Raw genomic sequence first — 56,561 nt, forward strand, 5'->3', positions numbered from 1 at the left:
AACCGCCAGCCGAGCTCGGCCGGCGTCTTGTCGCCCTTGGTGTGGTTGCACTTGGCACAGGCGGCCACGACGTTTTCCCAGGCGTGCCGACCGCCGCGGCTGCGCGGGAAGACGTGGTCGATAGTCTCCGCCGGGCCGCGGCAGTAGGCGCAGCGCCAGCCGTCGCGGGCGAAGATGGCCCGCCGGGACAGGCCGACGTGGCTGCGGTAGGGCACGCGCACGTAGCGTGTCAGCCGGACCACGGAGGGCACTGGGAGATCGTGGCGGGCGCTGTGGAGCATGCCGTCGCCGTCGGCGACGCACACCGCCTTGGCGGACAGGACAAGGATCGCGGCTCTTCGCACTGACACGACACACAGCGGCTCGTAAGTGGCATTGAGAACTAATGCTCCCGAGCCCACTGAGGGTCGTATGTCAGGCATCGCGCTCACCTCTCCAGGTCGTGCAGACCAGCTCCTGTCAAGCCCAGCCCGCCGCGGGCCGTCGGTGACCGCGGCCGCCGCCGGCAGATCACCGGCGTCCGTGCGCCAATAGTCCCTTACAGGTACGGCAATTGCACGTACTATTCGGGGCCCACCTCGTGAAGCTTAGGTATCCCGTGGCAAGATGACCGGTTTATCCGGTGAGAAGTGCCGCAGCCCGCCTGCCCCCGCCGTGCCTTCGCGCCGCCGGTGCGGTACTAAGGCAGGCGTGATTGCCGCTCTACTCGCCGCGCCCGTGGACCCCACGCCCTCCCCGACGATCGGGGTGGACTGCCGCGAGGATGCCATCTGCAAGCAGATGTACCAGTGGACCGGCAACGCGTGGCTTTCCGAGAGCAGCTTCTGGATCATCGTGAAGCCGCTGCGCATCATCCTGATCCTGCTCATCGCCATGCTGATCCGGTGGGTCGTCCACCGCATGATCAAGCGGCTGGTCCGCACGTCGGCGCACACCTCGGTGCCGACCATCCTGCGGCCGCTGCGCGAGCGGATCCCGAGCGCGCCCGCCACCGACCCCGCCGCGGTCGTGCCGGAGCGGCGCCGGCAGCGGGCCGAGGCGATCGGTTCGGTGCTGCGCAACACCGTGACCGCGGTGGTCTTCGCGATCGCCGTGCTGCTGGTCCTCTCCGAGCTCAACTTCAACCTGGCGCCGCTCATCGCCAGCGCGGGCATCGCCGGTGTCGCGCTCGGCTTCGGCGCGCAGTCGCTCGTCAAGGACATCCTCTCGGGCATCTTCATGCTGCTCGAAGACCAGTACGGCGTCGGCGACACCGTCGACCTGGGCGAGGCGACCGGCGTCGTGGAGGCGGTGGGGCTGCGCATCACCACCGTGCGGGACGCGCGGGGCGTGCTCTGGTACATCCGCAATGGCGAGATCATCCGGGTCGGCAACAAGAGCCAGGGCTGGGCGATGGTCATCGTGGACATGCCGATCGGCTTCGCGGGGGTCGAGGAGGCCACCTCGGTCATGCGGGCCGCGGCCGCCGAGGTCGCCGAGGACCCCGACCTGGCGGGCCACTTCGTCGAGCCGCCGGACGTGCTGGGCGTCGAGCAGATCACTGTGGACGGCGCGGTGATCCGCACGGTCGCGAAGACCACCGCGGACGGGCAGTTCGACGTCGGGCGCGAGCTGCGCCGCCGGCTGACCGAGGCGCTGGACGCCGCCGGCATCACCGCGCGGATCGCCGCCACCCGCATGTACCCGCGTCCCGCCGCCCCGACCGGCGAGGGCGAAACCCGGGGCGGGGCCACGTAGGACCCCAACCACGCGGCACGGATGAGGGAACCGTCGTACGCGGGTCGCGCTCCAGGTGGACAGTCGGGTATCGTCCGTTCGTTCAGTCGTCAAGGCGACGGACCATCCGTTCGCCCTAGCGAGTTGTCAGACGATCGGGCAGAATTCGTGAATAGCTCCATGGCGGAGCGTTACGACGATCTCGCCTTTCCGTCTAGATAGCGTTCCGCGCGGCGACGTCACCACAAGTGACAGCCAGATGGGACGATGGAGGCTCCCCGGTGTCCGACGAGGCACACGCCGCCGCCGAACGGCAGGCCACCTTCCGCGAGGTGTTCAGCCAGTCCGAGTATCGAGCGGTCTACCTCGCGAGCGCGCTGTCCTGGTTCGGTGACTACATCTCCAAGGCAGCGGTCACGGTGCTGGTCTACGACCAGACGCAATCCGTGGCGATGTCGGCCGCCGCGTTCGCGATCAGCTACCTGCCCTGGCTGCTCGGCGGCCCGGTCCTGGCCACCATCGCGGAGCGCTCGCCGTACCGCGCGGTGATGGTCAGCGCCGACCTGTTCCGCATGGTGCTGGTCGCGCTGCTCGCGCTCATCGAGATGCCGGCGCCCCTGCTCCTCGTCGTGATCTTCCTCTGCACGCTGGCCAACCCGCCGTCCCAGGCCGCCCGCTCGGCGCTGCTCCCGCTGATCCTGGCCGGTGACCGGCTGGTCGTGGGCCTCTCGGTCAACCTCACCACCGGCCAGGCCGCCCAGGTCGCCGGCTATCTGACGGGCGCCGCCATCGCGGCGGTCAACCCGCGGCTGGCGCTCGCGATCGACGCCGGCACCTACGCCATTTCCGCGGTGCTGATCCGCCTCGGCGTGCGCGCGCGACCGCCGGCCATGACCGCGGCACACCGCAGCCACCTGCTGCGGGAGACCGCCGACGGCTTCCGCATCGTCTTCGGCACGCCGGTGCTGCGCTCGATCGCCGTGCTCGTATTCGCCGCCATGCTCTTCGCGATCGTGCCCGAGGGCCTGGCCGCCGCCTGGGCCGCCACGCTCGGCGACAGCGAGGCGCAACGCGGCTTCTCCCAGGGCGTGATCATGGCCGCCAGCCCGACCGGCTTCATCATCGGCGGCCTGGTGACCGCTCGGCTGCTCCGGCCCGACGTCCGGCGCGCGCTGATCCGCCCGTTCGCCGTGATCGCGCCGCTCTCGCTCGTGCCCGCGCTATTCAGCCCTTCGGCCATGGGCATCGCGGTGATGGCCGCGATCTGCGGCTTCGCGGTCGCCGGCATGATGCCCGCGGCCAACGGCCTGTTCGTCCAGGCGCTGCCGCACGGGTTTCGGGCCCGGGCGTTCGGCGTGATGCAGAGCGGCACCCAGATCATGCAGGGCGCGGCTGTGCTGGCCACCGGCGTGCTCGCCGAGCACAATCCGATCCCTCGCGTGGTCGGGCTCTGGAGCCTGGCCGGTGTGGTGCTCATCCTGCTCGCCTCGACCCAGTGGCCGAGCGCCGACCGGTTCAACGCCACGGCGGTCGCCGCCGCCCGCACCCAGCCGGGTGCCACGCCGCCGCCGGCGCCCCTCGACCAGCCGGCCCGGCGAAACGGCGCGCACCAGGGTGACGCACGTGACGTCGTCGAGCAGGTAAGGCTCCCTGGCAAGATAGAGCGGTGAACTTCTTCGACACGGTCGGCGGCGAGCCGACCTTCCGCAAGCTGGTCGACGAGTTCTACGCGGGGGTGACCACCGATCCACTGCTCCGCCCGCTGTACCCGGAGGAAGACCTCGGCCCGGCCGCGGAGCGGCTGACGCTCTTCCTGATGCAGTACTGGGGCGGCCCCAACACGTACTCGGCGGAGCGCGGGCACCCCCGGCTGCGGATGCGGCACGCGCCCTTCCGGGTCGGCCCGGCCGAGCGAGACGCCTGGCTGCACCACATGCGCCGGGCCGTGGACAGCCTCGACCTCCCGGCCGACCAGCACGCGACGCTCTGGGATTACCTGGAGCGGGCCGCGTACTTCATGGTCAACACCATGGACGAAGGGCCGGGCCCGGCCGGTCCGACAAATGGGTTGAAGACCGCATAACAGCTCACGGCGCTCGATCGTTGGGCAGATCATGCGCCGCCGTCTCTTCGCCGTCGCCGCCGTAGCCGCCGCTACCGTGGCCGGGGTCGTGCCCGCCGTCGCGCAGGTCGCCCAGCCGGCCGTGGTCTCCGCCGACCCGGTCGACTGGACACCGCATGTGCTCGACGGCACCGTGCACGCGATCGTCCAGGTGGGCGACACGGTCGTGGTCGGCGGCACATTCTCGGCCGTGGCCAGCGACGACGGCTTCCAGTACCAGCGGGACTACCTCCTCGCGTTCGGCGCGACGGACGGCGTGGTGCGCCGCTTCGCGCCCCGGCTCGACGGCCCGGTGTACGCGCTGGCGGCCGGCCCCGACGGCACCGTCTACGCCGGCGGCGCCTTCCGCACCGTGAACGGCGTCGCGCAGCGCGGCATGACCCGCCTGTCGCTGGCCAGCGGCGCCCGGGTGGCCGGCTTCACCGCCGACGTCAACTGGGGCGACGTGCGGGCGCTTGCCGCGTCCGGCCGGTGGCTCTACGCCGGCGGCACGTTCTCGTCGGTCAACCGGGTGCCCCGCGCCGGCCTCGCCCGCCTCGACGCGGGCTCGGGCGCGGTCGACGCCGGCTTCGACGCCGGGCTCACCGCCGCCACGGCGGAACGGCGGGTACGCGTCGAGGACTTCGCCCTCGCGCCCGGCGGGCGCCGGCTGGTCATCGCCGGCGCGTTCGCCCGAGCCGCCGGCCAGGACCGGGTCCAGCTCGCGCTCCTCGACGTCGCCGGCCCGCGCGCGGTCGCGGCCAACTGGTACACCGACGCGTTCCGCGACACCTGCGACGCCGCGTACGACACCTACCTGCGCGGCGTCGACTTCGCCCCCGACGGCTCCTACTTCGTCGTGGTGACCACCGGCAACGCCAGCGGCCCGACCCGGCTGTGCGACACGGCCGCACGCTTCAACGTGGCGGGGCTGGGCCGGCACAACCCGGCGTGGATCAACCACACCGGCGGCAACACACTGCTGTCGGTGGCGGTGACCGGCAGCGCGGTCTACGTCGGCGGGCACCAGCAGTGGCTCGACAACCCGCAGGGCAACAAGACCGCCGGTCCGGGCGCGGTCTCACGCCCGGGGATCGGCGCGATCGACCCGCGAACCGGCAAGGCCCTCCCCTGGAACCCCACCCGCAGCCGCGGCGTGGGCGTCCGCGCCTTCCTGGCCACGGCGAACGGCCTCTGGGTCGGCTCCGACACCGACCGCCTCGGCAACGAATACCACGGCCGGATCGGCATGTTCCCGCTCTGACCCCGAAACCACGATCAAAAGACAGAGATTTGAGCTACCGCGACGTCCGCCGTGGTCCAGACCGCTGCTCCCGCGGCCTCACCCGTCCGCTGTTGGGGAAGCACAGCAAAGGGCTGCGCGCACACCCACCGCCAGCCGGGGTTCGCGAGGCCGGGCGCGGCCGTCCGCGCTGTGCGGGCTCCGACACCGCGTCTGCTCTTGCGATCTTGCTAGAGGAGGGCGCCCTCGTCGTGGAGCCAGTCGACGAACGATGTGGCCACGGCCGCGCCGCAGTCGAGCAGCTCGACCACCAGCGCGTCGTGCGCGCCGGCGCTCAGCGGCACCTGGAGCTCGGCGTAGATGGGCAGCTGGCCGCGCTCGGTGGGGTCGCCGACGTAGGCCTTGCAGAAGCGGCGCGTATGGTTCCACTCGTTGACCACGCGGTAGGCCCGGTCGGCCCAGTCGGGCGGCACTGTCGAGTGTGGACGAGCGCGCATCACGAGGATCTCGTCGTCGGGGCCCTCCAGCGTGAAGAGCACCGCGTGGCGCTCCCACATGGCGAGCAGGCTGCCATCGCCATCGGCGAGGTAGCGCACGTCGAGCAGGTCGAGAGCCTCGCCGATGCGGCGCAGCGTGACGGGCGCGACCTTCACCGGCATCTCATCGTCCATACTGGACAGATCAGACGGCACCGCCACGTGGCCGGCCTCGCGCTGGGCCGGGACGCCGACACGCACCTTGCCGGACAGGGTCGTGCGTTTGCCGGCGGGCCGCGGCCCGGGACTCTGCCGTGGGACACTCGCGGGGCTCGCCGGGCTCGGCGCCTCGGGCTCCTCCCCGGTGGCCTCCTGGGTCACGCCTGGCCTCTCCAGCCTTCCGCCACCGGTGTGACCGGGGCGCCATTGCCACCACGGCATCGCTCGTGCACCTCACTCCCCAGCGGATCCAGCCGCCTACGTTGCGTTGGACCCGACGCACGACGGTACCCGGACAGCCGGCTTCAGGCACCCCCCCAACGACCCCACCAAGCCAGAAAGATGATGCGGCATCAGCCGTTCGTATGAGCTGCGGCTGGTCGTACCGCGAATTGACTCACGGGAAGTAGCCAGGCCACACCGTATGGTGCCGCCAAGCCAACCCACCGGCCGGTAGCTTGTACGCGCACTTCGCCCATCTGTACGGGGTCGACTTCACCAGCAGCCGGGGCCGAACGGCCGAGAAACCCCATCCTTACGACGGCCTGGATCAGCCTTTGCGGCACCTCGACCCGGGACTCCCCGTCGGTGACCAGGATGGCCACATGATCGAGCAGCGCGTCGCGCAGTGCCCGCTGCCCCACGGCGCGTCCGCCGACCCCCTCGGCGCTGGCCGTGCGCAGCGTCCCGGCGGCCGCGGCGGCGATGCGGTAGACCTCGGCGGCCGGCACGGTCTCGACCGCCCGCGCGCCGGACGGCGGCAGCGGCCACCGCCACTGCTGGTCGCGCCGCGCCGGGAGCGTCTCGCCGCCCCGGCCCAGCTCGGCGAGCAGGTCGGCCGCGGACACCGTGGCGTCATCCGGCCCGGCGCCCGCGACCGTGCGGGTGACGAGCACCGACCAGGGCAGCCTCGCCCAGAGCGCGACGTGGTCGCCGCCGCTCTTCAGCCGCACGACCGCGCCCGGGTCGAGGCGGGTCAGCCGGGCGAGGAAGGGCCCCGCGTCCTGTGCGCCGAGCTTCATCGATATCCGCTCAGGAAGGCCCGCTCGGCCTCCGTGAGCCGGCGGGGGCGCTGCTCGCTCAGGTCGTACGGCGCGCAGACGGAGCGGGCGCGGCTGGCCAGGGCCTCACCGTCGAAGAGCTCGTACGCCACCGTGAACCGGGCCGCCCGGATCTCCTCGATCCACGTCTCGATGCGCACCGCGTCGCCGTAGTCGACCGGCCGCAGGTAGTCGACCTCGTGGCGGACGATGATCACGCCCTCTTCGAGCGAGGTCAGGCCGGCCTCCCGGGCGCCGATGAACATCATCGCCACCCGGGCCTCCTCGTACAGGGTGAGGAAACGCGCGTTGTTCACGTGCCCGTACACGTCCATGTCGGACCATCGCACGGGGCAGTGGTAGACGAACCGATCAGTCACGTGTGAGCTTGCGGTAGGTCACCCGGTGCGGCCGCGCCGCCTCGGCGCCCAGCCGGTCGATCTTGTTCTTCTCGTAGGCCTCGAAGTTGCCCTCGAACCAGAACCACTTCGAGGGGTCCTCCTCGTCGCCCTCCCAGGCCAGGATGTGCGTGGCCACCCGGTCGAGGAACATCCGGTCGTGGGAGATGACCACGGCGCAGCCGGGAAACTCCAGCAGCGCGTTTTCCAGGCTGGAGAGCGTCTCGACGTCGAGGTCGTTGGTCGGCTCGTCGAGCAGGATCACGTTGCCGCCGATCTTCAGCGTCATCGCGAGGTTGAGCCTGTTGCGCTCGCCGCCGGACAGCACCTTGGTCGGCTTCTGCTGGTCGGGCCCCTTGAAGCCGAACGCCGCCACGTACGCCCGGGACGGCATCTCGACCTTGCCCACCATCAGGTGGTCGAGGCCGTCGGAAACCAGCTCCCACACCGTCTTGTCGCCGTCGAGGCTTTCCCTGTTTTGGTCGACGTAGGACAGCTTTACCGTCTCGCCGACCTTCACCGAGCCCTTGTCCGGCTGCTCCATCCCGACGATCGTCTTGAAGAGCGTGGTCTTGCCGACGCCGTTCGGGCCGATGATGCCGACGATGCCGTTGCGCGGCAGGGAGAAGGAAAGGTCGTCGATCAGCACCCGGTCGCCGAAGCCCTTGACCAGACCCTGCACCTCGATCACGGTGTTGCCCAGGCGCGGGCCCGGCGGGATCTGGATCTCCTCGAAGTCGAGCTTGCGGGTCTTCTCCGCCTCGTTGGCCATCTCGTCGTAGCGCTCGAGACGCGCCCGCGACTTGGTCTGGCGGGCCTTGGCGTTGGAGCGGACCCACTCCAGCTCCTCGGAGAGCCGCTTCTTGAGCTTGGCGTCCTTGCGGCCCTCGACCGCGAGCCGGGCGGCCTTCTTCTCCAGGTAGGTGGAGTAGTTGCCCTCGTACCCGATCGCGCGGCCGCGGTCGAGCTCCAGGATCCAGCCGGCGACGTTGTCCAGGAAGTACCGGTCGTGGGTGATCGCCAGGACGGTGCCCGCGTACTTGGCCAGGTGCTGCTCCAGCCACTGCACGCTCTCCGCGTCGAGGTGGTTGGTGGGCTCGTCGAGCAGCAGCAGGTCGGGCGCCTCGAGCAGCAGCTTGCACAGCGCCACACGACGGCGCTCACCACCGGAAAGCTGGGTGACGTCGGCCTCCGGCGGCGGGCAGCGGAGGGCGTCCATCGCCAGCTCCAGCTTGGAGTCGACATCCCACGCGTCGGCGTGGTCGAGCTCCTCCTGGAGCCGCCCCATCTCCTCCATCAGCTCGTCGGAGTAGTCGGTGGCCATCTGCTCGGCGATCTTGTTGAACCGCTCCAGCTTCGCCTTCGTCTCCGCGACCGCCTCCTCGATGTTGCCGAGGACGGTCTTCGCGTCGTTGAGCGGCGGCTCCTGGGCGAGCAGGCCAACGGTGTAGCCGGGCATCAGCCGCGCCTCGCCATTGCTGGGCCGGTCGAGCCCCGCCATTATCTTGAGCAGGCTCGACTTGCCGGCCCCGTTGGGACCGACGACACCGATCTTGGCACCGGGCAGGAAGCTCAGCGTCACGTTGTCGAGCACGACCTTGTCGCCGTGCGCCTTGCGCGCCTTTTCCAGGACGTAGATGAACTGGGCCACGGTGCGGCCTACCTCCAATGGATCATGCATTCTGCTCGGGCGAACGCCACCGTCAATCCTGACAGGTGCGTAAGGCGTCTGACGCATCGGCCCGACCCAGGAGCAACCTACGAGCGTGGATCCGTATTCCGATCAGCCCTGGCCGAGGACAAACGATCAGTGCCGGCCGAGGACGAACGATCAGCGCTGGCCGAGGATGAAGCCGACACTCGCCCCGATCACGGCGAGCAGGACGGCGGTGACGATCAGCTGGATCGGCGCACTCGGAGGCCAACGCACCCGGCCAGCCTCTCATGTTGCCGCTCCCGCGACGCGGAGGGGAAATACCAGGCAAGTAGTCTCTGCTGAGGACCCGTCGACACCGGAGGTGTACGGAGCGTGACGGTTCGTAGTTCGTTCGTCGTTGTCGCCAACCGCCTGCCCGTCGATGAGGTGACCACGGCGGAGGGGCGCAGCTGGCGGCGCAGCCCTGGTGGCCTGGTCACCGCGCTGCACCCGGTGCTCGCCCAGCACAAGGGCACATGGGTGGGCTGGGCCGGCGGCGTCGGCACTGCCCCGGAGCCGTTCGACCTGGAGGGCATCCGGCTGCACCCCGTGTCGCTGAGCGCCGAGGAGCTGGAGCGCTACTACGAGGGCCAGTCCAACGCGACCATCTGGCCGCTCTACCACGACGCCGTGGAGACGCCGGTCTACAAGCGGCGCTGGCGCGAGGCCTACCGGGTGGTCAACGCCCGCTTCGCCGAGGCGGCCGCGGAGGTGGCGGCCGAGGGCGCGACGGTCTGGGTGCAGGATTACCAGCTCCAGCTCGTGCCGGCCATGCTCCGCGAGCTCCGCCCCGACCTGCGGATCGGGTTCTTCCTGCACATCCCCTTCCCGCCGATCGAGCTCTTCATGCAGATGCCGCTGCGCGCCGAGGTGCTGCGCGGCCTGCTCGGCGCCGACCTGGTCGGGTTCCAGCAGCGGCTGGCCGCGCAAAACTTCGTCCGGCTGGCGCGCCACCTGCTCGGCCTCCGCTACGAGGGGCAGACCATCGAGGTCGACGGGCGGCGGGTCAAGGCCGGCGCGTTCCCGATCTCGATCGACGTGGCCGAGATGGAGCGGATGGCGGCCGACCCGTCCGTGCAGGCCCGCGCCAAGCAGATCCGGGCCGAGCTGGGCGACCCCAAGACGGTCGTGCTGGGCGTCGACCGGCTCGACTACACCAAGGGCATCGAGCGGCGGCTGAAGGCGTTTCGCGAGCTCCTCGCCGACGGCCGGCTGAACGTGCCCGACGCGGTCATGGTGCAGGTCGCCACGCCGAGCCGCGAGCGGGTGGAGCACTACCAGACGCTCCGGGTGAAGGTCGAACGCGAGGTGGGGCGGATCAACGGCGAGTTCGGCCGGGTGGGCGTGCCGGCGGTGCACTATCTGCACCAGTCGTACAGCCGGAGTGAGCTGGCCGCCCTCTACTGCGCCGCCGACGTGATGATGGTCACCCCGCTGCGCGACGGCATGAACCTTGTCGCCAAGGAGTACGTCGCCTCCCGCGCCGATACGGGTGGTGCGCTCGTGCTCAGTGAGTTCGCCGGTGCGGCCACCGAGCTGCGGCAGGCCTTTCTGTGCAACCCGCACGACCCCGAGGGGGTCAAAGACGCGCTTTTGCGGGCCGTACACGTGGATGGGGTCGAGGCCCGGCGGCGGATGCGGGTGATGCAGCGACACCTGCGCACGCATGACGTTGGGCACTGGGCCCGCTCGTTCCTCAACGAGTTGGGAGTCCCAGAGGCAGCATAGGAGTCATGGTCCTCGACCTTGACCAACGCACCGTCGGCGAGATCGACCCGGAGCTGCGCGCCGCCGTCGGCCGCATCGCGCGGGTGCCCAACCTGCTGATCGCCTGCGACTACGACGGCACGCTCGCGCCCATCGTGCTCGATCCGACGCGAGCGGTGCCGCTGCCCGAGTCCGTGGCGGCCGTGCGTGCGCTGGCCGCGCTCCCGCAGACCACGGTCGCCGTGGTGTCCGGCCGCGCCTTGCGTGACCTGGCCGCGCTCTCCCGCCTGCCCTCCGAAGTACACCTGGTGGGCAGCCACGGTTCCGAGTTCGACATCGGGTTCGTCGAGCGCCTGGCGCCCGAGCTGGTCGAGGTCCGCACGCGACTCCAGACCGCGGTCCGCCAGATCACCCAAAACCAGTCAGGGGTACGCCTCGAGGCGAAACCCGCGAGCGTGGCCGTGCACGTGCGGGCGGCCGATCCGGAGGTGGCCGCCCAGGTCCTCGACGCGCTCCGCGCGGGTCCCGCCACCTGGCCGGAGGTGACCGTCACCGACGGCAAGCAGGTGATGGAGCTCTCCGTCCTCCCCACCAACAAGGGCGCCGCCATCGACCAGCTGCGCACCCAGATGTCGGCGAGCGCGGCGCTGGTGATCGGCGACAGCGTGACCGACGAGCGGGCGTTCGAGCGGCTGCACGGGCCCGACGTGGGCATCAAGATCGGGCCGGGCGAGACGCGGGCCGCGTACCGCGTGGCCGAGCCGATCGAGGCCGCGCGCGTGCTCGGGCTCCTGCTCCAGATCCGCCGCACCTGGCTCTTCGGCGAGCGGGCCGTGCCGATCGAGCGCCACTCCATGCTCGCCAACGGCCGCACCGTCGCCCTCCTCACGCCCGCCGCCAAGCTCACCTGGCTGTGCCACCCCCGGGCCGACTCCGCCGCGCTCTTCGCCGACCTGCTCGGCGGACCGGCCGCCGGGCACTTCACCGTGGCGCCCGAGCGGGGCGGCATGCCGCTCGGCCAGCGCTACAGGTCGGGCACGATGACCGTGGAGACCCGCTGGTCCGGGCTCACCGTCACCGACTGGCTGGCCGCACCCAGCGACGGCGGCGAGTCCACGCTCGTGCGGGTGCTCCAGGGCCACGGGAGTGCCCGGCTGGAGTTCGCGCCGCGGCCGGAGTTCGGGCAGGTCGGGGTGCGGCTCCAGCACCTCGGCGACGGGCTGCTCGTGCTTGGCTCCAACGAACCCGTCGCGCTCTACTCCCCCGACGTCGAGTGGGACGTGACCACCGACGGCGGCTACGACACCGCGCGGGCGGTGGTCGACCTGACCGCGGCGGGCGGGCAGGCGACGCTCGAACTGCGGTTCGGGTCGCACAGCCTGGACCACCACGGCGTACCCCTGCCCGACCGTCAGGCGGCGGCGGAGCGGCCGTGGCGGGACTGGGCGGCCGCGCTGCGCCTGCCGGGCGTGGCCCGCGACCTGGTGCTGCGGTCGGCGCTCACGCTGCGCGGCATGTGCAACGACGCGACCGGCGGCATCCTCGCGGCGGCGACCACTTCGCTGCCGGAGGAGGTCGGCGGCGTACGCAACTGGGACTACCGCTACTGCTGGCTGCGCGACGCCGCGATGACCGCGCGCGCGCTCGTCGACCTCGGCTCGCTGGCGGAGGCCGAACGTTTCCTGCGCTGGGTGGACGGGTGTGTGGAGCGCACCGGCGGCCACCCCGAGCGGCTACACCCGCTGTACACCGTGGAGGGGTACGAGCTGGGCGCCGAGGCGGTCATCGACACCCTGCCCGGCTGGGCCGGCTCCCGCCCGGTACGCGTCGGCAACCTCGCCAACCACCAGCTCCAGCTCGACGTCTTCGGCCCGGTGGTCGACCTGATCGCGGCGGTGGCCGACACCCGCGGCTCGGTACGCGCCGAGGAGTGGCGCGTCATCGAGGCGATGGTGCAGGCAGTCGAGCGGCGCTGGCACGAGCCCGACCACGGCCTGTGGGAGGCACGGCTGCCGCCCCGGCACCACGTGTACTCGAAGGTCATGTGCTGGCTGACCGTCGACCGCGCGCTGCGCGTGCTGCGCCACCACGGCGGCGGTGAACGGCCGGAGTGGGTGGAGCTGCGCGACCGGATCGGCCACAACGTGCTGGAGTACGGCTGGCACGACGGCGCCGGGGCGTACACGGTGGCCTACGGCGACGAGGAGATGGACGCCTCCAGCCTCTGGATCGGCCTGTCGGGCCTACTGCCCGACGACGACCCGCGCTTCCTCGCCACGGTGCTCAAGGTCGAGGCGGACCTCCGCAGCGGCCCGGTCGTCTACCGCTACCGCTGGGACGACGGCCTGCCCGGCCGCGAGGGCGGCTTCCACGTCTGCACCGCCTGGCTGATCGAGGCCTACCTGCGCACCGGCCGCCGCGGCGACGCCGAGGAGCTCTTCGCGCAGATGCTCGACACGGCGGGCCCGACCGGCCTGCTGCCCGAGGAGTACGACCCGATCGCCGAGCGCGGCCTAGGCAACCATCCACAGGCCTACAGCCACCTCGGCCTGATCCGCTGCGCCCTGCTCCTGGACCGCTCGTAACGCGAGGCGCTGTCAGCCGAGGCCGGATCGGGCGATGACGTTGGTGATGCTGATGCGAACCGCGGTGAAGCCGCCCCGCACGAACTGTTCAGCGAGGTCCGCCGCGGGGGCCGAGGGGTAGTAGCGGTCGGCGATGCCCACGGCGATGTCTTTGATCTGGTCCGGCTCGGCGGAGGTGCGCGCGTGTCCTTCCAAGGTCACGAAGCCGTAGGGTTGCCGCTCGTCGCTGACGCAGACCGCGACGCGCTGGTCACGGGCCAGGCTCTTGCTCTTGACGCTCCCGGGCGACAGGACGAAGGCGAGCTCGTCGCCATCGAGGACGAAGCAGATCGGCGTGACGTGGGGCCGCCCGTCGGCGCGGGCGAGGGCTATGTGGGCAAGCCGCGTGCCCTCGGTAACGAAGGATCGCCATTCGTCGTCGGTCATCGTCGCCATTGGCGTGTGTCCCTTCCGATCGCGCCGGGCCAGCCGCCACGACAGCATGACGTGCCACGCCCCGGAAGCGCCACCCGGAGCGGGCGGCGCCGACCGCGGTGCGGAAATCAGCGCAAGATGGAAGACGGTGGTGGGGTGAAGTTGCGCTTGGGTTTGCCCTTCAGACCGTCGCGCAGGGTTTCCGCCACCGAGTTGATCGGCTTGAGCGACTGGTGGTCGCCCACCGCGTTGAACGGGTAGTCCGGGTCGGCGATGAACGAGGCGGCCGCCAGGTCGGGCGTCATGCCGACGAACCAGGCCGCGCGCGTGGAGTCGGTCGTACCGGTCTTGCCGGCCACCGGGCGCCCCACGATGCCGTACACGCCGGGCGCGGTCGACCAGCCGCCGCACGAGCCCCGCGCCGCGCCGAAGCCGGTCACGCAGCGGGCCGCGTCCGCCGCGGCTCGGGCGGCCGCCGGCTTGACCACCTGCATGCAGCGGGGCTTGGCCACCTCGACGCCCTTGTACGCGGCCTGAGCCCCGTCCGGCCCGATGACCGACAGCACGGGCAGTGCCTCGCAGTACTTGCCGTCGGCGGCGACGGTCGCGTACGCGTTCGCCATCTCCAGCGGGGTCACGTCGGAGACGCCGAGCGTGAACGCGCCCCAGCCGCGCGCCTTCGCCGGCGAGGCCTGGAGCTTGTCGATGTCGGTGCGCCACCGCAGGCCCAGCCGCTCGGCCATACGCACCGCCTTGTCCGCGCCCACCTTCTGTTCGAGCTGGACGAAGTAGGTGTTCACCGACTTGCCGAAGCCGGTCCACATGTTCTGGCGGCCGGTCATGGCGCCGGAGGCGTTCGACGGGCACCAGCGGCCGCCGCAGCTGCTCGGCTCGCCCTCGCCGGCCAGGTACTGCGAGACATACCGGTGCGGCGCGTGGAAGGACGTCGACATCGGCATGCCGGCGTCGAGCGCGGCGAGCATGACGAACATCTTGAACGTCGAACCCGCCTGGTACCCCGGCATGTCACCGCCGCCGAGCAGCGGGTTCACCGTGTTCGGGTAGTTGCCCGGGATCTTGCCGCTCTTGCTGGGGTCGGAGTGCGCGCCGTTGTGCTTCTGGTCGAGCGAGTACGTGCGGTTGACCGCCATCGCCTTGACCTGGCCGGTGCCGGGCTGGATGGCCACGAGGCCGAGCGCGAAGCGGCTGGTCTTGCCCTCCTTCTCCAGCACGTTCGACTGCGCGCCGCGCTGGATCTTCGGGTCGAGCGTCGTCACGATCTTGTACCCGCCGCGGCGCAGCCGGTCCTCCCGCTCCTGCGCGCTGCTGCCGAACGCCTTCTGCTCGTTCCACCAGGTCTTGAAGTAGTCGCAGAAGAAGCCCCAGTCGTTGTGCTTGTCGGTGACGGAGACGCAGTCGTTCGCCGGCGTGGTGAGGTTGAGCTTGATCGGGGTCGCCTTGGCCTTCTCGGCCTCGGCCGGCGTCGCGTACTGGAGCGCCACCATCCGGTCGATCACGTAGTTGCGCCGCTCGGTGGCCGCGCGCTTGTCCTGGCTCGCCGGGTCGTACGCGGTGGGCGCCTTGACCAGGCCGGCGAGCGTGGCCGCCTCGACCAGCGTGAGGTCCTTGGGGCGCTTGGAGAAGAAGACCTCGGCCGCGGCGTAGATGCCGTACGCCCGGTGCCCGAAGTACGCCGAGTTGAGGTAGCGCTCCAGGATCTGCTGCTTGCTGACCTGCTTCTCCAGCTCGACCGCCAGCCGCATCTCGCGGATCTTGCGGGCGCTGGTCTGCTCGGTGGCCTTCTGCACCTCCACGGGCGTCTTCGCGCTGTCCCGCAGCGCCATGCGCACGTACTGCATCGTCAGCGTCGACGCGCCCTGCTGCACCTCGCCGCCCTGGTGGTTGGCGACGAAGGCGCGGGCGATGCCCTTCGCGTCCACGCCGTTGTGCTGGTAGAAGCGGGAGTCCTCGGAGGCGACGATGGCCCGCCGGATGTTCACCGACATCTGGCTGATCGGTGTGAACTTACGATGCTCCTCGTAGAACATCGTGATCAGCGTCTTGCCGTCCGCCGCGTACACGTAGGTGGTCTGCGCCGGTGGGGTCACGTCCAGGACCGAGGGCATGTCGCCGACGAAATCGGCGGCAGCCTTGGCCCCGATGCCACCCGCGGCGGCGATGGGGTAGGCGACGGCGGCCACGAGCACCCCGGCGATGAGTCCGGCGCGGACGAGGGGTGCCATCCGACTGGTTGCGGAGAGTACGCGCTTCATCACTACCCAAAGGTAGGACAAAGCCCGTCAAGACATGATCTAAAGACGCAAAACATGCCGCGCGCCGGGATCGGCGATCGCTCCTTCATCCTGGACGGTATGGATCTCGGGTTTCACGGCGACCTCGAAGTCGGCTCGGGCTTGGTCGATCTCGCGGTCAACGTGCGCCGGGCGCCGATGCCGCCGTGGCTGGCCGAGCCGATCGCGGCCTCGCTCGCCGACCTCGCCGCGTACCCCGATCCGGCCCCGGCCACCGCGGCGGTCGCCGCTCGCCACACCCGCCCGGTGGACGAGGTGCTGCTCACCGCCGGTGCCGCGCAGGGCTTCGTGCTGCTGGCCCAGGCGCTGCGCGGGGTGCGGCGGCCGGTGGTGGTACACCCGCAGTTCACCGAGCCGGAGGCGGCGCTGCGGCACGCCGGCCACGAGGTGACTCGGGTGCTCCTTCCGGAGGGATCCGGCTTCGCGCTCGACCCGGCGCTCGTGCCGGACGACGCCGACCTCGTCTTCGTCGGCAACCCCACCAACCCGACCTCGGTACTTCACCCCGTGCAGGCGGTGGCCGCCCTCGCCCGCCCGGGGCGGGTGCTGGTGGTGGACGAGGCGTTCGCGGACACCAGCGGCGAGGCCGAGTCGCTGGCCGGCCGCCGCGACCTGCCCGGGCTCGTCGTCGTACGCAGCCTCACCAAGACGTGGGGGCTGGCCGGGCTACGGATCGGCTACCTGCTCGGGCCGGCCGACCTGCTGGCGCGGCTCGCCGCCGTACAGCCGCTGTGGGCCGTCTCCACGCCCGCGCTGGCCGCGGCCGCCGCATGTGCGAGCCCGGCCGCTGTCGCGGCCGAGCGGGAGATCGCCAGCACGCTCGCCGCCGATCGCGACCACCTGGTGGCCGCGCTGGGCGGTCTGCCCGGCGTCACCGTCCAAGGGCGGCCGGCGTCGTCGTTCGTCCTCGTCCACGTGCCCGATGGCGGCCGTGTCCGGCTGGCCCTCCGGGACTTGGGGTACGCGGTGCGGCGCGGCGACACTTTTCCCGGGCTGGGCGCCGACTGGCTACGGATCGCGGTACGGGACACTGCGATCACCGATGGTTTCGTCTCGGCCCTGCGGAAGACACTGGAGGCGTGATGATCGAGGGCATTTCTCCCCTGGACCAAGGGGCGATGGAGGCAGCACGCGCCCTGCACGCGCGGCTCACCAAGCCGGCGGGCTCGCTCGGCGCGCTGGAAGAGCTCTCCGTGCGCCTGGCCGGGCTGGCCGGTGAGTGCCCGCCCCCACTGCCCGAGCCGGCCGCGGTGGCGATCTTCGCGGGCGACCACGGCGTACACGCCCAAGGGGTGACACCCTGGCCGCAGGAGGTGACCGGCCAGATGGTGGCCAACTTCCTGTCCGGCGGCGCGGTGGTCAACGCGTTCGCCCGGCAGATCGGCGCCTCGGTGACGGTCGTCGACGTCGGCGTGCTCGACGAGCTCGGTGAGGGGCCCGGCCTCGTCGCCGCCAAGGTGCGCGCCGGCACGCGAGACATGACCGCGCAGGCGGCGCTCACCCGCGACGAAGTGTCGGCCGCGCTGGAGACCGGCGCACGGGTCGCGTTCAGGCTCGTGGACGAGGGCGCGCGGGCGCTGGTCACCGGCGACATGGGCATCGCCAACACGACGCCCGCCGCGGCGCTGATCGCGGCGTTCACCGGTGCGAGCGCCGACGCTGTCACCGGGCGGGGCACGGGCATCGACGACTACCGGTACGCCCGGAAGGTGGCCGTCGTCCGCGCCGCGCTCGAGACGCACAAGCCCGACCCGGCCGACCCGGTGGGCGTGCTGGCGGCGGTCGGCGGGCTGGAACACGCGGCCATCGCCGGCTTCATCCTGGGCGGCGCCTCCCGCCGGGTACCCGTGATCCTGGACGGGGTGATCGCGGTCTCGGCCGCGCTCGCGGCGGCGGCGCTGGCCCCCGACGCGGTCGGCGCGATGGTGGCCGGCCACCGCTCGGCCGAGCCGGGCGCGACGGTGGCACTGGCCCACCTCGACCTCGAGCCGCTCATCGACCTCGGCCTGCGCCTCGGCGAAGGCACCGGCGCGGTGCTCGCCGTGCCGATCGTGGCGAGCGCGGTGCGGGTGCTGCACGAGGTGGCGACGTTCGACTCCGCGGGAGTGTCCGAAAAGTGACGAGTCCGTACCCACTCGCCCTGCTCCTCCAGGGACGCCGCGTGCTCGTCGTCGGCGGCGGCGCGGTCGCCACCCGGCGGGTGCCCGCGCTGCTCGACGCGGGCGCGCGGGTCGAGGTGGTCAGCCCGCACCTGACCCCGGCGCTGCGCGCGCTCGTCGACGCCGGCCGGGTGCGGTGGAGCGAGCGACGCTTCCAAGCCTCCGATGTGGACGGTGCCTGGCTGGTACAGGTGGCCGTCGACGACCGGGCCGCCGCGGCGGCGGTGAGCGCGGCGGCGCTGGAGCGGCGGGTCTTCTGCGTGCGCGCGGACGACCGGCACGCGGCCACCGCCTGGACGCCCGCCACCACCCGGCACGGCGCGGTCACCGTCGCCGTCACCGCCGGCGGCGACCCGCCCCGCGCCGTGGTGATCCGCGACGCGATCCGCGAGGGCCTGCTGGACGGCACGCTGCCCGGCTGCGCGACGCCCGCCGGCCTCTCCGACGCCCCCGCGCGCGAGGTGCTCGGCGGCGGCCGGGTCGTACTCGTCGGCGCCGGACCCGGCGACCCCGAGCTGATCACGGTCAAGGGCCGGCGCCTGCTGGCCGAGGCGGACGTTGTCGTCGCCGACCGGCTCGTGCCCGGCCTGCTCCTCGACGAACTGCGGCCCGAGGTGGAGCTGGTGGACGCCTCGAAGATCCCGTACGGCCCGGCCAAAGCACAGGAGGAGATCAACCGCATCCTCGTCGAACGCGCCGCAGCCGGCCTCATGGTGGTCCGCCTCAAGGGCGGGGACCCGTACGTCTTCGGCCGCGGCGGCGAGGAGGCGATCGCCTGCGCCCAGGCCGGCGTGCCGGTCACCGTGGTGCCCGGCGTGACGAGCTCGGTGGCCGCACCGGCCGTGGCCGGCATCCCGGTGACGCACCGCGGGGTGGCGCACGAGTTCACGGTGGTGAGCGGGCACGTCGCCCCGTCGGACCCGTCCTCCCTTGTGGACTGGCCGGCGCTGGCCCGGATGCGGGGCACGCTGGTGGTGCTGATGGGCCTCAAGAACCTGCCGAAGATCGCCGCCACGCTGCTCGCTCACGGCCGCGCGCCGGAGACCCCGGCCGCGGTCGTCCAGGAGGGCACGACAGGGGCGCAGCGGGTGCTCCGCACGGTGTTGTCGGAGGTCGCGGCGGAGACGGCCGAGGCGGGCTTCCGCCCACCCGCGATCGTCGTCGTCGGCGAGGTCGTCGACGTCCTCCCGGCCGGGTGACTACGAGCCGAGGTCTGCCTTGACGAGCGACCAGACCTCCAGGTCGACCCGTCCACTGTGTACGTGGCCGGCGTTGCGGAGCAGCCCCTCGTACGTGAAGCCGGCCTTCTCCGCGACCCGCCGCGACGCCGTGTTGCCCGGGGCCACGCGCAGCTCGATCCGCTGAAACCCGTGCTCCAGCAGCAACGCGATCGCGAGCGCGTCGACCGCCTCGGCGGCGACCCCGAAGCCGCGCGTGTCGGGCGCGATCGCGTACGACACCTCGGTGACCTTCGCGACCCAGTCGGTGCGCTTGGTCCACAGGCAACCGACGAGCCGCTCGTCTTCGCGCCGCACCACCGCGTAGTGGTCGCCGGCACCGCTGTCGCGCCGCTCCTGGGCGCTCTCGGAGCACCACGCGACGCCCTCGATCTGCCCGAACTCGCGCGGGAACGGCAACCACCGCTGGGTCTGCTTGTCGACGAAGACCTCGGTGACCGTCTTCGCGTCGGTGACCTCGACGGGGCGCACGAGTACGCGCGGGGTCGACACGGTCAGCGACGGAAACCGCCGCACCGCGACGTGTCCAGTCACGATTGAACCTCACCACTCGGGCTGACCGAAGGTTGAGCGTCGGGCGCGGCCGCCGGGCCAGGCTGCGCGGGCAGCTCGGCCGTGTCCGTGACCGGAGCCGGCACGGCGGGAGCGACCTCCGCCGGCGCGGCGGCCGCCACGAGCCGGTGGGCGATCTCGGGCGCGCCGGCCCAGTGGAGCATGAGCTGGGAGGCGTGCACGCGGCGCCACACGAAGCCCTCCGGTGTGCTGCCACCCCAGGTCCAGGCGGGGGTCTGGCCGGCGCGCGGGTTGAGCACGCCGCGGTGCTGCTTGTAGCCGACCATGCGGGCGCCGAGCTGGGCGACCGGGGTGGACGCGCGGGCGGTCGCCTCGCGGTAGCCGACGACGATCTGGTCGGTGCTCATGCCGGTGGCCTCGACGACCCCACACATCGGCCGGCCGTCGAACTCACGGGCCAGCCACAGCACGCCCGCCCCCTCGGCGATCACCGGGCGGCCGGCTTGGGCGAGGGCGGCGACCTCCGTACACAGGCGGCGGTTGGCGGAAAGCTCCTCCGCGTACGACTCGGGCAGGCCACCGCCGACCACCAGCGCGTCCGTGCCCTCGGGGAGGTGCTCGTCGCGCAGCGGGTCGACCAGCACGACGTGTGCGCGGGCGGCGGTGAGCAGCTCGGCCGTCTCCGCGTACGAGTAGGACATCTGCGGACCGCCGGCGAGGGCGACGACCGGACGGCGCCCGACCGCGACGGCGGGGCTCTCCCCACGCGCGGTCCACGGCTCGACGCCGAGCTGGGGCGCGGAGCGGGCGAGCGCGACGAGCCGGTCGAGGTCGACCGCGCCGGTGATGCCCTCGCCCAGCCGCCGCACGCCGCGGGCCGCCTCGACATTCCGATGCACCACCGGCACCACGCCGTCGTGCCGGGACGGGAGGGCGGCGGGCAGGTCGCGGCGGCGCAGCGCACCGAAGACGGGCACGCCGATGTCGTCGAGCGCCTCGCGCAGCAGCTGCTCGTGTCGGTCGGAGGCGACCCGGTTGAGGATCACGCCACCGAGCCACAGCACCTCGTCGTACGCCCGGAAGCCGTGCACCAGCGCGGCGACCGACTGGCCCATCGCGCCGACGTCGACCACGAGGATGACCGGTGCGCGCAGGGTGGCGGCGACGCCGGCCGTGGAGTGCGAGTCGGCGCGGCCGGTGAGGCTGTCGAAGAGGCCCATCGTGCCCTCGACCACCGCGATGTCGGCGCCGCTCGCACCGTGTGCGAAGAGCGGGGCGACCCGCGCCGGGCCGACCAGCCGGGGGTCGAGGTTGCGGCCGGGCCGGCCGGCGGCGAGGCCAAGGTACGCGGCGTCGGTGTGGTCCGGTCCGATCTTGAAGCCGGCGGCGCGCATGCCCCGGCCGGCCAGCGCCGCGAGGAGGCCCACGGCCACGGCGGTCTTGCCGTGTCCGGACGATGGCGCGCTCACCACGACGCGCGGCACAGCGGTCATCGACGTCTCCTCCCCCAAACGGCCCGCGACCACCAACGGTGGGGCCGGAACCACAATCGGCCGGGACCAGAGTAGTGCCTGAGATCACACGAGTAGCCTCGTGCTGTGTACCGGTTCCTCTTGACCCCCCGCTGGCTGGGCTTTGCCGCCCTCATCGGCGTGGCGGCCGTCGTCATGGTGCTGCTCGGCAACTGGCAGCTGCACCGGTACCAGCAGCGCAGTGCGACCAACGAACGGATCGACGAGTCGTCACGGGTCGCGCCGATCGCGCTGCCGGAGGAGGTGCCCGCGGCATGGACGCGGGTGACTGTCACCGGCCAGTACGACACGGCCAACGAGATCCTCGTCCGTGGCCGCACGGTCGACGGATCGGTGGGCTTCGAGGTGGTCACCCCGCTGGTCCGCACCGACGGTCCGACGGTCCTGGTCGACCGGGGCTGGGTGCCGCCCGCACCCGGCGGCGCGGTCGCCATGCCGAAGGTGCCGGCCGCGCCCACCGGCGAGGTGACCGTGGTCGGCCGGGTGCACCTGAGCGAGAGCCGGCCCGACTCGGTGACCCGCCGCGAGGGCAAGATCGAGACGCGCCGGATCGGCGTGGCGCGGCTGGCCGAGGAGCTGCCCTACCCCGTCTACGGCGCGTACGTGCTGAGCGAAAAACCCGCCGACGGCTTCACCGAGGTCACCATCCAGCACGAAAACTCCTGGCAGAACGCCGGGTACGTGCTCCAGTGGTGGCTCTTCGCGGCCCTCGCGGTGGCCGGCTTCGGCTGGACCGTCTACCGCGAGGCACACCCGAAGGCGGAGCCGGTCGACCGCGCGGAGCTGGCGACCGCATGAGCGACCCGGTCGTCGCCCTGATCGGGGAGATCGCGGTGACCCCCACGGCCGTGCGCACACCGGCCGGCGAGATCCCGCTGGCCGAGTCGAGCTGGCAGGTCTCCGACTTCTGGCAGACCGAGCAGAAGACGCCCACCTGGGCGATCGTGGCCGCGGTGCTGGGCTTCTGCGTGCTGGCCTTCTTCAGCCTGCTCTTCCTGCTGGTCAAGCAGACCGTCTACAAAGGCATCGTGCAGGTGACGGTGACCAACGGCCCGCGGCAGTACGTCGCCCGCATCCCGGTCACCACCCAGGAGCAGGTGCAACAGATCCACAACCAGGTCAACTACGTCCGCTCGCTGGCCGCCCTGTAGAGACCTTCCGGGCACGAGCCCTCACCCTGAGGAAGCCCTCTAGGGATTTCCCGGGTCCGCGTCAGCTCCGGACCACCGCTCCCGCCGGAGACCGCGCAGGCCGGCGGCTCGCAGAGCGAGCCGAGATCCCCGACCTCCGCTGCCAGCCCCGCGCGACAAGCCCAACCCCCTCGCCGGCAAGGGTCACCTCCGGAAGTCGCGACCGAGCGTGATTTCGCGCTATGTCGTTGGATGAAGATCGCCCAGCGCGACCTCGTCGGGTGAGACGGCGCGGCCGTAGTGCCAGCCTTGCGCCATGTCGCAGCCGAGCTTGCGCAGGGCCGCGGCCTGGGCCGCCGTCTCCACGCCTTCGGCGGTCACGGTCAGCTTGAGCTTGTGGGCCAGGCGGATCAGGGCGGAAAGGATCTCCTGGTCGGTCTGGTCGGGACCGCCCGGCGCGCGCAGCCCCGCCATGAAGCGCCCGGCCAGCTTGAGCGCGTGTACCGGCAGGTCGCGCAGGTACGCAAGGTTGGAGTAGCCGGTGCCGAAGTCGTCGATCGCGATCCGCACGCCCATCTCGGCGAGCGCGTGGAGGGTGCGCAGCGGCTGGCCGGCGCTGCCCATCACCGAGCTCTCGGTCACCTCCAGCTGGAGTGCCTCGGGCTCGAGGCCGGTCTCGGCGAGCGCCTCCTTGACCGCGTCGACGAAGCCCTCGTCACGCACCTGGCGCACCGCGATGTTGACGCTCATCAGCAGCGGCCGCCCCGGGTGCCCATCCCGCCACGCGCGGGCCTGGTGGCATGCCTCGGTGAGCACCCACTGCCCCAGCGGAGCGATCGCGCCGGTCTCCTCGGCCAGCTCGATGAAGCGGTTGGGACCGAGCACCCCGAGCTCCGGATGGCGCCACCGCACCAGCGCCTCGGTGCCGACCACGACGGCGTCGTCGAGGCGCACCAGCGGCTGGTACTCCACAAAAAACTCGCGCCGGGCGAGTGCCTCGGGCAGTTGGCCGGAGAGCCGGTAGCGGCTGACATCGGAGGCGTGCCGGTCGGCGTCGAAGATCGCCCACCGGTCCCGCCCGTCGGCCTTGGCCCAGTAGAGCGTGGTGTCGGCGGCCTTCATCAGCTCGGCCGCGTCGGTGCCCTCGACCGGCCGGTCGACCACGCCCACGCTGGCCGAGACGTTGAGCACGTGGCCGCCGAGGTGCACCGGCGCGCGTACCGCGTCGAGGGCGAGCTCGGCCACCCGTACGACGTCGGCGGTGTCCTTGGCCTGTGCGACGAGCACGACGAACTCGTCGCCGCCCATCCGGGCCACGAGGTGGCCGCTCGGGGTGAGCCGCGCGGCGAGCCGGCTGGCCACCGTGCGGATCAGCTCGTCGCCGGCGTCGTGCCCGAGCGTGTCGTTGATCGCCTTGAAGCCGTCGAGGTCGAGGTAGCAGATGCCGACCCGGGCCTCGGGCTCCGGGGTGATCAGGGCGCCGGTCAGCCGTTCGAAGAAGAGCGTGCGGTTGGGCAGGTCGGTGAGCGGGTCGTGCATGGCCTGGTGGCGCAGCTGCTGCTGGAGCGAGCGGCGCTCGGTGACGTCTTCGACCATGGCCACCGCGTACAGCGGCGTGCCGTCCCGCCCCCGGATCAGCGAGACCACCAGGTCGGTCCAGATCCGGCCGCCGTCCGCCCGCCGGTAGGGCCGCTCGGTGCGGTAGTGGTCGCGGTCGCGTAGCCCGCCCGGTGGCAGGAACGCGCCGGCCGGGAGGGCGAGAAACTGGTCCCGCCGGTACCCGAACATCGCGCACAGCGCCCTGTTGACCTCCAGCAGCCGGCCGTCCAGCGCGGCGATGCCGATGCCGATCGCGGCCTCGGCGAAGACCGCCTGGAAGCGCGCCTCGCTGGCCAGCCGGGCCTCCTCGGCCTCGATCCGGGCGGCCAGCGCGGCGGCGTAGATGTCCTCCTGCTCGCTGAGCGTCCGCTCGCGCAGCGCCTCGGCGTATCCGGCGGCGAGCGCGCCCAGCAGCAGGCCGAGGCGGGAGCCCTTGCCGATCGACTCGGCGTACGCGCCGAGCTGGTCGTCGAGCACCACGAGCGTGCGGTCGAGCGAGGCGGGCTGGGTGAAGTGGGCGGCCACCAGCCCGGCACCGACCTCGTGCGCGGGGCTCGGGTCGGGCTTGTCGGCGACGAGCGCGTCGAGAAGGCGAGCTGCCGGACCCGCCAGGTGAACGGCCAGCTCGCCGGTCGTCATCGACACGAAGCTCGTCCACGCGATCGCGCGGGCCCAGTGCTGGGCGAGCCGCTCGGCGGTCACCATCGGCGCCCCCGTTCACCCACCTTTCAGGACAAAAACCCGGCACGCTACGGGCCAGCATAGGGGGCAACGCCGCTCGTGTGGAACTTTCACATCCCGGTGTGGATCGACCGCACAGCGTCGATGGTGTCCGCCTCCGCCGCCGTCTTGTCGTCGCGGTAGCGCAAGACGCGCGCGAAGCGAAGCGCCACCCCGCCCGGGTATCGCGGGCTCGCCTGCACGCCGTCGAACGCGACCTCGACCACCTGCTCCGGCCGCACGGTCACCACCCAGTCACCTTTATCGACCGCCAACTCCAGGAAGCGTTCAGTCTGCCACCGCAAGAGCTCGTCGGTGAGGCCTTTGAAGGTCTTGCCCAACATCACGAACCCGCCGGTCCGCGGATCGCGCGCGCCGAGGTGCAGATTGGACAGCCAGCCCTTGCGCCGCCCGTGTCCCCACTCGACGGCCAGCACCACCAGATCGAGGGTGTGTCGCGGCTTGACCTTGACCCAGGCCGCGCCGCGGCGCCCCACGTCGTACGCCGCGTCGGGCGACTTGACGACGACGCCCTCCTGGCCCGCGGCGAGTGCCGCCGCGAAGGCGTCCGCCGCTTCGGCCGGCGTGGTGACCGCGGTGCGGCCGACCAGCAGCGGCGCCGGCACCGCCTCGGCGAGCGCGGCCCACCGCTCCCGTCCAGGCGCGTCGAGCAGGTCGACGCCGTCGAGGTGGAGGAGATCGAAGAAGTACGGCGTGAGCGCGGTGACCGGCGCGCCCCGAGTGGCCGCGCGGCTGGCCGTCTCCTGGAACGGGCGCGGCCGCCCCGCCGCGTCCAGGGCCATCGCCTCGCCGTCGAGCACGAGCTCGCGGACCGGCAACGCGCGCACGGCCGCGACCACCTCGGGCAGCCGGGGCGTGATGTCGTCGAGGCTGCGGGTGAAGACACCGACCTCGTCGCCCGAGCGGTGCACCTGGATGCGGATGCCGTCGAGCTTGACGTCGACCACCGCGGGCACACCGGTGGCGGCGAGCGCGTCGTCGATCGAGGCCGCGCTCTGCGCCAGCATCGGGGCGAGCGGGCGGCCCACCCGCAGCGTGAACTCCGCGAGCGCCGCCGCTCCGCCGGTCAGCGCCGCCGCGGCCACCTCCTTGAGGTCACCGGCCAGCAGCAGCGCCCGCCGGACCAGCGTCACCGGCACCTCGCCGGCTCGGGCGATGGCGTCGACCAGCAGCCCGGCCTGGGCGCCCTGCCGCAGCTCGCCGCCGAACAGGCCGATGAGGTGGCGCTGCTCGTCGGCGGTGGCCGCGGCGAAGAGCGCCCCGACCAGCTCCCGGCGGCGGGCCTGCGAGCCGGCGCCGCCGACCTTGGAGATCTCCTCGATCGCCAGGTCGACGGCGGCCACGGTCAGGGTGGGCTCGGCAGCGGGTGGTGGCGCCTCCCGGAGGGTGGCCCAGCCGACGCCGGTCTGGCGCTGGCGCAGCTCCCCCGCCAGGTATGCCGACCCGGGCACGATCTCCTCCGGCTCCAGCCGGCGCAGGGCGTCGGCGAGCAGCTCGACCTTGGCCTTTCGGCTGGACGTCGCCGAGACCGCCGCCGAGGTGGCCACGAGATCCACAAAGCGCACGCCTTCACGGTAGTGGCCCGACCGACAATTCCGCGGCCACCGGATCGAGTTCGCGCCGCTCAGCCCGCTTGAGGCGCAGGACGAGGAACGCGCCCGCGACGGTCACCACCGCGGCCACCCAGCCGGCGGTACGCAGTCCGGCCACCAGGTCGGCGGCGGGCGCCGCGCCCTCGCCCACGTCGAGGCCGGCGTTCGCGACCGCCACCAGCGCGGCCAGGCCCACCGCGCCGCCGACCTGCTGCGACGTGGAGACCAGCGCCGACGCGACACCCTGCTCGGCGGCGGCGACGTCCGTGCCGCTGGCGAGGAAGACCATCGGGTACACCATGCCGGCGAACAGCCCGAGGAACACGATCCCGGGGAGCAGTCGCCAGTACGACCCGCCCGCCGACATGCCCGCGGCGACCGCCGCCATCGACAGGCCCGCGCCCAGGACGCCGGTGAACAGGGCACCGCGCATGCCGAGGCGGCTGAGCAGCACCGGGAGCAGCTTGGCGGCGCCCAGGATCGACATGACGCTCATCGGCAGGAACGCCAGGCCGGCGCCGAGCGCGCTGTACCCGAGCACCTCCTGCACGTCCATGTAGAAGAGGTAGTGCAGCGTGTTGATCGTGCCCATGAGCACGAAGATCAACGCCATCATCGTGACCAGGCTGCGTACGCCGAAGAGGCGCGGCGGGGCCAACGGGTCGCGGGCGGCCCGCTCGATCAGCACGAACGCGCCCAGCAGCAGCGCACCGAGCGCCAGCGCACCCGCACCGCGCGCCGAGCCCCAGCCCGCGTCCGGCCCGCTGGCCAGCCCGAAGACCACCAGCGTCGACCCGGCGGTGGCGACCAGCGCGCCGGGCAGGTCGAAGCCACCCCACGCGTAGCCACGCGCGTCCGGCGCCAGCACGCGCAGCGCGGCGGCGATCGCGGCCACCGTGAGCGGCGCGTTGACGAAGAACACCCACTCCCAGCCGAGGAAGTTGGTGATCACTCCGCCGGCCATCGGGCCGGCCACGGCGCCGGTGCTGCCGGCGACGCCCCACAGGCTCAGCGCCCGGTTGCGCGCGGGGCCGGCCGCGAATGTGTTGTTGATCAGGGCGAGCGTGGCCGGGAAGAGCAGCGCGCCACCCATGCCCTGCACCACTCGGGCAGCCACCAGCACGCCCGGGTCGCCCGCCAGGCCGCCGGCCAGCGAGGCGAGCCCGAAGACCCCCATGCCCAGCATGAACATCCGCCGGGCGCCGAGCCGGTCGACCGCTCGCCCGCCGAGCAGCAGGAGCCCGCCGAAGCCGACGGCGTACGCGCTGATCACCCACTGGAGCGACTGCGCGGTGAACCCGAGTTCGTGCCCGATGTCGGGCAACGCGACGTACACGATGTTGAAGTCGATCGAGATGATGAACGCGGCGAAGATCAACAACGCCAGCCTGAGCCTGTTCACGGGTAACCACCCATCTACTAGGTGCACGACTTGTAACAGCACCCATGATGTGTGACTATTAGCCCCGGCGTAAGGAGGCACTTAAATGTCCCAGGGAAACACGGATGTGACAGACCAGGCCTGCACCGTCCGCCAGGTGCTCGACAGCGTGGGCGGCAAGTGGAGCATCAGCATCCTGGTGGCCGCGTCGAAGGGGCCGGTCCGCTTCACCGAGCTGGAGCGGTCGATCGAGGGCATCAGCCGGCGCATGCTCACGCTCACCCTGCGCCAGTTGGAGCGTGACGGCCTGCTGGTCCGCACGGTTTACCCGACCGTCCCGCCCAAGGTGGAGTACACGGCGACCGACATCGCGCTGGAGCTCTACGAGTCGCTGGTCACGCTGACGACCTGGGCCGAGCGGCATCGCGCCACGATCGGCGCGGCGCGTATGGCATACGACCGGGAGCACACGCTCACGCCAGTGAGTTGATGTCCCTCGGGTCGAGGACACGCTTGGGCGCGCCGTGCCGAGCCGTGTTGAGCATGGCCAGCCCGATCAGCTCGGTCGTGGTGATCTGGTGGGGAAAGAGCCGCCGCAGCAGCGGCGCGATCGGCGCCACGAAGCGGTAGACGACCCGATAGAGCCGGGTCCTCGACGTGGCGCCGTACTTCGCCTGGATGAACCCGGGGCGAAACATGTACGCCTTCGGGAAGAGCTCCAGCAGCGCGTCTTCGGTCTGCTTCTTGACCCGCGCCCACATCGCCTTGCCGTCGGTGCCGGCGCCCGAGACGTAGACGAACGTGAGGTCCGGGCTGTCCGCCGCCAGCACCCGGGCGGCGGCCATCGTCACGTCGTACGTGATCCGCCGGTAGTCGGCCTCGCTCATGCCGGTCGAGGAAACGCCGAGGCAGAAGAAACACGCGTCCAGGCCGGCCAGCTCGCCCGCGATCGGCGACAGGTCGAGCAGGTCCTTGTGGACGACATCGCGCAGCTTTTCGTGCGTTACCCCGGTCGGCGTGCGCCCGACCGTCACCACACTCTCCACATCGGGTGCGAGCAGGCACTCGCGCAGCACGCCCTGCCCGAGCATGCCGGTCGCGCCGAAGACGACGACTCTCACGCCGCTGAACCTACCGCCACATCGGACGGATCGGCGCCCGGCGCGACCAACGCGAGCAGCCGCGCCCCCTCCTTCTCGATCGCGCTCCGGTCGCGCTTGGTGACCCGGCCGAAGGGCTGCACCGTGAGCCGCCGCTTCGCGATCGTCCAGGTGCCGGCCACCACCCCGTCGACGAGGACCGCCCGCACGAGCCGGTGCCGGATCATGTGCTCCCGGTGCGCGTCGGCGATCACCCGGGTGCGGTCGGCGTGCGAGAAGAGCACGTTGTCGAAGTCGGCGAGCAGGCGCACCGGCGCCGGTGTGTCCGGGTCGGGTCGGGGCGCGTCCGGCAGGTCGAAGACGTCGCGCCCCGCCTCGTCGCGAAAGCGGGCGAGCGGGAGGCCGTGCACCACCTCGCGCAACCCGGTGAGGCCGGACCAGGTCTGCACGTCCTGCACGGTCGCCGGCCCGAACGCGCCAAGATAGCGGGTCACCAGCGCAGCCGGGTCCATCGCGGACATCGGCTCACCGGTCCACGCCTCGAGCGTGGTGAGCACCGGCTGCCCGCTGCGCCCCCACAGACCGCGCGGCGGCACCTGCACAAGCGGCAGGAGCCCGCGCACGCCATAGGCCAGCGACGCCGCCTCCCGCTCGGGCCACCGTTCCCGCAGGAGCGCCCCGAGCTCGGTACCAGATCGGGGTTGGGAAAGAAGCTCGCGCCCGGCGGCGGCCAACGCGGCGAGATCGAGGCCGGCCAGCGGCGCGGCGTGCATGGTGTTGGTCCGCAGGTCGCGGTCGTAGATCGGCTGGGTGAGCGGGCGGAGGCCGCGCGCGTCGCGGGCGGTGACCAGGTGGACCGTGCCGCGCATCAGCGCGATCCGCACCACCTGCCGGTCGCGCAGGAGCCCGCTCAGCTCCTCCGGGTCGAATGTGGACAGCCGGCTCCACAGCCCTAGGTAGGGCGCGTGCGGCGCCTGGCCCTGCATGCCGACGAGATGCTCGACCGCCTCGGCCACGCCCAGCGGCGCGCGCTCCAGCAGGTGCTGGCGGGCGAGCGTGGCGCGCCCGAGGGCGCGCCACGTCAGTGTCGCGGTCACCGCAACCCGTCGAAGAACGCGCGCACGTCACCGACCAGCGTCTCGGTCGCCAGGTGTGCGGCGTAGTGGCCGCCCGGCTCCTCGTACGCGTGCCAGGACACGATGTTGCTGTGGTCGCGCTCGGCGAACGTGCGCATCGACACGAAGTCGCCCTCGAACATCGCCACCCCCAGCGGCACGGTCGTCGGCTCGGCCGGCGCCTTGGCCTCGGCGGCGTGCGCGTCCTCGTAGTAGAAGCGCGTCGCCGAGGTGGCGGTGCCGGTCAGCCAGTAAAGCATGATGTTGGTGAGGATGAAGTCGTCGTCCACGTCCTCGCCGAAGAGCTGCGTGTTCCAGCCGAGCAGGCCGGCGGGCGAGTCGTAGATCGCGTACGCGAGGGTCTGCGGCTGCTGCGAGTGGAGGGTGTTGAAGGACATCTTGTTCTCGTAGAACCACTGCAACACCTCGAGGCCCTTGAACTCCTCGGGGCTGAGCTTCTCCATCTCGGCCGGGTCGCCGGAGGGAAACGAGAAGATCTGGGTCACGTGCACGCCCACCACGTGCTCCGGGTCGACGCGACCGATCTCGGGGCTGACCATCGAGCCGCCGTCGTTGCCCATCGCGCCGTACCTGTCGTAGCCGAGCCGCCGCATCAGCTCCGCCCACGCCCTGGCCGTGCGGTAGCGGCTCCAGCCCTTGTCGCTGGTCGGGCCGGAGAAGCCGAAGCCCGGCAGCGACGGGATCACCAGGTGGAAGTCGCGCGACAGCGGCTCGATCGCCCGGAGGTACTCCACGACCGAACCCGGCCACCCGTGCGTGACGATCAGCGGGAGAGCGTCCTCGCGGTCCGAACGGACGTGGATGAAGTGGATGTTCTGCCCGTCGATCGTGGTGGTGAACTGCGGGTACTTGTTCAGCTCCGCCTCCCACCGCCGCCACTCGTACCCGGTCCGCCAGTAGTCGGCCAGCCGCCGCACGTAGGCCACCGGCATCCCGTAGTCCCACCCGGCGCCGGCGATCTCGTCGGGCCAACGGGTGCGGTCGAGGCGCTCGCGGAGGTCGTCGAGTTGGGCCTGCGGGACGAAGATGCGAAACGGCTTGATCTCGGTGTTCTCTGTCATGCCGAGAACGCTACGGACCCTTCCGGTCAGCTCCTGTCCTAAAGGTCTGGCACGATTTTCCTCATGCTCGAGACATCGGCAAGACTCCTCCGCCTGCTCTCGTTGTTGCAGGGCAGGCGCGACTGGTCGGGCGCCGCGCTGGCCGAGCGGCTGGAGGTGAGCGAGCGCACCGTCCGCCGCGACGTCGACCGCCTCCGCGACCTCGGCTACCCAGTGCACGCCTCACGCGGCACCGACGGCGGCTACCGGCTCGGCGCGGGCGCCGCGATGCCGCCACTGCTACTCGATGACGACGAGGCGGTCGCCGTAGCGGTCGGCCTCCGCACGGCCGCCGGCGGCACCGTCGCGGGGATCGAGGAGACGTCGGTGCGCGCGCTGGCCAAGCTCGAACAGGTGCTGCCCGCCCGGCTACGCCACCGGGTGAACGCGCTCCAGTCCTTCACCGTGCCGGTGCCGCCCGATCGCTCCGGCCACACGGTCGACCCGGGAGTGCTCACGCTCCTGGCGGCCGCCTGCCGGGACGCCGAGCGCGTCCGCTTCGACTACCGCGGCCACGACGGCTCCGCCACGATCCGCTCGGTCGAGCCCCACCGCCTCGTCTCCTGGGGCCGCCGCTGGTACCTGGTGGCGTGGGACGTCGACCGCCAGGACTGGCGCACGTTTCGCGTCGACCGGATCGCCCCGCGCACCCCGACCGGCCCACGCTTCGCACCGCGGCCAGGTCCCCCCGGCGGCGCGGCCGAGCACGTGGCACGCGGCGTATCGGCGGCCGGCTGGCGGCACCACGCACGTGTGGTAGTGCACGCCCCCGCCGACGTGGTGGCCGAGCGCATCAACCCGGCGGTGGGCGTGGTCGAGGCGGTCGACGCACACAGGTGCGTGCTCGAGACAGGTGCCGACAGCATCACCACGCTCGCCGTTTACCTCGGGATGCTCGACGTCGACTTCGAGGTGACATCCCCACCCGAGCTGGTCTCCTACCTGCGCACCCTGTCCGACCGCTACGCCCGCGCGACCTAGCCACGGCCGCGAAGAATCTGAGCTACCGCGACGTCCGTCGCGGTAGCTCAAAGAAGTTTGATCCTCTAGGGCTTTCCCACGCTGGCGACGTTTGCGAGCAGGAGCGCCTCGGCGAGGCAGACCCGGGCGAACTCTCCAAGGTGGAGGCTCTCGTTCGGGCCGTGCGCCTGGGCGTGCGGGTCTTCGACGCCGGTGACCAGGATCGCCGCGACCGGAAACATCTCCTGGAAGGTCGCGATGAACGGGATCGACCCGCCCACGCCGATGTCCACCGGTGCGACGCCGTCCCACGCGGTGCGAAACGCCTCGCGCGCGGCGTCGAATATCGGGCCGCTCGCGTCGATCACGCAGGGCGAGCCGTCGTGCTCGAAGGTCACCTCGGCGTGCGCGCCCCACGACACGTGCTTTTCCAGGTGGGCCTTCATCGCCGCGTACGCGGTCTTGGGGTCGTCGCCGGGCGCCAGGCGGATGCTGATCTTCGCCTTGGCCGAGGGGGCGAGTGCGTTGGGCGCCTCGCTGGTGCGCGGGGCGTCGATGCCGAGCACCGAAACCGCCGGCTTGTGCCAGATCCGCTCGGTCAGCCGCCCGGTGCCCACAAAGGACACTCCGTCGAGCAGGCTGGCCTCCTCGCGCAGCCGCTCCTCGGGGTAGTCGACGGCCGTGGGCCCGGCCGAGATAAGCCCGTCGACGGCCACGTCGCCGGCCTCGTCGTGGAGCGTGGCGAGCAACTTGGCGAGCACGGTCAGCGAGTCGGGCACGGCACCGCCGAACATGCCGCTGTGCACGGCGTGGTCGGCGGTGCGCACCTCGACGAACATGTTGACGATGCCGCGCAGCGACGTGGTCAGCGCCGGCACGCCGATGTCCCAGTTGCCCGAGTCGGCGATCACGATGACGTCGGCGGCGAGGTCGTCGCGGTGCTCGGCGAGCAGCCGCTCCAGCGAGGCCGAGCCGAACTCCTCCTCGCCCTCCACGAAGATCACGACGCCCACCGGCAGGTCGTCGCCGAACGCGCGGAGGGCCGCCACGTGTGCCATCACGCCGGCCTTGTCGTCCGCGGCGCCGCGCGCGTACAGGCGCCCGTCGCGCTCGACCGGCACGAACGGGTCGCTCTCCCACAGCGCGAGGTCGCCGGTCGGCTGGACGTCGTGGTGCGCGTAGAGCAGCACGGTCGGCGCGCCGGGCGGGGCGGCCTTGCGCCCGATGACCGCGGGCAGACCGTCCGAACGCACGATCCTCGTATCGAGCCCGCAGCCGCGCAGCAACTCCGCCACCGCTTCGGCGGAACGCTCCACGTGGGAGTGGTCGAAGCCGTCGAACGCGATGCCGGGGATGCGGACGAGGCGTTCGAGATCGGCACGGACTCCGGGAAGCTCGCGCGTGATCGCCGCGCGCAGCTCAGGCTCGCTCAAGGTCATGCAGCGATCCTACGACCCGTCGGTGTTGCTCCCGTTGCCGTCAGTGCGGTCGGTGCTGTCAGTGCCGTTGGTCGGCGGGGTGGTGCGCTGCTCGCCGCGCGCCGCCCGCGCCGCGGCCTCGCCCGCGGCGCCGAACCAGGCGCGTGCCCGCCCGGCCGCGCCACCGGCCCACTCGCCCATCTCGGTCGCGCCGTCGCCGAGCCGCCGCAGCAGCCCGACCAGCGGGTCCTGCGTGCGCCGGAACTCTTCGCGGTAGGACTCGGCCGCCGCCTTGATCTCGGTGGTCACCGAGGCTGTCGCGTCGTCATCGCGCCGCGGGTAGTCGCCGTCGAGGATCCGCTGGTAGCCACCGCTGTCGATCCACTGCCGCAGCGACGCGGCCCGGGCCACCGGCACCGGGTGCGTCGACCACAGCGTCATGCGCAGCTTGTGGAGGCTGTCGCGCACGTCGCCGCCGCCGTCGTACTCCGAGGCCTGCTCCAGGAACGCGGCCGTGTCGACCTGGGAGAGGTCACCGCCGCCGGCCATCTTCATCAGCAGCCGCAGCGAAGCCGCGGTGTCCTGGCCGGCCAGCAGGCCCGCCCGGTCGGCGGAGAGCTCGGCCTTGCGCCACCACTCCAGCATCGCCGCGATGATGGCCCGCAGGGCGATCGAGCCGACCGGCAGCCAGCTGAGGCTCTGTGCCCAGCCGGTGAGGATCATCATGATCGTCTTGTAGACCGCGTGGCCGCTGCGAATGTGTCCCAGCTCGTGCCCGAGCAGCGCGCGCAACTCGTCGCCGTCGAGCTGCTGCACGGCCGCAGTGTTGATCACGACGAACGGCTTGTCGAGCCCGATCGCGTTGCCGTTGAGGAACGGGTCCTGCCGCACGTAGAGCTCGGGCAGCTCCGGGATGTCGAGCGACTGGGCCGCTTCCGTGTACCGCTGGTAGACAGCCGGGTACTGCCGGTGGTCAACTCGGATGGCGGAAGCGAGGTACATGAGGCGGAAGCCCCGCTCATTCCACATCCCGAAGAAGGCCTTGACCACGTCGTCGAAGCCGCGCAGCTCGCGCAACGCGGTGAGCGCGCCCCGGTCGGCCGGGTGCTCCCAGGCCCGGGAGCTGATGCCGGTGAGCACGACGCGGCGCCGCGCCGGGGGCTCAGCCGGTGTCGCCGTCCCGCCCGCATCCTCTGACGTCATGCTCGCTCCCCCGGGTAGATGTGATGCCGCTCATGCCGATGGTGCCCCAGCGTGTCCACCACGTCCATGGCTGACGTCCCGGAGATCTCCCCTAGGTGGTCGTATCCACCACCACGTCGGCGTGATCGGCGGTGGCGTCCGCGGCGAAGTGCGCCTCCTCGCCCCGCCGCCACTCCTCCAGGTACACCGAGAGCGTCCCGCCGTCGCGCCGATCCGTGCGCCGGATCCGCTCGTCGAGCGGCGCGGTCAGGAAGATCGACAGCGTCAGCTCCGGCCTGATCGCCGCCCGCGCCGAGGTGACGCCTTCCAGCACCACCACGGGCGCGGGTGGCACCTCCGTCCACTCTCGACCGAAGTGGCCCGCTTCCCAGTCGTACCGCCGGTAGCGCCCCGCCCGTCCCTCCCGCAACGGGGCGAGCACCCACTGCTCCAGCCGTGGCCAGAACGTCACCTGGTCGCCCCACCCGTCGAGCAGGTCGTCGGTGTGCACGATTGGCGTTTCCGGCCCGATCGCCTCGGCCAGCCGCGCCGCGAACGAGGTCTTGCCCGCCCCGCTCGGCCCGTCGACCGCCACCAGCCGCGTCTCGCCCAGCCGGGGTGACCGCGCCCACACCTCCTCGGCGATGCGCTCGACCCTCATCTGAGAGCGGCCTCGATCACGGGAAGCTCGGGCGGGCCCGACTCGATCAACCGCAGCAGAGCATCGGTGTCCAGGTGCTCCTCGACCAGGTCACCGAGCAGGTCGAGGGTCCGCTCGCGCACCGCCGCGAACACCGTGTCCGGCGCCACCACGAAGCCCGACCGCCCCGCCAACCGCGCCGCCTCGCTCAGAAACCGCCGCCGGAACTCGTCTGACTCGAACGCACCGTGCCAGTGCGTGCCGAACACGTTGCCCGCCACGGCACCCTCGCCCCGGCCGTCCGCGGCCTGGATGAGGGGGGCGAGCGAGGGATCGGCGCGGGAGACGTATCCGTGGTGGATCTCGTATCCGCGCACGGGCACCGAACCGAACGCCACACCCGCCGACTGCGCCAGGATCTTGCGCGCCCCGAACGTCACCTCGACCGGCAGCAGCCCGAGCCCGGCCACCGTCCCCCGGCGGCTCTCCACCTCGTCGTGGATGAGCGTGCCGAGCATCTGGAACCCGCCGCAGATGCCGAGCACCGGCCGCCCCGACGCCGCGTGCGCCGCCACGGCATCCGCGAGGCCCGTCTCCCGCAGCCAGGCCAGGTCATCCACTGTGGACTTCGAACCGGGCAGCACCACCAGATCCGCGTCGGCGAGCTCGGCCGGCTCGATCGTGAGCCGCACCCGCACGCCCGGCTCGGTGGCAAGCGCCTCCGCGTCGGTCGCGTTGGAGACCCGCGGCAGCCGCACCACCGCCACCCGCAACCATTCCGTCCCACGCGGCGGTGCGGGCCGCCCGAGCACCCGGCCGTACGCGAGCGAGTCTTCGGCGTCGAGCCAGAGGTCGAGCTGCCACGGCAACACGCCCAGCACCGGCCGCCCGCTCGCCGCCCGGATCATCTCCAGCCCGGGTGCGAGGAGCCCCGGGTCGCCGCGAAACTTGTTGACTACGAACCCGGCCACCAGCGCCTGGTCGGCCGGCTCCAGCAGCGCCACGGTCCCGAACAGCGCGGCGAACACCCCGCCCCGATCGATGTCGCCCACCACGATCGCGGGCAACCCGGCCCGCCGCGCCAGCCCCATGTTGACGAAGTCGCCGTCGCGCAGGTTGATCTCCGCCGGGCTGCCGGCACCCTCGCAGACAACCACGTCGTACTCGGCGCGCAACTCGGCCAGCGTGTCGAACACCGCCCCGGCCAGCCGCGGCCGCAGCGCCCGGTAGTCGCCCGCCGTGACCGTGTCGATCGCCTCGCCCAGCAGCACCACCTGGCTCGACCGGTCGCTGCCCGGCTTGAGCAGCACGGGGTTGAAGCGCACATCGGCCGCCACACCACTGGCCGCCGCCTGCATCGCCTGCGCCCGCCCGATCTCGCCGCCCCGCCCGGCGCCGTCGACGACGGCCGAGTTGTTGGACATGTTTTGCGCCTTGAAGGGCGCCACCTTCACGCCCCGCCGATGCAGCCAGCGACAGATGCCCGCGGTGAGCACGCTCTTTCCCGCGTCGGACGTGGTGCCCGCGACGAGCAGCCCGCCGCTCACAGCCCGCTCCCTACCGTCGCGCTCCGCATACGCCGCCGGGCCACTCCCGCGGCCCAGCCACCCCGCGCGGTGGGGCGCCCGCGGCCTTGGGCCAGACCGGCGATCGCCGCGGCGCCGGCGGCGAGCGCGAGCGCGGCCACGCCGACCGTGCCCGAGAGCAGGGCGGCGCGGCGGATGTCGAGCGCGACCGGCCGCGGCCCGTCGCCGAGGAACGGGCGGGTCTCCGACCGTCCGAAGTAGACGTTGCGGCCGCCGAGGCGGACACCGAGCGCGCCGGCCATGGCCGCCTCGCAGTGGCCGGCGTTGGGGCTGGGGTGGTCGCCGCCGTCGCGCCGCCAGACCCGCAGCGTCTCCGCCCGCTCCCCGTCCACCACCGGCGCGGCGGCCACGGTGAGCGCGGCGGTCAGCCGGGACGGCACGAGGTTGAGCACGTCGTCGAGCCGCGCGGCCGCGGTGCCGAACCGCTCGTAGCGCGCGGAACGGTGCCCCACCATCGCGTCGAGCGTATTGACCGCCCGGTAGGCGACAAGCCCCGGCAATCCGGCGACCGCGCCCCAGAAGAGCGGTGCGACGACCGCGTCCGAGGTGTTTTCCGCGACCGACTCGACCGTGGCGCGGGCGAGCTCCGGCTCGTCGAGGGTCGACGGATCGCGCCCGCAGAGGTGGCCGAGGCGTCCCCGGGCCGCGGGCAGGTCAGCCCGCTCCAGCGCGCCCGCCATGAACCCGGCCTCCCGCCGTAGAGTGCGCGCGCCCAGCACCGCCCAGGTGCCCCCCGCCACGAGCACCGCCCGCGCGACCGGCCGGCGGCGTGTCGCCGCGCTCGCCACGAGCGCCGCTGCGACCGGCACTCCCACGGCGACGGCGGTGAACGCGGCGCCCGCCGCCCGGTCGGGCCGGTAGAGCCTCCGCTCCAGCGCGGTCGCGGCCCGCCCGAAGCCGGCCACCGGATGGAACCGCCGCGGATCTCCCACCAGCGCGTCGACGGCGAAGCCGGCGAGCATGCCCGCCGCGTTGGCCAGGCTCATCGGCCCCCGACTCCCGGTCGCATGACCTCACCTCCTCACGCAGCCTAGGCCCCGACCCGCAAGGGCCCGCCGGGGCCGGGGCGTGGTCCGGTCCCGGCGGGCGCCCGTCTCGCTTGGGAGCGATGGTCCGGCGAGACGGGCGGTTGCGGAATGGTCGGCAAGCGGACCGACCAACCCGCTGGTCTGGATGCCGGCGGCGGCCCCACGGGAGGCAGCAGGCCGCCGCCGGCGGTGTCCGGGCACGAGCCCTGGACACCACCCGCCCTCCGGGCTGCTCGTCGCCAGCCGGAGCCCGTGGGCGGTGGCTAGGCGGGCACGGGCGTACGGCTCCGGCCACGCCGGCCCCGTGCCTTGCCGGGCGCGTCCGCGTCGGGCAGGCCGTCCGGGTCGGTCAGGCCGGCGCCCGGCTCGGCGCCGTCTCCCGGCAACATGTCGACGCTCAGGCCATCAGCCGTCGAGTCGCCGCCCTCCTCCGCCTCGTCGAGGTCGTCGGCCTCATCGGTGTCGTCGGTGTCGTCGTCATCCGGCTCGGCGGGCACCGCGGCGGCGCCGGTGGGCGCGAACGAGTCGAGCTCCTCGTCGAACTCACGCCCGCCACGCATCGCCGCCAGCCCGTCGTACGCCGGGGCGGGCGAGATCGGTGCGGCGCCGAAGTCGGGGGCCGGCAGGTCGTCGAACGGGTGGTCGCCATACCGCGCGGGCGCCTCGCCCTCCGGCACCGGCTCGGTCGCCTCGCCGCGCACGCGGTTTTCCGCCTCACCGTCCTCGACCGCGCTAGTCGGCCCCGTCGGGCGGGTACGCGCGAAGCGGGCCTTGCCGCGGGACAGATCGTGGCCGATGGTGACGGCCTCCATTTCGTACGTCACGCGGGCATTGCCCTCGGTGTCGGTCCAGTCGCGGGTGTAGAGGCGGCCGACGACGACCACCGGATCGCCCACCATCACGCTGGAGGCGACGCCCTCGGCGAGCCTCCGCCAGCAGCTCACCCGCACGCGCAGGCTGTTGCCGTCGACCCACTCTCCCGTCTGGCGGTCGCGGCGGCGTGCGGTCGAGGCGACCCTGAAGTGCGCGACAAGCGTGTTGCTCTGGCTGGTTCGCCGCCACTCGGGAGCGGTCAGCACATTTCCGATCATGGTCAGATAGGTATCGAACATCGTGTCTCCCCCACAGGGGTCCGAAGGGCTTGTGGTGCGAGTCGACTCGTGGGCCAGCGTGGCCCCGCACGCCACGCCCCGCCACCACCCGACCGCCAGGCTGTGGACAAGTGGCCACCCTGTGGAAAACAACCTGATCAAGCGCTGATGTGCTACGCGGCACCATGGCGTACCGTTCCCGCATGGAAGACGGGCAAGCGGACGTCCTCGGCGAGCCGTACCGGAGCAGGGTCATCGACCTGGGCCACGACGACGAGGGCCCGGTCGTCGCGACGCTGGTCTCCCGCCGCGCACAAGCGCCCTCCGGGCGCGCGGTGCTCTATGTGCACGGGTTTGTCGACTACTTCTTCCAGACCCACCTGGCCGAGTTCTTCACCGACCGCGGTTGGGACTTCTACGCGCTCGACCTGCGCAAGTACGGGCGCAGCCTCCGTCCACACCAGACGCCCAACTTCTGCCGCAGCCTCACCGACTACTACCCGGAGCTCGACGCCGCGGCCCGCATCATCCGCGACGAGGACGGCCACGACACGCTGCTCGTCAACGGCCACTCCACCGGCGGCCTGATCACGTCGCTGTGGACACACGACCGCCACGACCGGGGTTGGGTCGACGGGCTCATCCTCAACAGCCCGTTCTTCGACTTCAACGCGCGCTGGGTCATGCGCCGCCCGATCGCGGCCGCCGTCGCGCGGGTCGGTCGCTCCCGCCCGCGGCGGATCGTCCCACTCGCCCTCTCTCCCGTGTACGGCCAGACGCTCCACGCCGAACAGCGCGGCGAGTGGACCTACGACCTGGCGTGGAAGCCGCTGCTCGGCTTTCCGGTGCGCGCCGGGTGGCTGGGCGCGATCCGCGAGGCGCAGCTACGGCTGCGGAGCGGCCTGGCGATCCCGGCGCCGGTGCTGCTGGCCTGCTCGGTGCGGAGCTTCCGCGGGTCGCGCTGGCACGAGGCGGCCACGCTCGCCGACGCGGTCCTCGACGTCGAGCACATGGTGCGCTGGGCGCCGGGCCTGGGCCCGCACGTCACGGTCGTCCGGATCGACGGCGGCATGCACGATCTCACCCTCTCCGGGCCGGCGGTACGGGCCCGGGTGTTCGACGAGATGGACCGCTGGATAGGCGCGTACATGCACAGACCTCTGCGGATGGACGAGGTCGGTGGGGCCGCGGAGGCCGCCTGAAAACAGCCGCGGACGGCACGGACCACCCCTGAGGGACCGCTGAGCGTTGCCTGAGGGTCCGACACCGCCATCGGCCGTAAAGCCGGTGCTCGTCAGCCGCGTACCTGGAAACCTAATATGTGCTGGCCAGTGTTGCCGTCACTGCGTCGTGCGCTCGTAGCTCAGCGGATAGAGCAGCTGCCTTCTAAGCAGTTGGTCGCAGGTTCGAATCCTGCCGAGCGCGCCCTCAGCTCAATCCGAAATCTATTCACGTCCTACGGTGTATCGGTGCGCGTCTCCGCCGTGACCTCACCGAGTGACCCTGCCGTGCCCAACGAAGACTGGGTGCACGCCACCCACGATCTCGTCATCGTCCTCGACGGCCAGACCGCGCGCACCGGCACCGGCTGCCGGCACGGCGTCTCCTGGTACACGGAGAGTCTCGGCGCCGCGATCGTCGGCCGCGCGTCCGATCCGGCGCCGGGTCTCGACGCGGTGCTGGCGGAGGCCATCGAGCGGACCGCGGCCCGGCACCCGGAGTGTGACCTGAGCCATCCGGCCACGCCGTCTGCGGCGGCGGCCATCGTCCGGGTCGGACAAGAGGCGGTCGACTACCTGATCCTGGGCGACGTCACCGTGCTCGCCGACACCACCTTCGGCCCGCACGTGCTGACCGACGGCCGGATCGAGGCCACGGCCGTCGCCGAGCGCCGCGCGGCCGACCGGCACCCGATCGGTTCCCCGGAGAAGCGGGCCGCCCTCCTGCGCATGAAGCACGCCGAGCTCGCCCAGCGCAATCGCACCGGCGGCTTCTGGGTGGCCGCGGCGGACCCGGCCGCGGCCCGGCGCGCCATCACCGGGCGGTTGCCTGGCGTGCGGCGGTTGGCCGTGCTCTCCGACGGGGCGGCCCGGCTCGTGGCGCTCTTCGGCCAGCTGGACTGGCCCGGCGCGCTCGACCTGCTGGAGTCACACGGCCCGGCGGAGCTGATCAGACGGGTACGCGCGCTCGAGGCCAGCGATCCAGCCGGCCTGGCGTGGCCGCGCAACAAAGCCAGCGACGACGCCACCGCGGTCTATCGCGGCTAGGCCCAAGTGCGGCGGCCTTCGGCCGCCACTCACCCAGGCCGGCGAAGCCGGCCGACGTTCGCGGCCGGCCGCCGCGCTAGCGCCGAGCGCGCCGCCGCCACCAGATCAACGCCAGCCCCAGCCCGACCGCCGCCGTGGCCCACAGACAGCACGACGCGGCGATCAAGAGGCCGGCGAACTCCCACTCCACCTACGCCTCCAGCTCCTCGGCCCACCGCTCCGACCACCGTGCCAGCGGGCGTAGCGCCTGGTAGGCGTCGCGACCCAAGGGCGTCAGCCCGTACGAGGTGTCCGGCAGCTGCGCCACGACGCGGCTCTCGACCAGTTCGCCCAGGCGTTGGCGCAGCACGCTCGACGACATGTCGCCGCAACGGTGCTGGAGCGCGCGGAAGCCGAGCGGCCCTTCGCGCAGCTCCCACAGGATGCGCAGGCTCCACCGGCGCCCGAAGAGGTCCAGCGCGGCCATCAGCGGGCGGCCCGTGGTCGAACCCCGGACCGGCCCACCCGGCTTCGGAGCGGTCACACCCACACCCCCTGGCGCTTCGAATAGAGAAACGCTACCGTGCTTCTAAAACAGAAGCAGCAAGGGAGGCCGGCCGTGGCTCGCATCGCTCCACTCAGCCCGCCGTACGCGACCGACGTCGCCACCGCGCTCGCCAAATGGATGCCGCCCGGCACCGACCGCGAGCCGCTCGTGCTCTTCCGCGTCCTCCAGCGCCACCCCGAGCTCGCCTCGCGGATGCGCGTGGTCGGCGCCGGCCTGCTCGGCCACGGCACACTGCCACCCGCCGACCGCGAGCTGGTGATCCTGCGGACGTGCGCCCGTGCCGGCGGCTGGTACGAGTGGGGCATACACGCGATAGCGTTCACCGACCTCACGCCGGCACAGATAGACGCGACCGCCGTCAGACAGTCCACCGATCCGCTGATCCACGCCGCGGACGAGCTGCACGACCACGCGCGCTGGTCAGACGAGACCTGGCGGGCGCTGCGCGACCGTTACACCGACGAGCAGCTGATCGAGCTGCTCGTCCTCGCCGGGTGGTACCGCATGATCAGTTACGTCGTCACCAACTTGCTGGACGACGAGGACGCCCAGCAGGATCGGGTGCGTGATCGACCGTCTCACCGTTGACGACCTGGACGCCTGCCTGGCCCTCGCGCAGGATCGCGACTGGCCGCCCGAGCGGCACAAGTGGCGCCTCCTCTTCGACATCGGCACGGTCTACGGCATCCGCGGCGAGGGCGGCGAGGTCATCGCCACCGCGATCCTGACCAGATACGGCACCGGCCTCGCCGCGATCAGCATGGTGCTCGTCGCCAGCCACCACGGGCGGCAGGGCCTCGGCCGGGCGCTGATGACCCAGGCCATCGCCGACGCGGGCGACGCGACCGTCTTCCTCAACGCCACCGAGTACGGCCGCCCGCTCTACGAACGGCTCGGCTTCGTCACCGTCGGCCGGACGTTCACCCACATCGGACACTTCACCGGCGGCGGCGAGGGCATCTCGCGGCCGGCGACACCCGGCGACCGCGACGCGATCCACCGCCTCGACGCCGAGGTCAACGGCGCGGACCGAAAAATCCTCATGGACCGCCTGCCGGCCTTCTCGTCGGAGGTCCGCGCCGTCGTGCGCCAAGGAGCCGTCACCGGGTACGGCGCGACGTGGCCCAACCACGGCAACACCGTGATCGGTCCGGTCGTGGCCGCGACGCCGGCCGAGGCGCGTGGCCTGATCGCCGACCTGGCGGCCGGGGTCGAGGGCCCGATCCGCCTCGACCTCGACGACCGGCACCCCGAGCTGCACGGCTGGGCGGTCGAGCGGGGCCTGGAGCCGCGCACCTCGACCGCGGTCATGGCGCTCGGCGGTACGCTCCCCGGCGACCGAGGCCGCTGGTTCGTCCCGATGATGCAAGCACTTGGCTGACCTTCTTGACACGAGGTACTCGTGCCACGACCCTTTGTGATGACAACCCTCTATATAGGAGGTCGCGGGTGGCCAAGGAGAAGTTCGAGCTCGTGTTCCTCGCCGGCGGCTTGCTGCTCGACGTGCTGGCAAACCGCCTGCGCCGCGACCCGGCGACACCTCGCGAGGTGGTGGGCGCCGCGATGTTCGCGGTTGACCAGACCTTCGACGAGCGGCGCGCCCACCTGGCCGACGCGCGGAGCATCGCCGACCAGATCGACGTGATCAAGGCCGAGCTCTGCGCCGACGAGCCGCACAAGCTCGTGCTGGAGGCCTACCTCGACGAGCTGGCCATGCGTGCCGCGACCGACGCCGAGCTCAGTGAGGCGGTCGACCGTCTCCGCGAGGCTGTGCGCGGCTGGCAGGGCTGACCGGCACGGTCAGGCGCGGGCCGGCCCGTCGTAGTCGGCGGCGACGTAGACGGGCCGCCGCTCCCCGCCGCCCAGCGCGAAGCGGCGCACGTAGGTCACCCGTCCGGTCTCGGCCGGAGGGGTCACGTTGAAATGCGTGGGTAGCGACTCCTGCCCCCGCGCTACACGTCCCGGCGTCACCTCGTGCCGCTCGCCGTGCCACGGACCGCCCAGGAAAAGTACTCGCATACGCTGATCCTGCCCCATCGGCGTCTCGCGCGAAAGTGCCCCGCGGGCGTGGTACGGTCTACGGGTTGCAGTTTGGTTTCCGTGTGCCCAGTTAGCGCTTGGTGGACAGATGACCGCCAGGCGCTTTTTGTGTCGCCGGATAACCGAACGAGGCTGATCGATGCCTGCGACGCAGGACCCGTAAGGTGCGGGCCCATCAGCCTTGTTGAAGGAGTAGACATGGCTTTCGGCACTGTGAAGTGGTTCAACGCGGACAAGGGCTTCGGCTTCATCGCCCAGGACGGCGGCGGCCCGGACGTGTTCGCGCACTACTCGAAGATCGCGTCCTCCGGCTTCCGCAGCCTGGACGAAAACCAGCGTGTCGAGTTCGACATCGAGCAGGGCCAGAAGGGCCCGCAGGCGGCCAACATCCGCCCGATCTGAGGTCTCGCACGCCTGCCGTCAGCGCGGCAGGTGTGCGACTCCCCAGGCCACGCACTCACGTCACCCAAGCCGCGGCTCACTGAAGGATCACTTGAACAACCTTCGTTCCCGCGGTATCGACGACCTCCACCTGATCTCGGTGCCACTCGCACCGGAGGTACGGCTGTTCCTGGCCGAGGACGCGATACTGCTCTGGGCCCGGCTGGAAGCCGACGCCGGGCGGCGCCTCCCACCACCGTTTTGGGCATCCGCCTGGCTCGGCGGGCAGGCGCTCGCACGCTACGTCCTCGACAATCCGTCTGTCGTCGCCGGCCGGCGGGTGCTCGACCTGGCGAGCGGCTCGGGTCTGGTCGCGATCGCCGCGGCCATGGCCGGCGCCCGTGAGGTCGACGCCAACGACGTCGACCCGTACGCCATCGCCGCCATCGAGATGAACGCCCAGGTCAACGAGGTGGCCATCCACCCTCGCTGGGCCGACCTGCTCGACGGCGACGGCGCGGGCGCCGAGGTGGTGCTCGCCGGCGACATCCTCTACAGCCCCGGGCTGGCCGAGCGCGCCCTACCGTTCCTCGCCCGGGCCGCCGCGCGAGGCGCCCTGGTGCTGGTCGGCGACCCGGACCGGGGCCACCTGCCCCACGACTGGCTGGAGACCGTGGCCAGCTACCCGGTTCCGATCGTCGGGACGCCGGAAGACGCGCAGATCGAGCGCACCTCTGTGCTCACCCCGCGCAGGTCACCCGCCTAGCTAGTGCGATGGCCACAAACGATCAGAAACCTTCCTGTCCGGCAGAGGCCTGAGCTTCGACGACTGATAGGCGCCCGAAGGCGGCGGCCAGGCGGCGTAGGCCTTCGGCGATGCGCTCGGTCGGGATCGCGCCGTATCCGATTACCAAGCCCTCCCGCGCCGACTCACCGAGGTAATAGTCGCGCAGCGCCTGCACGCCCACGCCGGCCGAGAACGCGGCGGCCACCACCGGCTCTACGTCCACTGTGGATAGCGTGCACAGGTGCAGCCCGGCCGCTGACGGGACCACCCGGAGCCACGGCGCGAAGTCATCCGCCAGCGCCGCCACGATCAGGGCGTGCCGTTCGGCGTAATGGCGGTTGGCCTTGCGCACGTGCCGGGCGAGCAAACCCTCGTCGACGAACCGGGCCAACGCGGCCTGGGTCGGCAGGTCGCCGTGCCAGTCGGTGACCAGCTTGGCGCTGGCCAGCGCCGGCTGGAGCGAGGCGGGCGCGACCAGGAAACCGAGGCGCAGCATGGGCAGCAGCGTCTTGCTGAACGAGCCGACGTACACCACCCGCCCGCCGCGGTCGAGGCTCTGCAACGGCTCCAGCGGCCGATCCTCGAAGCGAAACTCGCTGTCGTAGTCGTCTTCGATCACGATCGCTTCCCGCCGTTCCGCCCAGGCGAGCAGCGCCGCGCGGCGGGCGAGCGAGAGCGGTGTACCCATCGGAAACTGGTGTGACGGCGTGACGTAGACGAGCCGGGCGGCGGCCGGGATCGCGGCCACGTCGATGCCCTCGGCGTCCACCGGCACGCCCACGACGCGCGCGCCGAGCGACTGGAAGAGCAGCCGCGCCGGCCAGTACCCGGGCTCCTCCACCGCGACGGTGCTCCCCGGCTCGACGAGCACGCGGCCGATCAGGTCGAGGGCCTGCTGCGCGCCGTGGGTGACGAGCACGTCGTCCGCGCCCGCCCGCACCGACCGGGCCACCCCGATGTGGCGTGCGATGGCGGCGCGCAGGCCGGCGTGGCCGCGCGGGTCGCCGTAGGTGGCCGAGCGCACCGCGGAGGCGCGCAGCTCGCGGGCGAGGAGCCGGCGCCACGTCTCGATCGGGAAGAAACGGCCGTCCGGCACGCCGACCGAGAAGTCGAACTCCACAGTGGACGCGCTGACGGCGGGCACAGCCAAGGTGCGCCACACCGCCCGCGGCAGCACGTTCGAGCTGGAGGGCGCGGCCCGGGAGCGGAGCCGGCCCAGTGGCTCGGTCGAAACGAAGGTGCCCGCGCCGACCCGGCTCACCAGGAAGCCCTCGGCGGTCAGTCGCTCGTACGCGACCGCGACCGTGTTGCGGGAGACCTCCAGGCGCTGGGCGAGGTCGCGGGTGGGCGGCAATCGCTCCCCCGAGCGCAGCCGCCCGTCCAGGATCGCGTCCAGCAGCTGGCGGTAGATGCCGGCGGCCAGGTCGCGTCGCCCGGTGAGGCTGACGTGGATGTCCATCGCCCGCAGCCTAGCACCGCCGTGGGAGCGCTCTCACAGACTCACTTGGACTCGTTTGGTAACAGCTTGAGAGCGCTCTCTTGACAAGCCTGACATCAAGCACGACCCTCCTCCTGTGAGAGCGCTCTCACCGGAGCGCGGCGCGAGAGGGGCACCTATGCACGTCAACTCCCGCGGTCGCCGGTTTGCGGCCGTGGCCGTCGCCGTCACCACGGCGACCTTGCTGGCCGCCTGCGGCGGCGACGACGGAGACAGCGGTAGCGGAGACGGGCCGATCACGTTGACGGTCGACGTCTTCGGGCAGTTCGGATATGACGAGCTCTACAAGCAGTACGAGGCGAGCCACCCCAACGTGAAGATCGTCGAGCGGGGCACCGGCAGCAACCTCGACGAGTACTCGCCGAAGCTCACCCAGTGGCTCGCGGCGGGCAAGGGCGCCGGCGACGTCGTGGCGATCGAGGAGGGCCTGCTCGTCGAGTACAAGGCCAACCCCGGCAACTTCGTCAACCTGCTCGACCACGGCGCGGCCGAGCTCAAGGGCAACTTCATGGAGTGGAAGTGGAACCAGGGGCTCACCGCTGACGGCAAGCAGCTCGTCGGCCTCGGCACCGACGTCGGCGGCATGGCGATGTGCTACCGCAAGGACCTCTTCGAGAGGGCCGGCCTGCCCACCGAGCGGGACGCGGTGTCCAAGCTGTGGCCGACCTGGCAGGACTACGTCAAGGTCGGCGAGCAGTTCAAGGCCAAGAACACCGGCGCGGCCTTCCTCGACGCCGCCACCAACACGTTCAACACGATCGTGCTCCAGTACGCCGGCACCGGCGGCGGCTTCCACTACTACGACACCGGCGACAACCTCGTGGTCGACAGCAACCCGGTGGTCAAGCAGGCCTGGGACACCACGATGGACATCATCGACTCCGGCCTGTCCGGCAAGTACCAAGCTTGGTCGGACGACTGGGTGGCCGCGTTCAAGCAGTCGAAGTTCGCCACGATCGCCTGCCCGGCGTGGATGACCGGCGTCATCGAGGGCAACGCGGGTGCGGGCGCCTCCGGCAAGTGGGACATCGCCACCGTGCCCGGCAACGGCGGCAACTGGGGCGGCTCCTTCCTCGCCGTGCCCAAGCAGAGCAAACACCAGGCCGAGGCGGTCGAGCTGGCCAAGTTCCTGACCAGCCCGCAGGGGCAGATCGGCGCGTTCAAGGCGAAGGGCCCGCTGCCCTCCTCGCCGCAGGCGCTGGACGACCCGGCCGTCACGGCGGCGACAAGCGTGTACTTCAGCGGTGCGCCCACCGGCCAGATCTTCGGCGCCGGCGCGAAGAGCCTCAAGCCGGTCTACATGGGACCGAAGAACCAAGCGGTGCGGACGGAGGTGGAAAACGCGGTACGCACGGTCGAACTCGGTCAACGCAGTCCCACAGACGGCTGGACCGACGCCGTGAAGAACGCCAAGAAGGCCGCTGACAAATGAGCGCGACCGAGCCCCGCAGTCGCTCATTTAAAAAGGACAAGTAGTGGCCACCAGCCTCGACATCCGCACCGAGCCCGGGACGCCGGTCAGCCACCGGCGTCCCGGGGCACCCCGGCGGCACCGGCTCAGCCGCCTCGACGTGAAGTACTCGCCGTACCTGTACATCGCGCCGTTCTTCGTGCTCTTCGCGGTGTTCGGCGCCTACCCGCTGGTGTACACGCTGTGGGTCTCGCTCCACGAGTGGGACCTGCTCGCCGACGAGCACCCCTTCGTCGGGCTGGCGAACTACAGCGCGCTGATGAGCGACGGCGACTTCTGGAACTCGGTGTACAACACGCTCGGCATCTTCGTCATCTCGACGGTGCCGCAGCTGCTGCTCGCGCTGTGGCTGGCCAACCTGCTCAACCGCCAGCTCCGCGCGCGCACGTTCTTCCGGATGGGCGTGCTGATCCCGAACATCACCTCCACCGCGGCGGTGGCGATCGTCTTCGGCCAGCTCTTCAGCCGCGACTTCGGCCTCGTCAACTGGGCGCTGGGCCTCGTCGGCGTGGGCCCGATCGACTGGAACGCCAGCAAGCTCGGCTCCTGGATCGCCATCTCCACGATGGTCGACTGGCGGTGGACCGGCTACAACGCGCTCATCTTCCTGGCCGCGATGCAGGCCATTCCCCGCGACCTGTACGAGTCGGCCGCGATCGACGGTGCCCGCCCGGCGCGGCAGTTCTGGTCGATCACGGTGCCGCTGCTCCGCCCGACGATCGTCTTCTGCGTCATCATCTCCACGATCGGCGGCCTCCAGCTCTTCACCGAGCCGCTCCTGTTCAACTCCGGCACCAACCCGATCCGCGGCGGGTCTCTGCGCGAGTCGCAGACCATGACGATGTACATGTTCGAGAACGCGTTCGCGCCCAACTACAACTTCGGGTACGGCGCCGCGGTCGCCTGGATGCTCTTCGCCCTCATCGTCGTCGTGGCCATCGTCAACGTACTGATCATCCGAAGGGCGGCGCGGTCCTCATGAGTCTCTGGAAAGGCACGCGCCTCACCTACGTGGCCCTGCTGCTCGCCGGTGTGATGTCGATCTTCCCGATCTACTGGATGTTCGTCGTCGCCACCCGCTCCAGCGACGCGATGGGCGAGGTGCCCCCGCCGGTAACTCCAGGCGGCAATTTGCCCGGCAACCTCGACCGCCTCTTCGCCAACGCCGACGCCCACTTCCTCACCGGCATGCTCAACTCGGCCATCGTCGCCGGCTGCGTGACGCTGAGCGTGGTGTTTTTCTCGTCGCTTGCCGGCTTCGCCTTCGCCAAGCTCCGCTTCCGCGGCTCCAACGCCCTGCTGCTCGTCATCATCGCGACGATGATGGTGCCCACCCAGCTCGGCGTCATCCCGCTGTACATGCTGATGACCGACCTCGGCTGGAACGACCGCCTCCAGGCCGTGATCGTGCCCGCGCTGGTCACCGGCTTCGGCGTCTTCATGATGCGGCAGTACGCCAGCCAGGCCATCTCGGACGAGCTGATCGAGGCGGCCCGGGTCGACGGCTGCGGCACGTTCCGCATCTTCCGCAGCGTGGTCGCCCCCGCGCTCCGCCCGGCCGCCGCCGTGCTAGGGCTCCTCACGTTCATGACCACGTGGAACGACTTCCTGTGGCCCTACGCCGTGCTGAACGACCCGGAGAACCCCACCGTCCAGCTCTCCCTGCGCGCCCTGTCCAACGGCTACTACCAGGACATGTCGCAGGTCTTCACGGGTACGGCCATCGCCACGCTGCCACTGCTCGTCGTGTTCGTCATCTTCGGACGCCAGATCATCGGGGGGATCATGGAAGGCGCGGTCAAGGCGTGACGTCCGCACGCGAGCGCCCGACGCTGGAGGAGGTGGCGCGCCGGGCGGGGGTCTCGCGCGCCACCGTCTCCCGTGTCGTCAACGGCTCCCCGACGGTCGCACCACCCATCCAGGAAGCGGTCCGCCGCGCGGTGCGCGAACTCGGATACGTGCCCAACCTGGCTGCCCGCACGCTGGTCACCCAACGGACCGACTCCATCGCCTTGGTACTCCCCGAGACCGCCACCCGCGTCTTCTCCGACGACCCGCTGTTTCCAGGCATCGTGCGCGGCGTGAGCCAGGAGCTGGAGGCCGCCGACCGCCAGCTGGTGCTGATGATGGCCGGCTCCGCGGCAAGCCACGACCGCATCGAACGCTACGCGATGGGCCGCCACGTCGACGGCGTGATGTTCGCGTCGATGCACGGCATGGACCCACTGCCCGGCGCCCTGGCCAGGATCGGCATGCCCGCGGTATGCAGCGGCCGCCCCTTGGGCCGGCCCGGAGTGCCCTATGTGGACATAGACCACGTGAGCGGCGTGACAAGCGCCGTACAACACCTGCTGGACGCCGGCCGCCAGCGGATAGCGACAATCGCGGGACCGCAGGACATGGTCGCGGGCATCGAACGCCTGGCCGGCTACCGCGACGCCCTGCGCGGCTCGGACCGCCGCTCGATAGTCGCGGTCGGCGACTTCACCCGCGAGTCGGGCGCCGTCGCGATGCGCCACCTGCTGGACGACGACCCCAAGCTGGACGCGGTGTTCGTCGCGTCGGACCTGATGGCCGACGGCGCTCTCCGCACCCTCCGCGACGCCGGCCGGCGGGTGCCGGACGATGTCGCGGTGATCGGCTTCGACGACGCCGAGTTCGCCAGCTACACCGACCCTCCACTGACGACAGTCCGCCAGCCGATAATCGAAATCGGCCGCGAGATGGTCCGGCTCCTATTGAGCCTCGCCGAGGGCGAGCCAGTCGAGCCTGCCCTCATCCTCCCGACCCACCTGGTCGTCAGGGAGAGCGCGTAAGCAGCTACAACCAGAGACCTTCGGGGCTAGGGTCGCCGTCCGTGGCGTTGCTTCGAGGCATATTTGCCCGCGTCCGCGTCAGCTGCGGGCCGTATGCTCCCGCGGGCACCGCTCCCGGCCGGCGGCTCGCAGCGCTCGCCGAAACCCCCGGCCGTCCACTGCCAGGCCCGCGACACAAGCCCCGAAGGCGCCATCCTGACGCAGCGTAACCAGCTAAGGGGCGAGACTTTGTGGACAAACGTCGACCACCGCCCGGCGCGAGCCCGATCAACCCCGCCCCCCTTTCCCTCGGCCGGTTGGGCGCAGGGGTGCCGTGACCAACGGCGGACGGGTGAGGCCGCGGGAGCAGCGGTCTGGACCACGACGCACATCGCGGTAGCTCAAAATCTCTGTCCAATAGGGGTCGTCTAGAGACCTTTCGCGGTCAGGGTTTGCGAGCCTTTCCACGATTCTGCCCGGTCCGGCACAGCCCTCGGTCAACAAGCAGGTCCCCACGACTGGAACGCTATGGCTGTTATCCGGCCCTCATAACAGCCATAGCGTTCCAGTCGTGGCGGCCAACGCTCAACGCTGAGGCGGTGACGGCGGGCGCGATCTTGTGCCGCGGGGCTGGCAGCGCGGGTCCGGGGATCTCGGCGAGCGCCAGCTCGCCGCCGACCCGCGCGGTCTCGGCGGGAGCACCGGTCCGCAGCTTGAACGCATGGGTGCTATCAGCTCGACAGCTTCCTCGACCAGAGAGTCGGGCCCTGGCTACGGCTCCTCTTCGACCGGGAGCAGGACGGTGAACTCGGTCTTGCCGGGCTCGGACTGCACCTTGATGTCGCCGTGGTGTTTGTTGACCACGATGCGGTAGGAGATGTCCAGGCCCAGCCCCGTCCCCTCGCCGACCGGCTTCGTCGTGAAGAAGGGCTCGAAGATGCGGGGCCGGATGTCCGGCGCGATGCCGCCACCCGTGTCGCCGACCGTCACGGCGACCTGGTCGCCGTCGCGCTCGGTGCGGATCGTCAGCGTGCCGCTGCCGCCCATCGCGCCCAGCGCGTTGTCGATGAGGTTGGTCCACACCTGGTTGAGCTCGGCCGGATAGCCGGGGATCTCCGGGAGCGTGTGGTCGTACTCCTTCACGACCGTCACGTTCGGCGAGATCTTCGCGGTCAGCATGATCAGGGTCGAGTCGAGCAGCTTGTGCACGTCGACCACCTGGTGTGGCGCGCGGTCCAGCTGCGAGTACTGCTTGGCGGCGCCGACCAGCGCGGAGATGCGGCTGACCGACTCGTCGATCTCGCCCATCAGCAGCTCGGTCTCGATCGTGTACGTCAGCCAGCTCACCGCCGACTGTAGGTCGCTCTCGTCGACCGCCTCGGCGACGAGGTCGAGCCAGGCCACGTTGGCGTCGCCGGCGACGAGGGTGGCGGCGTGGTCGTACTCGAAGCCGGAGGACAGGCCGCGGTCCTGGAGCCAGTCGACCACCGCGTCCTCGGCCTCGTTGGTCTCCAGCGCCTTCAGCTTCGGCGCGTTGGCCGCCCGCTTGACCGCGGCCTCCTGGAGCTCGACAAGGCGGTGCAGCTGCTTCACGTTGATCTTGCCTTCGGCGATCATCGCCAGCTTGTGGCGCATGCCGGCGACCTTGTCGCGCAGGGTGGCGGTGGCGCGCACGGCCGCGGAGGCCGGGTTGTTGAGCTCGTGGGTGAGGCCCGCCGACAGTGAGCCGAGCGCGAGCAGCCGCTCCCGCTCGCCGACGATCGTCTGGCTGCGCCGCATGCCGAGGAAAAGGCCGTCGAGCAGGTGCATCGTCATCGGGAACCACTTGCGCAGCGCCGGGCCGAACTGGTCCGCCGGCAGCTCCAGCACCCGCACGGGGCCGAGCGGCGCCATCGTGTTGTTGTAGGTCTTCGACTCGCTGTCGGTGATGTAGGCCTGGGTCGCGCCACCGTACGCGCCGAGCTGGTCGGTGCGGGTGATCTCGACTTCTTGCCCGTGCACCCGCCGGGTCAACGCGATCGCGCCCTCCAGCAGCACGACGAAGCAGGTGGCCGGCTCACCCTCGATGTAGACCTTCGCGGGTGGCTCGTACTCGACGACGGTGCTGTGCTCCTGCACCCACTCCAGCTTCGCGTCGTCGAGCGACTCGAAGAGGAACAGCTTCCGGAGATCGTCCTTCGAGATCATTGCGCCTCCAGGTACCTGTGCACGAGCGTGACCGCCATCGCGCCCTCGCCCACCGCGGACGCCACCCGCTTGACCGAGTTGGCCCGCACATCCCCGGCGGCGAAGACGCCGGAGACGCTCGTCTCCAGGTGATACGGGTCGCGGTCGAGCCGCCAACCCTTGGGCCGCCGGCCGCCGACGACGAGGTCGGGGCCGGTCACCACGAAGCCCTGCGCGTCTCGCTCCACCTGGCCGTCGAGCCAACCGGTGTGTGGCTCGGCGCCGATGAAGACGAACAGCCATGAAGCGTCAACATCGCGAGTCTGCCCGGTGTTCCGGTCGCGCAGTGTGAGCCCTTCGAGGTGCTCGGTGCCGTGGCCGGCGGTGACCTCGGTGCAGGTGTGCACCTGGATCCGCGGGATGCTCTCGATCTGCTCGATCAGGTACGCGGACATCGACTGGGCGAGCGAATCGCCCCGCACGACGAGGTGCACCCGCGAGGCGTACCGGGAGAAGTAGACCGCGGCCTGCCCGGCCGAGTTGGCCCCGCCGACGATGTAGACGTCGGAGCCCGAGCAGGCGGGCGCCTCGGTGGCCGCGCTGCCGTAGAAGACACCGCGGCCGGTCAGCTCGGCGAGGCCGGGCACGTCCAGCGTGCGGTACGAGACGCCGGTTGCCAGGATCACCGTGTGTGCCACGATCTGCGGCCCGCCCGCGCAGGTGAGCACGCGGGCCGAGCCCTTGACGTCGAGGCAGGTGACATCTTGCGCGGTGAGCAGCTCGGTGCCGAAGCGCTGCGCCTGGCGGCGGGCCCGGTCGGTCAGCTGCGCGCCGGAGACGCCGTCCGGAAAGCCCAGGTAGTTTTCGATCCGGCTGCTCTGTCCGGCCTGGCCGCCGGTCGCCCGGCGTTCGACGAGGATCGTGCGCAGGCCCTCCGACGCGCCGTACACCGCCGCGCCGAGCCCGCCCGGCCCGGCGCCGACCACCGCCAGGTCGTAGAAGTCGGCCGTGGGGGTGGTGGTGAGGCCGACGTGCGCGGCCACCTCGGCCTCCGACGGCCGCACCAGCGTCTTGCCGTCCGGCGTGACCACGATGGGCACGTCGGACTCACTCGCGCCGGACGCCGTCAGCAGCCGCTGCCCTTCCGGCTCCTCCGTGAGGTACCACCGGTAGGGCACCATGTTGCGGGCGAGGAAGTCGCGGATCTCGAACGACTCGGCCGACCACCGGTGGCCCACGACGCGCGTGTCGGCCTCGGGTGAGGCGGGCGTCGCCTGCCACGCCTCCAGCAGGGAGTCGAGCACCGGATAGAGCTTTTCCTCCGGCGGGTGCCACGGTTTGAGCAGGTAGTGGTCGACGTCGACGAGGTTGATCGCGTCGATCGCGGCCTCCGTGTCCGCGTACGCGGTCAGCAGCACCCGCCGGGCGAGGGGAAAAAGGTCCATGGCGGCCTCGAGAAACTGGATGCCGTTCATCTGCGGCATCCGGTAGTCGGCGAGCAGGACCGCCACCTGCTCACCGCGCAGCTTTATCTCCTTGAGCGCGTCAAGCGCCTCGGCTCCCGAACTTGCCCGCACGACGCGGTAGTCCTGGCCGAAGCGGCGCCGCACGTCGCGCGCGACGGCCCGAGAGACAGCCGGGTCGTCGTCGACCGTCACGATCGCTGGGTTGGCCATTGCCCAATCAAAGCACGCTCAGCCGCCGTGGCGTTCCTCGCGCGTCTTCTCCCACCGATCCAGCAGTTCGAGCATCCCGTCCTGGATGAAGAGGTAGAAATCGTGTACCTCGGTCAGCCGCGCGCCGGACGGCGACGAGGTGTCACCGACGGCCTCGACCCCCTCGTAGATGATGTCGGCCATGCGCTTGTACACCCCGCCGCGGACCAGGCTGGCGGTGTACCAGGGGTCGTCGGGCATCCGGTAGCGGTCGCTGCGCGAGCCCGGCACCGGCTCGCGCACGATGAACTGAAGCTGCATCAGGTAACGCACCGCTCCGGAGACGGCGGCGGGGCTGGCCCCGACGCGCTCGCCGATCTGGCCGGCGGTCAGGCCCGGCTCGTCGGCGACCTGGAGCACTGCCAGCACCCGCGCGGGCATCCGGGGAAAGCCCAGGTCGCTGAGGGTCATCGCGAAGTGCTCCACGAAGCGGCGAACCGCGTCCTCGTCACGCTCTTTCGTCATGTTCACCACTTTCATGTGCGTGTGGCGGCGCCATGGGGCGCCGCCACGCCTTACTGGAGCGCGAGGTCTCGCCGCCGGAAGAGTGCCAGGCCAACCACCCCGAGTGCCAACGCGATCGCGGTCAGGGCGAGCAACGGCCCCGCCGTCGCGCTCGCCGCCGGCACCGCCGGCACGTGGGTGAAGGGCGAAATGTCGCGTACCGCCTGCGGCAGGCCCAGCAGCTCGCCGAGCTGGCCGACGATCAGGCTGACGGCGAACGCGGCCCAGGCCAGCCCGACCGCGAGCCGGGGCAGCAGGCCGAACACGGCGACCGCGAACCCGGCCAGGATCAGCGCCGCCGGCAGCTGGACCAGCGCCGCACCGGTGAGCTCGCCCACCTGGCTGCCCTGGTCGCTGCCGCTGAGGTCGGCCACAAGGCCGGTAGCGGCGCCGGACGCGGCCAGCAGCACCGCCGCGCCGACCACGGCCACGGCCACGTGGCTGGCCAGCCAGGTCAGCCGGCCGGTGCCGGTGGCGAGCACCGCCTCGGCGGGGCCGCCGGCCTCCTCCGCGCGCGGGCGCATCAGCGCCTGCACCACGTACGCGGCGGCCATCGCGCCGTAGAACGCCATCATCGCGGCATAGAAGGTATCGAGAAGGTTGGAGCTGCTGCCGCCGGCCAGCTTGCTGATCGTGTCGGCGGTGCCCTGGTTCTCACCGAGCGCGTCCTCGACGGTCTTGGTGAGCGAGCCGACGGTCGCGCCGTACGCCACCATCGCGACGCCCCAGCCGAGCAGCGTGCCGCGCTGGAGCCGCCAGGCCAGGCCGAGCGGGCTGAGCAGGGCGGGCGTCGCCCCGCTCGGGCCGCGCCGGGCCGGCACCATGCCCATGCCCACGTCGCGGCGCGAGGTCAGCGCGAACGCGGCCGCCACAGTCGCCACGAAGGCCGACAGCGGTAACACCAGCACCCACCAGCGGTCGCCCTCGTACTGGCGCATCTCGGTCACCCAGCCGATCGGCGAGAGCCAGGTGGGCCAGGCGCTCACCATCGTGTACCCGTCTGGCCGCACCTCACCGAGCACGTCACCGAGGCCGCGTACCAGATAGGCGAGGCCGACCACGGTGGCGGCGATGCCGTTCGCGGCGCGTGAGGTCTGGGTGACCTGTGCGGCGATGGCCGCGGCGCCGGCGAAGACGATGCCCGCGGCGGCGATGCCGGCACCGGCGCCGATCGAGCCGGCGGCCGGCTGGCCGTAGCCGATCAGGAGGAGCGCGATCAGGCCGCCGAGTACCACGTTGGCCCCGGCCGCGACGATCAGCGCCGCGGTGAGTCCGGCGTGCCGGCCGACGACGGTCGCGCCGACCATCTCGGAACGGCCGGTCTCCTCGTTCTGCCGGGTGTGCCGCACGACCGCGA

52 protein-coding genes and 1 tRNA gene (2 of these 53 running past the window's edge) are annotated in these 56,561 nt (G+C 71.7%); 25 read left to right on the forward strand and 28 right to left on the reverse strand.

All coding sequences use genetic code 11. The features are described 5' to 3' along the window. Positions 1-422: the 5' portion of an HNH endonuclease gene (locus AC5L36_RS30195; protein ID WP_441219784.1), read on the reverse strand. 106 nt of this gene lie to the left of the window's left edge; only the first 422 of its 528 coding nucleotides appear in the window; its start codon is at positions 420-422; its stop codon lies beyond the left edge, outside the window. A 271-nt stretch (positions 423-693) separates the two neighbouring features. On the opposite strand from AC5L36_RS30195, the gene AC5L36_RS30200 reads away from it, so the two are divergent. The 4 genes from AC5L36_RS30200 to AC5L36_RS30215 all read left to right on the forward strand — a co-directional run bounded on the left by AC5L36_RS30200 (position 694) and on the right by AC5L36_RS30215 (position 5,081). Next, complete coding sequence (locus tag AC5L36_RS30200) at positions 694-1,737, forward strand: mechanosensitive ion channel family protein (protein WP_494909378.1); 1,044 nt, start codon at positions 694-696, stop codon at positions 1,735-1,737. 260 nt (positions 1,738-1,997) lie between these two features. Then, complete coding sequence (locus AC5L36_RS30205) at positions 1,998-3,386, forward strand: MFS transporter (RefSeq protein WP_441219786.1); 1,389 nt, start codon at positions 1,998-2,000, stop codon at positions 3,384-3,386. Continuing rightward, positions 3,383-3,799, forward strand: a complete 417-nt coding sequence (locus tag AC5L36_RS30210; protein WP_441219787.1) for a globin — start codon at positions 3,383-3,385, stop codon at positions 3,797-3,799. The genes AC5L36_RS30205 and AC5L36_RS30210 overlap by 4 nt, the downstream gene beginning before the upstream one ends. 31 nt (positions 3,800-3,830) lie before the next feature. Continuing rightward, positions 3,831-5,081 (forward strand): PKD domain containing protein, encoded by a 1,251-nt coding sequence (locus AC5L36_RS30215; protein WP_441219788.1) that lies wholly within the window; start codon positions 3,831-3,833, stop codon positions 5,079-5,081. Between the two features lie 209 nt (positions 5,082-5,290). Here the strand turns inward: AC5L36_RS30215 and AC5L36_RS30220 are convergent, their stop codons facing one another. From AC5L36_RS30220 to ettA, 4 genes are all read right to left on the reverse strand, one after another. Beyond that, on the reverse strand, positions 5,291-5,977 hold the full coding sequence (locus AC5L36_RS30220) for a type III secretion system chaperone family protein (protein ID WP_441219789.1): 687 nt from the start codon (positions 5,975-5,977) through the stop codon (positions 5,291-5,293). Between the two features lie 131 nt (positions 5,978-6,108). Beyond that, entirely contained in the window at positions 6,109-6,777 is a 669-nt protein-coding gene (locus tag AC5L36_RS30225; RefSeq protein WP_441219790.1) for a DUF8185 domain-containing protein, read from the reverse strand. Beyond that, positions 6,774-7,175 carry an acyl-CoA thioesterase gene (locus AC5L36_RS30230; RefSeq protein WP_441219791.1) on the reverse strand — a complete coding sequence of 134 codons (402 nt, stop codon included), beginning with the start codon at positions 7,173-7,175 and terminating at the stop codon, positions 6,774-6,776. The genes AC5L36_RS30225 and AC5L36_RS30230 overlap by 4 nt, the downstream gene beginning before the upstream one ends. Then, complete coding sequence (gene ettA / locus AC5L36_RS30235) at positions 7,168-8,844, reverse strand: energy-dependent translational throttle protein EttA (RefSeq protein WP_441219981.1); 1,677 nt, start codon at positions 8,842-8,844, stop codon at positions 7,168-7,170. Before ettA ends, AC5L36_RS30230 begins: the two co-directional genes overlap by 8 nt. 378 nt (positions 8,845-9,222) lie before the next feature. On the opposite strand from ettA, the gene AC5L36_RS30240 reads away from it, so the two are divergent. Both AC5L36_RS30240 and otsB read left to right on the forward strand, forming a co-directional pair. Continuing rightward, entirely contained in the window at positions 9,223-10,617 is a 1,395-nt protein-coding gene (locus AC5L36_RS30240; RefSeq protein WP_441219792.1) for an alpha,alpha-trehalose-phosphate synthase (UDP-forming), read from the forward strand. 5 nt (positions 10,618-10,622) lie between these two features. Continuing rightward, complete coding sequence (gene otsB / locus AC5L36_RS30245; protein ID WP_441219793.1) at positions 10,623-13,181, forward strand: trehalose-phosphatase; 2,559 nt, start codon at positions 10,623-10,625, stop codon at positions 13,179-13,181. 12 nt (positions 13,182-13,193) lie between these two features. Here the strand turns inward: otsB and AC5L36_RS30250 are convergent, their stop codons facing one another. Then, positions 13,194-13,616 carry a PPOX class F420-dependent oxidoreductase gene (locus AC5L36_RS30250; RefSeq protein WP_441219794.1) on the reverse strand — a complete coding sequence of 141 codons (423 nt, stop codon included), beginning with the start codon at positions 13,614-13,616 and terminating at the stop codon, positions 13,194-13,196. Between the two features lie 107 nt (positions 13,617-13,723). Continuing rightward, entirely contained in the window at positions 13,724-15,871 is a 2,148-nt protein-coding gene (locus AC5L36_RS30255; protein ID WP_441219795.1) for a transglycosylase domain-containing protein, read from the reverse strand. A gap of 51 nt (positions 15,872-15,922) precedes the next feature. On the opposite strand from AC5L36_RS30255, the gene cobC reads away from it, so the two are divergent. Genes cobC through cobA form a run of 3 tightly spaced genes read left to right on the forward strand, consistent with a single transcriptional unit; the run spans position 15,923 to position 19,265 of the window. Next, positions 15,923-16,990 (forward strand): Rv2231c family histidinol phosphate aminotransferase CobC, encoded by a 1,068-nt coding sequence (gene cobC / locus AC5L36_RS30260; protein ID WP_441219796.1) that lies wholly within the window; start codon positions 15,923-15,925, stop codon positions 16,988-16,990. After that, positions 16,990-18,027 carry a nicotinate-nucleotide--dimethylbenzimidazole phosphoribosyltransferase gene (cobT, locus tag AC5L36_RS30265; RefSeq protein WP_441219982.1) on the forward strand — a complete coding sequence of 346 codons (1,038 nt, stop codon included), beginning with the start codon at positions 16,990-16,992 and terminating at the stop codon, positions 18,025-18,027. Before cobC ends, cobT begins: the two co-directional genes overlap by 1 nt. After that, positions 18,024-19,265, forward strand: a complete 1,242-nt coding sequence (gene cobA / locus AC5L36_RS30270; protein WP_441219797.1) for a uroporphyrinogen-III C-methyltransferase — start codon at positions 18,024-18,026, stop codon at positions 19,263-19,265. The genes cobT and cobA overlap by 4 nt, the downstream gene beginning before the upstream one ends. On the opposite strand, the gene AC5L36_RS30275 is transcribed toward cobA, so the two are convergent. Then, positions 19,266-19,838, reverse strand: coding sequence for a GNAT family N-acetyltransferase (locus tag AC5L36_RS30275; protein WP_441219798.1), 573 nt, complete (start codon positions 19,836-19,838; stop codon positions 19,266-19,268). It lies immediately after the preceding gene. Then, the gene (locus AC5L36_RS30280) at positions 19,835-21,310 is read right to left on the reverse strand and encodes a cobyrinic acid a,c-diamide synthase CobB (RefSeq protein ID WP_441219799.1); all 1,476 of its coding nucleotides are present in this window, start codon (positions 21,308-21,310) and stop codon (positions 19,835-19,837) included. The genes AC5L36_RS30275 and AC5L36_RS30280 overlap by 4 nt, the downstream gene beginning before the upstream one ends. Positions 21,311-21,415: 105 nt before the next feature. Between AC5L36_RS30280 and AC5L36_RS30285 the strand changes: the two genes are divergently transcribed. Both AC5L36_RS30285 and AC5L36_RS30290 read left to right on the forward strand, forming a co-directional pair. Beyond that, entirely contained in the window at positions 21,416-22,147 is a 732-nt protein-coding gene (locus AC5L36_RS30285; protein ID WP_441219800.1) for an SURF1 family cytochrome oxidase biogenesis protein, read from the forward strand. Continuing rightward, positions 22,144-22,500, forward strand: coding sequence for a hypothetical protein (locus tag AC5L36_RS30290; RefSeq protein WP_441219801.1), 357 nt, complete (start codon positions 22,144-22,146; stop codon positions 22,498-22,500). The genes AC5L36_RS30285 and AC5L36_RS30290 overlap by 4 nt, the downstream gene beginning before the upstream one ends. A gap of 219 nt (positions 22,501-22,719) precedes the next feature. Here AC5L36_RS30290 and AC5L36_RS30295 read toward each other — a convergent pair whose 3' ends face one another. The 3 genes from AC5L36_RS30295 to AC5L36_RS30305 all read right to left on the reverse strand — a co-directional run bounded on the left by AC5L36_RS30295 (position 22,720) and on the right by AC5L36_RS30305 (position 27,813). Next, complete coding sequence (locus AC5L36_RS30295; protein ID WP_441219802.1) at positions 22,720-24,783, reverse strand: putative bifunctional diguanylate cyclase/phosphodiesterase; 2,064 nt, start codon at positions 24,781-24,783, stop codon at positions 22,720-22,722. Positions 24,784-24,869: 86 nt separating this feature from the next. Continuing rightward, positions 24,870-26,384, reverse strand: coding sequence for an ATP-dependent DNA ligase (locus AC5L36_RS30300; protein WP_441219803.1), 1,515 nt, complete (start codon positions 26,382-26,384; stop codon positions 24,870-24,872). 4 nt (positions 26,385-26,388) lie between these two features. Further along, complete coding sequence (locus AC5L36_RS30305) at positions 26,389-27,813, reverse strand: MFS transporter (RefSeq protein ID WP_441219804.1); 1,425 nt, start codon at positions 27,811-27,813, stop codon at positions 26,389-26,391. Positions 27,814-27,898: 85 nt separating this feature from the next. On the opposite strand from AC5L36_RS30305, the gene AC5L36_RS30310 reads away from it, so the two are divergent. Then, complete coding sequence (locus AC5L36_RS30310; protein WP_441219805.1) at positions 27,899-28,282, forward strand: winged helix-turn-helix transcriptional regulator; 384 nt, start codon at positions 27,899-27,901, stop codon at positions 28,280-28,282. Here AC5L36_RS30310 and AC5L36_RS30315 read toward each other — a convergent pair. Genes AC5L36_RS30315 through AC5L36_RS30325 form a run of 3 tightly spaced genes read right to left on the reverse strand, consistent with a single transcriptional unit; the run spans position 28,266 to position 31,089 of the window. Next, the gene (locus AC5L36_RS30315) at positions 28,266-28,913 is read right to left on the reverse strand and encodes an NAD-dependent epimerase/dehydratase family protein (RefSeq protein ID WP_441219806.1); all 648 of its coding nucleotides are present in this window, start codon (positions 28,911-28,913) and stop codon (positions 28,266-28,268) included. The genes AC5L36_RS30310 and AC5L36_RS30315 overlap by 17 nt on opposite strands. Next, on the reverse strand, positions 28,910-29,989 hold the full coding sequence (locus AC5L36_RS30320) for a winged helix DNA-binding domain-containing protein (RefSeq protein WP_441219807.1): 1,080 nt from the start codon (positions 29,987-29,989) through the stop codon (positions 28,910-28,912). Before AC5L36_RS30320 ends, AC5L36_RS30315 begins: the two co-directional genes overlap by 4 nt. Then, the gene (locus AC5L36_RS30325; protein WP_441219808.1) at positions 29,986-31,089 is read right to left on the reverse strand and encodes an epoxide hydrolase family protein; all 1,104 of its coding nucleotides are present in this window, start codon (positions 31,087-31,089) and stop codon (positions 29,986-29,988) included. Before AC5L36_RS30325 ends, AC5L36_RS30320 begins: the two co-directional genes overlap by 4 nt. Before the next feature lie 63 nt (positions 31,090-31,152). Here AC5L36_RS30325 and AC5L36_RS30330 point away from each other — a divergent pair, with 63 nt between their 5' ends. Continuing rightward, positions 31,153-32,109 carry a helix-turn-helix transcriptional regulator gene (locus tag AC5L36_RS30330; RefSeq protein WP_441219809.1) on the forward strand — a complete coding sequence of 319 codons (957 nt, stop codon included), beginning with the start codon at positions 31,153-31,155 and terminating at the stop codon, positions 32,107-32,109. Positions 32,110-32,174: 65 nt separating this feature from the next. Here AC5L36_RS30330 and AC5L36_RS30335 read toward each other — a convergent pair whose 3' ends face one another. The 6 genes from AC5L36_RS30335 to ssb all read right to left on the reverse strand — a co-directional run bounded on the left by AC5L36_RS30335 (position 32,175) and on the right by ssb (position 39,054). After that, a complete protein-coding gene (locus AC5L36_RS30335; RefSeq protein WP_441219983.1) occupies positions 32,175-33,521 on the reverse strand; it encodes a dipeptidase in 1,347 nt (448 codons plus the stop codon). A gap of 15 nt (positions 33,522-33,536) precedes the next feature. Next, positions 33,537-34,709: a M48 family metallopeptidase gene (locus AC5L36_RS30340; RefSeq protein ID WP_441219810.1), complete on the reverse strand. Its 1,173-nt coding sequence runs from the start codon at positions 34,707-34,709 to the stop codon at positions 33,537-33,539. Between the two features lie 91 nt (positions 34,710-34,800). Next, the gene (locus AC5L36_RS30345; protein WP_441219811.1) at positions 34,801-35,349 is read right to left on the reverse strand and encodes a uridine kinase family protein; all 549 of its coding nucleotides are present in this window, start codon (positions 35,347-35,349) and stop codon (positions 34,801-34,803) included. After that, on the reverse strand, positions 35,346-36,875 hold the full coding sequence (locus AC5L36_RS30350) for a cobyric acid synthase (RefSeq protein ID WP_441219812.1): 1,530 nt from the start codon (positions 36,873-36,875) through the stop codon (positions 35,346-35,348). Before AC5L36_RS30350 ends, AC5L36_RS30345 begins: the two co-directional genes overlap by 4 nt. Further along, positions 36,872-37,900, reverse strand: a complete 1,029-nt coding sequence (locus AC5L36_RS30355) for a cobalamin biosynthesis protein (protein WP_441219813.1) — start codon at positions 37,898-37,900, stop codon at positions 36,872-36,874. Before AC5L36_RS30355 ends, AC5L36_RS30350 begins: the two co-directional genes overlap by 4 nt. Positions 37,901-38,205: 305 nt before the next feature. Continuing rightward, positions 38,206-39,054: a single-stranded DNA-binding protein gene (gene ssb, locus AC5L36_RS30360; RefSeq protein ID WP_441219814.1), complete on the reverse strand. Its 849-nt coding sequence runs from the start codon at positions 39,052-39,054 to the stop codon at positions 38,206-38,208. Positions 39,055-39,236: 182 nt separating this feature from the next. On the opposite strand from ssb, the gene AC5L36_RS30365 reads away from it, so the two are divergent. The 3 genes from AC5L36_RS30365 (at position 39,237) to AC5L36_RS30375 (ending at position 41,300) form a co-directional block, all read left to right on the forward strand. After that, the gene (locus AC5L36_RS30365; RefSeq protein ID WP_441219815.1) at positions 39,237-40,235 is read left to right on the forward strand and encodes an alpha/beta hydrolase; all 999 of its coding nucleotides are present in this window, start codon (positions 39,237-39,239) and stop codon (positions 40,233-40,235) included. 150 nt (positions 40,236-40,385) lie between these two features. Beyond that, positions 40,386-40,458: transfer RNA gene (locus tag AC5L36_RS30370), tRNA-Arg, on the forward strand. Between the two features lie 44 nt (positions 40,459-40,502). After that, positions 40,503-41,300, forward strand: a complete 798-nt coding sequence (locus AC5L36_RS30375; protein WP_441219816.1) for a hypothetical protein — start codon at positions 40,503-40,505, stop codon at positions 41,298-41,300. A gap of 190 nt (positions 41,301-41,490) precedes the next feature. Here the strand turns inward: AC5L36_RS30375 and AC5L36_RS30380 are convergent, their stop codons facing one another. Beyond that, positions 41,491-41,823, reverse strand: a complete 333-nt coding sequence (locus tag AC5L36_RS30380) for a winged helix-turn-helix transcriptional regulator (protein WP_441219817.1) — start codon at positions 41,821-41,823, stop codon at positions 41,491-41,493. Between the two features lie 75 nt (positions 41,824-41,898). Here AC5L36_RS30380 and AC5L36_RS30385 point away from each other — a divergent pair, with 75 nt between their 5' ends. From AC5L36_RS30385 to AC5L36_RS30395, 3 genes are all read left to right on the forward strand, one after another. Further along, the gene (locus tag AC5L36_RS30385; RefSeq protein ID WP_441219818.1) at positions 41,899-42,435 is read left to right on the forward strand and encodes a carboxymuconolactone decarboxylase family protein; all 537 of its coding nucleotides are present in this window, start codon (positions 41,899-41,901) and stop codon (positions 42,433-42,435) included. After that, positions 42,413-43,228, forward strand: a complete 816-nt coding sequence (locus AC5L36_RS30390) for a GNAT family N-acetyltransferase (RefSeq protein ID WP_441219819.1) — start codon at positions 42,413-42,415, stop codon at positions 43,226-43,228. The genes AC5L36_RS30385 and AC5L36_RS30390 overlap by 23 nt, the downstream gene beginning before the upstream one ends. Positions 43,229-43,296: 68 nt before the next feature. Next, positions 43,297-43,638 carry a hypothetical protein gene (locus AC5L36_RS30395; RefSeq protein ID WP_441219820.1) on the forward strand — a complete coding sequence of 114 codons (342 nt, stop codon included), beginning with the start codon at positions 43,297-43,299 and terminating at the stop codon, positions 43,636-43,638. 9 nt (positions 43,639-43,647) lie between these two features. Here the strand turns inward: AC5L36_RS30395 and AC5L36_RS30400 are convergent, their stop codons facing one another. Next, on the reverse strand, positions 43,648-43,866 hold the full coding sequence (locus AC5L36_RS30400) for a hypothetical protein (RefSeq protein WP_441219821.1): 219 nt from the start codon (positions 43,864-43,866) through the stop codon (positions 43,648-43,650). Between the two features lie 219 nt (positions 43,867-44,085). Between AC5L36_RS30400 and AC5L36_RS30405 the strand changes: the two genes are divergently transcribed. Together AC5L36_RS30405 and AC5L36_RS30410 are read left to right on the forward strand one after the other, a co-directional pair. Next, on the forward strand, positions 44,086-44,289 hold the full coding sequence (locus tag AC5L36_RS30405; RefSeq protein ID WP_441219822.1) for a cold-shock protein: 204 nt from the start codon (positions 44,086-44,088) through the stop codon (positions 44,287-44,289). A 91-nt stretch (positions 44,290-44,380) separates the two neighbouring features. Next, positions 44,381-45,034 (forward strand): class I SAM-dependent methyltransferase, encoded by a 654-nt coding sequence (locus AC5L36_RS30410; RefSeq protein WP_441219823.1) that lies wholly within the window; start codon positions 44,381-44,383, stop codon positions 45,032-45,034. A gap of 22 nt (positions 45,035-45,056) precedes the next feature. Here AC5L36_RS30410 and pdxR read toward each other — a convergent pair whose 3' ends face one another. Beyond that, the gene (pdxR, locus tag AC5L36_RS30415; RefSeq protein WP_441219824.1) at positions 45,057-46,514 is read right to left on the reverse strand and encodes a MocR-like pyridoxine biosynthesis transcription factor PdxR; all 1,458 of its coding nucleotides are present in this window, start codon (positions 46,512-46,514) and stop codon (positions 45,057-45,059) included. 157 nt (positions 46,515-46,671) lie between these two features. Between pdxR and AC5L36_RS30420 the strand changes: the two genes are divergently transcribed. Genes AC5L36_RS30420 through AC5L36_RS30435 form a run of 4 tightly spaced genes read left to right on the forward strand, consistent with a single transcriptional unit; the run spans position 46,672 to position 50,840 of the window. Further along, the gene (locus AC5L36_RS30420; RefSeq protein ID WP_441219825.1) at positions 46,672-47,985 is read left to right on the forward strand and encodes an ABC transporter substrate-binding protein; all 1,314 of its coding nucleotides are present in this window, start codon (positions 46,672-46,674) and stop codon (positions 47,983-47,985) included. Between the two features lie 43 nt (positions 47,986-48,028). Continuing rightward, the gene (locus AC5L36_RS30425) at positions 48,029-49,006 is read left to right on the forward strand and encodes a carbohydrate ABC transporter permease (protein ID WP_441219826.1); all 978 of its coding nucleotides are present in this window, start codon (positions 48,029-48,031) and stop codon (positions 49,004-49,006) included. Then, positions 49,003-49,833, forward strand: coding sequence for a carbohydrate ABC transporter permease (locus AC5L36_RS30430; RefSeq protein ID WP_441219827.1), 831 nt, complete (start codon positions 49,003-49,005; stop codon positions 49,831-49,833). The genes AC5L36_RS30425 and AC5L36_RS30430 overlap by 4 nt, the downstream gene beginning before the upstream one ends. After that, the gene (locus tag AC5L36_RS30435; protein WP_441219828.1) at positions 49,830-50,840 is read left to right on the forward strand and encodes a LacI family DNA-binding transcriptional regulator; all 1,011 of its coding nucleotides are present in this window, start codon (positions 49,830-49,832) and stop codon (positions 50,838-50,840) included. The genes AC5L36_RS30430 and AC5L36_RS30435 overlap by 4 nt, the downstream gene beginning before the upstream one ends. A gap of 750 nt (positions 50,841-51,590) precedes the next feature. Here the strand turns inward: AC5L36_RS30435 and AC5L36_RS30440 are convergent. The 4 genes in view from AC5L36_RS30440 to AC5L36_RS30455 are tightly spaced (at most 50 nt apart) and all read right to left on the reverse strand, a layout consistent with a single transcriptional unit that may run on beyond the window. Further along, entirely contained in the window at positions 51,591-53,006 is a 1,416-nt protein-coding gene (locus AC5L36_RS30440; RefSeq protein WP_441219829.1) for an ATP-binding protein, read from the reverse strand. After that, positions 53,003-54,661: an NAD(P)/FAD-dependent oxidoreductase gene (locus tag AC5L36_RS30445; RefSeq protein ID WP_441219830.1), complete on the reverse strand. Its 1,659-nt coding sequence runs from the start codon at positions 54,659-54,661 to the stop codon at positions 53,003-53,005. The genes AC5L36_RS30440 and AC5L36_RS30445 overlap by 4 nt, the downstream gene beginning before the upstream one ends. Before the next feature lie 18 nt (positions 54,662-54,679). Next, positions 54,680-55,165 carry a GbsR/MarR family transcriptional regulator gene (locus tag AC5L36_RS30450; RefSeq protein WP_441219831.1) on the reverse strand — a complete coding sequence of 162 codons (486 nt, stop codon included), beginning with the start codon at positions 55,163-55,165 and terminating at the stop codon, positions 54,680-54,682. A gap of 50 nt (positions 55,166-55,215) precedes the next feature. Continuing rightward, positions 55,216-56,561: the 3' portion of an ABC transporter permease gene (locus AC5L36_RS30455; RefSeq protein WP_441219832.1), read on the reverse strand. Its footprint extends 289 nt past the window's final position; only the last 1,346 of its 1,635 coding nucleotides appear in the window; its start codon lies off the right edge, out of view — the gene reads right to left on this strand; the stop codon is at positions 55,216-55,218.

The organism is Phytohabitans sp. LZ39 (assembly GCF_059359075.1).

What these genes read in the sequence shown, in the direction of transcription:
- AC5L36_RS30215 (WP_441219788.1), top strand. Translation starts at nt 3,831, where the DNA reads ATGCGCCGCCGTCTCTTCGCCGTCGCCGCCGTAGCCGCCGCTACCGTG.
- AC5L36_RS30220 (WP_441219789.1), bottom strand. Translation starts at nt 5,977, where the DNA reads ATGCCGTGGTGGCAATGGCGCCCCGGTCACACCGGTGGCGGAAGGCTG.
- AC5L36_RS30225 (WP_441219790.1), bottom strand. Translation starts at nt 6,777, where the DNA reads ATGAAGCTCGGCGCACAGGACGCGGGGCCCTTCCTCGCCCGGCTGACC.
- otsB (WP_441219793.1), top strand. Translation starts at nt 10,623, where the DNA reads ATGGTCCTCGACCTTGACCAACGCACCGTCGGCGAGATCGACCCGGAG.
- AC5L36_RS30250 (WP_441219794.1), bottom strand. Translation starts at nt 13,616, where the DNA reads ATGGCGACGATGACCGACGACGAATGGCGATCCTTCGTTACCGAGGGC.
- cobC (WP_441219796.1), top strand. Translation starts at nt 15,923, where the DNA reads ATGCCGCGCGCCGGGATCGGCGATCGCTCCTTCATCCTGGACGGTATG.
- cobT (WP_441219982.1), top strand. Translation starts at nt 16,990, where the DNA reads ATGATCGAGGGCATTTCTCCCCTGGACCAAGGGGCGATGGAGGCAGCA.
- AC5L36_RS30280 (WP_441219799.1), bottom strand. Translation starts at nt 21,310, where the DNA reads ATGACCGCTGTGCCGCGCGTCGTGGTGAGCGCGCCATCGTCCGGACAC.
- AC5L36_RS30290 (WP_441219801.1), top strand. Translation starts at nt 22,144, where the DNA reads ATGAGCGACCCGGTCGTCGCCCTGATCGGGGAGATCGCGGTGACCCCC.
- AC5L36_RS30295 (WP_441219802.1), bottom strand. Translation starts at nt 24,783, where the DNA reads ATGGTGACCGCCGAGCGGCTCGCCCAGCACTGGGCCCGCGCGATCGCG.
- AC5L36_RS30310 (WP_441219805.1), top strand. Translation starts at nt 27,899, where the DNA reads ATGTCCCAGGGAAACACGGATGTGACAGACCAGGCCTGCACCGTCCGC.
- AC5L36_RS30325 (WP_441219808.1), bottom strand. Translation starts at nt 31,089, where the DNA reads ATGACAGAGAACACCGAGATCAAGCCGTTTCGCATCTTCGTCCCGCAG.
- AC5L36_RS30330 (WP_441219809.1), top strand. Translation starts at nt 31,153, where the DNA reads ATGCTCGAGACATCGGCAAGACTCCTCCGCCTGCTCTCGTTGTTGCAG.
- AC5L36_RS30340 (WP_441219810.1), bottom strand. Translation starts at nt 34,709, where the DNA reads ATGACGTCAGAGGATGCGGGCGGGACGGCGACACCGGCTGAGCCCCCG.
- AC5L36_RS30345 (WP_441219811.1), bottom strand. Translation starts at nt 35,349, where the DNA reads ATGAGGGTCGAGCGCATCGCCGAGGAGGTGTGGGCGCGGTCACCCCGG.
- AC5L36_RS30355 (WP_441219813.1), bottom strand. Translation starts at nt 37,900, where the DNA reads ATGAGCCTGGCCAACGCGGCGGGCATGCTCGCCGGCTTCGCCGTCGAC.
- ssb (WP_441219814.1), bottom strand. Translation starts at nt 39,054, where the DNA reads ATGTTCGATACCTATCTGACCATGATCGGAAATGTGCTGACCGCTCCC.
- AC5L36_RS30365 (WP_441219815.1), top strand. Translation starts at nt 39,237, where the DNA reads ATGGAAGACGGGCAAGCGGACGTCCTCGGCGAGCCGTACCGGAGCAGG.
- AC5L36_RS30400 (WP_441219821.1), bottom strand. Translation starts at nt 43,866, where the DNA reads ATGCGAGTACTTTTCCTGGGCGGTCCGTGGCACGGCGAGCGGCACGAG.
- AC5L36_RS30405 (WP_441219822.1), top strand. Translation starts at nt 44,086, where the DNA reads ATGGCTTTCGGCACTGTGAAGTGGTTCAACGCGGACAAGGGCTTCGGC.
- pdxR (WP_441219824.1), bottom strand. Translation starts at nt 46,514, where the DNA reads ATGGACATCCACGTCAGCCTCACCGGGCGACGCGACCTGGCCGCCGGC.
- AC5L36_RS30420 (WP_441219825.1), top strand. Translation starts at nt 46,672, where the DNA reads ATGCACGTCAACTCCCGCGGTCGCCGGTTTGCGGCCGTGGCCGTCGCC.
- AC5L36_RS30430 (WP_441219827.1), top strand. Translation starts at nt 49,003, where the DNA reads ATGAGTCTCTGGAAAGGCACGCGCCTCACCTACGTGGCCCTGCTGCTC.
- AC5L36_RS30440 (WP_441219829.1), bottom strand. Translation starts at nt 53,006, where the DNA reads ATGATCTCGAAGGACGATCTCCGGAAGCTGTTCCTCTTCGAGTCGCTC.
- AC5L36_RS30445 (WP_441219830.1), bottom strand. Translation starts at nt 54,661, where the DNA reads ATGGCCAACCCAGCGATCGTGACGGTCGACGACGACCCGGCTGTCTCT.
- AC5L36_RS30450 (WP_441219831.1), bottom strand. Translation starts at nt 55,165, where the DNA reads ATGACGAAAGAGCGTGACGAGGACGCGGTTCGCCGCTTCGTGGAGCAC.